This is a genomic window from Polaromonas sp. Polasp52 (assembly GCF_059491565.1).
Genome location: NZ_CP168513.1, coordinates 4,232,791 through 4,288,865 on the forward strand (window position 1 = coordinate 4,232,791; position 56,075 = coordinate 4,288,865).

Annotated in this window: 46 protein-coding genes and 4 tRNA genes (2 of these 50 only partly in view); 34 read left to right on the forward strand and 16 right to left on the reverse strand. The window is 65.2% G+C overall.

Annotated features, from left to right (window positions below):
• The 3 genes from ACEN9P_RS19890 to ACEN9P_RS19900 all read left to right on the forward strand — a co-directional run.
• On the forward strand, nucleotides 1-88 hold the final stretch of the coding sequence (locus ACEN9P_RS19890; RefSeq protein ID WP_495620259.1) for a tripartite tricarboxylate transporter permease. The gene continues 1,415 nt to the left of window position 1, outside the view; only the last 88 of its 1,503 coding nucleotides appear in the window; its start codon lies beyond the left edge, outside the window; its stop codon occupies nucleotides 86-88.
• 24 nt (nucleotides 89-112) lie between these two features.
• Nucleotides 113-1,138, forward strand: a complete 1,026-nt coding sequence (locus tag ACEN9P_RS19895; RefSeq protein ID WP_495620260.1) for a tripartite tricarboxylate transporter substrate binding protein — start codon at nucleotides 113-115, stop codon at nucleotides 1,136-1,138.
• 151 nt (nucleotides 1,139-1,289) lie between these two features.
• On the forward strand, nucleotides 1,290-2,267 hold the full coding sequence (locus ACEN9P_RS19900) for a Bug family tripartite tricarboxylate transporter substrate binding protein (RefSeq protein ID WP_495620261.1): 978 nt from the start codon (nucleotides 1,290-1,292) through the stop codon (nucleotides 2,265-2,267).
• Between the two features lie 21 nt (nucleotides 2,268-2,288).
• Here the strand turns inward: ACEN9P_RS19900 and hemH are convergent, their stop codons facing one another.
• Nucleotides 2,289-3,419 (reverse strand): ferrochelatase, encoded by a 1,131-nt coding sequence (gene hemH, locus ACEN9P_RS19905; protein WP_495620262.1) that lies wholly within the window; start codon nucleotides 3,417-3,419, stop codon nucleotides 2,289-2,291.
• Nucleotides 3,420-3,452: 33 nt separating this feature from the next.
• Here hemH and ACEN9P_RS19910 point away from each other — a divergent pair, with 33 nt between their 5' ends.
• Together ACEN9P_RS19910 and ACEN9P_RS19915 are read left to right on the forward strand one after the other, a co-directional pair.
• On the forward strand, nucleotides 3,453-4,148 hold the full coding sequence (locus ACEN9P_RS19910; protein WP_477664648.1) for an HAD family hydrolase: 696 nt from the start codon (nucleotides 3,453-3,455) through the stop codon (nucleotides 4,146-4,148).
• A 36-nt stretch (nucleotides 4,149-4,184) separates the two neighbouring features.
• Nucleotides 4,185-4,817, forward strand: coding sequence for a glutathione S-transferase family protein (locus tag ACEN9P_RS19915; protein ID WP_477664649.1), 633 nt, complete (start codon nucleotides 4,185-4,187; stop codon nucleotides 4,815-4,817).
• A gap of 10 nt (nucleotides 4,818-4,827) precedes the next feature.
• Here the strand turns inward: ACEN9P_RS19915 and hpnE are convergent, their stop codons facing one another.
• The 3 genes from hpnE to hpnC are packed head-to-tail and all read right to left on the reverse strand — an operon-like array spanning nucleotide 4,828 to nucleotide 7,859.
• Nucleotides 4,828-6,108, reverse strand: a complete 1,281-nt coding sequence (gene hpnE / locus ACEN9P_RS19920; protein WP_495620263.1) for a hydroxysqualene dehydroxylase HpnE — start codon at nucleotides 6,106-6,108, stop codon at nucleotides 4,828-4,830.
• Nucleotides 6,109-6,110: 2 nt separating this feature from the next.
• Nucleotides 6,111-6,953: a presqualene diphosphate synthase HpnD gene (gene hpnD / locus ACEN9P_RS19925; RefSeq protein WP_477715921.1), complete on the reverse strand. Its 843-nt coding sequence runs from the start codon at nucleotides 6,951-6,953 to the stop codon at nucleotides 6,111-6,113.
• 42 nt (nucleotides 6,954-6,995) lie between these two features.
• Nucleotides 6,996-7,859 carry a squalene synthase HpnC gene (gene hpnC, locus ACEN9P_RS19930; RefSeq protein WP_495620264.1) on the reverse strand — a complete coding sequence of 288 codons (864 nt, stop codon included), beginning with the start codon at nucleotides 7,857-7,859 and terminating at the stop codon, nucleotides 6,996-6,998.
• A gap of 122 nt (nucleotides 7,860-7,981) precedes the next feature.
• On the opposite strand from hpnC, the gene ACEN9P_RS19935 reads away from it, so the two are divergent.
• The 11 genes from ACEN9P_RS19935 to ACEN9P_RS19985 all read left to right on the forward strand — a co-directional run bounded on the left by ACEN9P_RS19935 (nucleotide 7,982) and on the right by ACEN9P_RS19985 (nucleotide 20,013).
• Nucleotides 7,982-9,142, forward strand: coding sequence for an efflux RND transporter periplasmic adaptor subunit (locus tag ACEN9P_RS19935; RefSeq protein WP_495620265.1), 1,161 nt, complete (start codon nucleotides 7,982-7,984; stop codon nucleotides 9,140-9,142).
• Between the two features lie 7 nt (nucleotides 9,143-9,149).
• On the forward strand, nucleotides 9,150-12,395 hold the full coding sequence (locus tag ACEN9P_RS19940) for an efflux RND transporter permease subunit (protein ID WP_495620266.1): 3,246 nt from the start codon (nucleotides 9,150-9,152) through the stop codon (nucleotides 12,393-12,395).
• 117 nt (nucleotides 12,396-12,512) lie between these two features.
• A tRNA-Leu gene (locus ACEN9P_RS19945) sits at nucleotides 12,513-12,599 on the forward strand.
• A gap of 115 nt (nucleotides 12,600-12,714) precedes the next feature.
• A complete protein-coding gene (tig, locus tag ACEN9P_RS19950) occupies nucleotides 12,715-14,025 on the forward strand; it encodes a trigger factor (RefSeq protein ID WP_413328385.1) in 1,311 nt (436 codons plus the stop codon).
• Nucleotides 14,026-14,183: 158 nt separating this feature from the next.
• Nucleotides 14,184-14,840, forward strand: a complete 657-nt coding sequence (gene clpP, locus ACEN9P_RS19955) for an ATP-dependent Clp endopeptidase proteolytic subunit ClpP (RefSeq protein ID WP_305790502.1) — start codon at nucleotides 14,184-14,186, stop codon at nucleotides 14,838-14,840.
• A 150-nt stretch (nucleotides 14,841-14,990) separates the two neighbouring features.
• Nucleotides 14,991-16,256, forward strand: coding sequence for an ATP-dependent Clp protease ATP-binding subunit ClpX (clpX, locus tag ACEN9P_RS19960; RefSeq protein ID WP_074575347.1), 1,266 nt, complete (start codon nucleotides 14,991-14,993; stop codon nucleotides 16,254-16,256).
• A gap of 116 nt (nucleotides 16,257-16,372) precedes the next feature.
• Nucleotides 16,373-18,802 (forward strand): endopeptidase La, encoded by a 2,430-nt coding sequence (lon, locus tag ACEN9P_RS19965; protein WP_477664561.1) that lies wholly within the window; start codon nucleotides 16,373-16,375, stop codon nucleotides 18,800-18,802.
• Between the two features lie 70 nt (nucleotides 18,803-18,872).
• Nucleotides 18,873-18,948 (forward strand) — tRNA-Gly (locus ACEN9P_RS19970).
• Between the two features lie 98 nt (nucleotides 18,949-19,046).
• A tRNA-Cys gene (locus ACEN9P_RS19975) sits at nucleotides 19,047-19,120 on the forward strand.
• A 104-nt stretch (nucleotides 19,121-19,224) separates the two neighbouring features.
• Nucleotides 19,225-19,317 (forward strand) — tRNA-Leu (locus tag ACEN9P_RS19980).
• A gap of 63 nt (nucleotides 19,318-19,380) precedes the next feature.
• Nucleotides 19,381-20,013, forward strand: coding sequence for a DUF6806 family protein (locus ACEN9P_RS19985; RefSeq protein ID WP_007870593.1), 633 nt, complete (start codon nucleotides 19,381-19,383; stop codon nucleotides 20,011-20,013).
• Here ACEN9P_RS19985 and ACEN9P_RS19990 read toward each other — a convergent pair.
• Complete coding sequence (locus ACEN9P_RS19990) at nucleotides 20,010-20,687, reverse strand: TetR family transcriptional regulator (RefSeq protein WP_477700993.1); 678 nt, start codon at nucleotides 20,685-20,687, stop codon at nucleotides 20,010-20,012. The genes ACEN9P_RS19985 and ACEN9P_RS19990 overlap by 4 nt on opposite strands.
• A 171-nt stretch (nucleotides 20,688-20,858) precedes the next feature.
• Here ACEN9P_RS19990 and ACEN9P_RS19995 point away from each other — a divergent pair, with 171 nt between their 5' ends.
• The 8 genes from ACEN9P_RS19995 to oppF all read left to right on the forward strand — a co-directional run bounded on the left by ACEN9P_RS19995 (nucleotide 20,859) and on the right by oppF (nucleotide 32,794).
• Nucleotides 20,859-22,130, forward strand: coding sequence for an efflux RND transporter periplasmic adaptor subunit (locus ACEN9P_RS19995; protein WP_477700994.1), 1,272 nt, complete (start codon nucleotides 20,859-20,861; stop codon nucleotides 22,128-22,130).
• 12 nt (nucleotides 22,131-22,142) lie between these two features.
• On the forward strand, nucleotides 22,143-25,322 hold the full coding sequence (locus ACEN9P_RS20000) for an efflux RND transporter permease subunit (RefSeq protein WP_477664558.1): 3,180 nt from the start codon (nucleotides 22,143-22,145) through the stop codon (nucleotides 25,320-25,322).
• Nucleotides 25,315-26,817, forward strand: coding sequence for an efflux transporter outer membrane subunit (locus tag ACEN9P_RS20005; protein WP_477715928.1), 1,503 nt, complete (start codon nucleotides 25,315-25,317; stop codon nucleotides 26,815-26,817). The genes ACEN9P_RS20000 and ACEN9P_RS20005 overlap by 8 nt, the downstream gene beginning before the upstream one ends.
• Nucleotides 26,818-27,158: 341 nt before the next feature.
• On the forward strand, nucleotides 27,159-28,772 hold the full coding sequence (locus tag ACEN9P_RS20010; RefSeq protein ID WP_495620267.1) for a peptide ABC transporter substrate-binding protein: 1,614 nt from the start codon (nucleotides 27,159-27,161) through the stop codon (nucleotides 28,770-28,772).
• Between the two features lie 165 nt (nucleotides 28,773-28,937).
• On the forward strand, nucleotides 28,938-29,858 hold the full coding sequence (gene oppB, locus ACEN9P_RS20015) for an oligopeptide ABC transporter permease OppB (protein WP_477664555.1): 921 nt from the start codon (nucleotides 28,938-28,940) through the stop codon (nucleotides 29,856-29,858).
• Nucleotides 29,859-29,869: 11 nt separating this feature from the next.
• The gene (locus ACEN9P_RS20020; RefSeq protein ID WP_477700996.1) at nucleotides 29,870-30,799 is read left to right on the forward strand and encodes an ABC transporter permease subunit; all 930 of its coding nucleotides are present in this window, start codon (nucleotides 29,870-29,872) and stop codon (nucleotides 30,797-30,799) included.
• 8 nt (nucleotides 30,800-30,807) lie between these two features.
• Nucleotides 30,808-31,812 carry an oligopeptide/dipeptide ABC transporter ATP-binding protein gene (locus tag ACEN9P_RS20025; protein ID WP_495620268.1) on the forward strand — a complete coding sequence of 335 codons (1,005 nt, stop codon included), beginning with the start codon at nucleotides 30,808-30,810 and terminating at the stop codon, nucleotides 31,810-31,812.
• The gene (oppF, locus tag ACEN9P_RS20030; protein WP_495620269.1) at nucleotides 31,805-32,794 is read left to right on the forward strand and encodes a murein tripeptide/oligopeptide ABC transporter ATP binding protein OppF; all 990 of its coding nucleotides are present in this window, start codon (nucleotides 31,805-31,807) and stop codon (nucleotides 32,792-32,794) included. Before ACEN9P_RS20025 ends, oppF begins: the two co-directional genes overlap by 8 nt.
• Nucleotides 32,795-32,801: 7 nt before the next feature.
• On the opposite strand, the gene ACEN9P_RS20035 is transcribed toward oppF, so the two are convergent.
• From ACEN9P_RS20035 to ACEN9P_RS20055, 5 genes are all read right to left on the reverse strand, one after another.
• Nucleotides 32,802-33,812 carry a YeiH family protein gene (locus ACEN9P_RS20035; protein ID WP_495620270.1) on the reverse strand — a complete coding sequence of 337 codons (1,011 nt, stop codon included), beginning with the start codon at nucleotides 33,810-33,812 and terminating at the stop codon, nucleotides 32,802-32,804.
• An 89-nt stretch (nucleotides 33,813-33,901) separates the two neighbouring features.
• Nucleotides 33,902-35,107 carry a cystathionine beta-lyase gene (gene metC, locus ACEN9P_RS20040; protein WP_495620271.1) on the reverse strand — a complete coding sequence of 402 codons (1,206 nt, stop codon included), beginning with the start codon at nucleotides 35,105-35,107 and terminating at the stop codon, nucleotides 33,902-33,904.
• A gap of 27 nt (nucleotides 35,108-35,134) precedes the next feature.
• Nucleotides 35,135-36,130, reverse strand: coding sequence for a Bug family tripartite tricarboxylate transporter substrate binding protein (locus tag ACEN9P_RS20045; RefSeq protein WP_477663772.1), 996 nt, complete (start codon nucleotides 36,128-36,130; stop codon nucleotides 35,135-35,137).
• Between the two features lie 65 nt (nucleotides 36,131-36,195).
• Nucleotides 36,196-37,782, reverse strand: coding sequence for a rhodanese-like domain-containing protein (locus ACEN9P_RS20050; protein WP_495620272.1), 1,587 nt, complete (start codon nucleotides 37,780-37,782; stop codon nucleotides 36,196-36,198).
• 54 nt (nucleotides 37,783-37,836) lie between these two features.
• A complete protein-coding gene (locus tag ACEN9P_RS20055; RefSeq protein WP_477663770.1) occupies nucleotides 37,837-38,427 on the reverse strand; it encodes a cysteine dioxygenase family protein in 591 nt (196 codons plus the stop codon).
• Nucleotides 38,428-38,557: 130 nt separating this feature from the next.
• Here ACEN9P_RS20055 and ACEN9P_RS20060 point away from each other — a divergent pair, with 130 nt between their 5' ends.
• Together ACEN9P_RS20060 and ACEN9P_RS20065 are read left to right on the forward strand one after the other, a co-directional pair.
• A complete protein-coding gene (locus ACEN9P_RS20060; protein ID WP_477663769.1) occupies nucleotides 38,558-39,469 on the forward strand; it encodes a LysR substrate-binding domain-containing protein in 912 nt (303 codons plus the stop codon).
• A 258-nt stretch (nucleotides 39,470-39,727) separates the two neighbouring features.
• On the forward strand, nucleotides 39,728-40,717 hold the full coding sequence (locus ACEN9P_RS20065) for a Bug family tripartite tricarboxylate transporter substrate binding protein (RefSeq protein ID WP_477663768.1): 990 nt from the start codon (nucleotides 39,728-39,730) through the stop codon (nucleotides 40,715-40,717).
• A 21-nt stretch (nucleotides 40,718-40,738) separates the two neighbouring features.
• Here ACEN9P_RS20065 and murI read toward each other — a convergent pair whose 3' ends face one another.
• Entirely contained in the window at nucleotides 40,739-41,536 is a 798-nt protein-coding gene (gene murI / locus ACEN9P_RS20070; RefSeq protein ID WP_495620273.1) for a glutamate racemase, read from the reverse strand.
• Nucleotides 41,533-43,083: a fumarate hydratase gene (locus ACEN9P_RS20075; protein ID WP_495620274.1), complete on the reverse strand. Its 1,551-nt coding sequence runs from the start codon at nucleotides 43,081-43,083 to the stop codon at nucleotides 41,533-41,535. The genes murI and ACEN9P_RS20075 overlap by 4 nt, the downstream gene beginning before the upstream one ends.
• Nucleotides 43,084-43,222: 139 nt before the next feature.
• Between ACEN9P_RS20075 and fumC the strand changes: the two genes are divergently transcribed.
• Together fumC and nhaA are read left to right on the forward strand one after the other, a co-directional pair.
• Complete coding sequence (fumC, locus tag ACEN9P_RS20080) at nucleotides 43,223-44,614, forward strand: class II fumarate hydratase (protein ID WP_495620275.1); 1,392 nt, start codon at nucleotides 43,223-43,225, stop codon at nucleotides 44,612-44,614.
• 164 nt (nucleotides 44,615-44,778) lie between these two features.
• On the forward strand, nucleotides 44,779-45,981 hold the full coding sequence (gene nhaA / locus ACEN9P_RS20085) for a Na+/H+ antiporter NhaA (RefSeq protein ID WP_495620276.1): 1,203 nt from the start codon (nucleotides 44,779-44,781) through the stop codon (nucleotides 45,979-45,981).
• Nucleotides 45,982-45,984: 3 nt separating this feature from the next.
• Here the strand turns inward: nhaA and ACEN9P_RS20090 are convergent, their stop codons facing one another.
• Nucleotides 45,985-46,599 (reverse strand): YqhA family protein, encoded by a 615-nt coding sequence (locus ACEN9P_RS20090; RefSeq protein WP_495620277.1) that lies wholly within the window; start codon nucleotides 46,597-46,599, stop codon nucleotides 45,985-45,987.
• Nucleotides 46,600-46,751: 152 nt separating this feature from the next.
• On the opposite strand from ACEN9P_RS20090, the gene acs reads away from it, so the two are divergent.
• A complete protein-coding gene (gene acs, locus ACEN9P_RS20095; RefSeq protein ID WP_495620278.1) occupies nucleotides 46,752-48,749 on the forward strand; it encodes an acetate--CoA ligase in 1,998 nt (665 codons plus the stop codon).
• Between the two features lie 268 nt (nucleotides 48,750-49,017).
• Here acs and ACEN9P_RS20100 read toward each other — a convergent pair whose 3' ends face one another.
• Nucleotides 49,018-49,332 (reverse strand): c-type cytochrome, encoded by a 315-nt coding sequence (locus ACEN9P_RS20100; protein WP_477663761.1) that lies wholly within the window; start codon nucleotides 49,330-49,332, stop codon nucleotides 49,018-49,020.
• A gap of 128 nt (nucleotides 49,333-49,460) precedes the next feature.
• On the opposite strand from ACEN9P_RS20100, the gene ACEN9P_RS20105 reads away from it, so the two are divergent.
• Nucleotides 49,461-49,709: a TIGR04438 family Trp-rich protein gene (locus tag ACEN9P_RS20105; protein WP_413328417.1), complete on the forward strand. Its 249-nt coding sequence runs from the start codon at nucleotides 49,461-49,463 to the stop codon at nucleotides 49,707-49,709.
• Nucleotides 49,710-49,850: 141 nt separating this feature from the next.
• On the opposite strand, the gene ilvD is transcribed toward ACEN9P_RS20105, so the two are convergent.
• Nucleotides 49,851-51,551: a dihydroxy-acid dehydratase gene (gene ilvD / locus ACEN9P_RS20110; RefSeq protein ID WP_074575323.1), complete on the reverse strand. Its 1,701-nt coding sequence runs from the start codon at nucleotides 51,549-51,551 to the stop codon at nucleotides 49,851-49,853.
• Nucleotides 51,552-51,681: 130 nt separating this feature from the next.
• Between ilvD and ACEN9P_RS20115 the strand changes: the two genes are divergently transcribed.
• Nucleotides 51,682-52,653 (forward strand): LysR family transcriptional regulator, encoded by a 972-nt coding sequence (locus tag ACEN9P_RS20115; protein WP_495620279.1) that lies wholly within the window; start codon nucleotides 51,682-51,684, stop codon nucleotides 52,651-52,653.
• On the opposite strand, the gene ACEN9P_RS20120 is transcribed toward ACEN9P_RS20115, so the two are convergent.
• Entirely contained in the window at nucleotides 52,640-53,209 is a 570-nt protein-coding gene (locus ACEN9P_RS20120) for a DUF4124 domain-containing protein (protein ID WP_495620280.1), read from the reverse strand. The genes ACEN9P_RS20115 and ACEN9P_RS20120 overlap by 14 nt on opposite strands.
• A 93-nt stretch (nucleotides 53,210-53,302) precedes the next feature.
• On the opposite strand from ACEN9P_RS20120, the gene lgt reads away from it, so the two are divergent.
• From lgt to ACEN9P_RS20135, 3 genes are all read left to right on the forward strand, one after another.
• Nucleotides 53,303-54,118, forward strand: a complete 816-nt coding sequence (lgt, locus tag ACEN9P_RS20125) for a prolipoprotein diacylglyceryl transferase (RefSeq protein ID WP_495620281.1) — start codon at nucleotides 53,303-53,305, stop codon at nucleotides 54,116-54,118.
• A gap of 255 nt (nucleotides 54,119-54,373) precedes the next feature.
• Nucleotides 54,374-55,042, forward strand: coding sequence for a GntR family transcriptional regulator (locus ACEN9P_RS20130; protein ID WP_477663756.1), 669 nt, complete (start codon nucleotides 54,374-54,376; stop codon nucleotides 55,040-55,042).
• Nucleotides 55,039-56,075 carry the 5' portion of a malonyl-CoA decarboxylase domain-containing protein gene (locus ACEN9P_RS20135; RefSeq protein WP_495620282.1) on the forward strand. The gene runs 433 nt beyond the window's last position, so only the first 1,037 of its 1,470 coding nucleotides appear in the window; it begins with the start codon at nucleotides 55,039-55,041; its stop codon lies off the right edge, out of view. Before ACEN9P_RS20130 ends, ACEN9P_RS20135 begins: the two co-directional genes overlap by 4 nt.

Here is a 56,075-nt window from a genome sequence, read left to right on the forward strand (position 1 = left end):
GTCGATCACGCTGGTCGTGATCGTGGTGGCGGTGCTGGTGCTGCCGCGCCTTGCCAAATACTGGACGAGGAGCAAATCTGTAAGCTGAGGTTCCAACGACGAAGGAGACGACATGCTGACCATCAAACGACGCGCTGCCCTGGGAGGACTCGCCGGGCTGGGATTGGCGACATGGGGCGGGGCCATCCCCGCGTGGGCACAGACGGCGGCCAGGCCGCCGGCAGCCGCACAGCCCAAAGCCAGGGTGGTCAAGCTGGCGCCCAAGCTGCGCATCGTGATCCCGGCCAACGCCGGCGGCGGCTGGGACCAGACCGGCCGCGCCCTGGGCACGGCGCTGGTGGGCGCGGGCGCGACGGATGAGATCGAGTATGAAAACAAGGGCGGCAAGGGCGGCACCATAGGCCTTGCCTACTACGCCGAAAAATACAGCGGCGACGCCAACACCCTGCTGATGGGCGGCATGGTGATGGTGGGCGCGGTCGCCTTGCAAAAGCCCGCCGTCGACATGAGCCGCATTCGCCCGATCGCGCGGCTGACCAGCGACTACCTCGTGGTGGTGGTCGCCGCCAATTCGCCGGTGCGCACCATTGCGGACCTCGCCGGCCGTATGCGCGCCAATCCCAAGGACGTTCCCATCGCGGGCGGCTCCGCCGGCGGCGTGGACCATGTGTTCGCCGGTGTGTTCACCCGCGCGGCCGGCAGCAAGCCGGAGGAGCTGGTGTACCTGCCCTTTGCCGGCGGCGCCGAGGTGGTGCAGGCCGTGCTGGGCGGCAAGGCGGCGGCCGGCATCTCGGGCTACAGCGAATTTGCCGACGAGCTGGCCAGCGGCAAGCTGCGCGCCATCGGTGTGTCGTCCAAGCGCACGGTGTTCGGCATTCCCTCCATCCGCGAGCAGGGAGTGGATGTGGACATGGCCAACTGGCGCGGCGTGTTCACCGGCCAGAACGTGGCCGAGGCGCGCCAGGCGGAAATGCTGGAAGCCGTGAAGGCGGCCACCGGCCATGAGTCCTGGCAGAAAACGCTCAAGCAGAACCACTGGGAGTCTTCGCTGCTCTCGGGCCCCAGCCTCATGAGCTTCATCGATTTTGACTTGACCACTTCGCGGGTCATGGTGCATTTGCTCAAGCTCAAGGCCTGAGCCTCGCACGCGCCCCGGGTGCGGTGCCCGGGGACCCGTGCCCCTGCGTGTGGCATGAAAAGTGCTCAGGTGCAAGGGTCCGGGCACTGGATCAAACACCTAGCCATTGCCCTGGGAACTCCATCTACCATGGGCTTGGGAGGAAAAAGACATGCTGACCATCCAACGACGCACGGTTCTGGGTGCCCTCGCCGGCCTCGGAACGGCCGCACCGCTTTGGGCCCAGTCCGCGCCCAAGGGCAAGCTGGCGCCCAAGCTGCGCATCGTCATTCCCGCCATGTCCCGCACCGCGCTCGATGAAGCCGGCCGGGCCCTCGGCGATGCCCTGGTGGGCCAGGGCCTGAGCGACGAGATCGAGTACGAGAACAAGGAAGGTGGCAGCGGCACCGCGGGCCTGGCCTGGTATGTGCAGAAGTACAGCGCCGACCCCAACGCCTTGTTCATGGGCGACAGCAACCTCGTAGGCGCACTGGCATTGCAAAAACCGGCCGTGGACCTCGGCAAGGTCAAGCCGATTGCGCGCCTGACCAGCGACTACCCGGTGGTCGTGGTGGCGGCCGCATCGCCGCTCAAGACCATCAACGAACTGGTGGAGCGCCTGCGCGGCAACGCCAAACAGACCTCCATGGCCATAGGCGCGGTCGGCGGCGCCGACCATGTATTCGCGGGCCTCTTGGCCAAGGCCGCCGGCGCCAGGCCGGAAGACGCGGTCTACCTGCCGTTCGCGCGCAACTTCGAGCTGGTCGATGCGGTGATGGGCGGCAAGGCGGCGGCCGGCGTTTCGAGCTACGGCACCTTCAGGGCGGAGCTGGCCGGCGGCAAGCTGCGCGCCCTCGGTGTCTCCTCCAAAAAAGCCGCTTACGGCGTCAAGTCGGTGCGCGAGCAGGGGCTGGACGTGGACCTTACCAACTGGCGCGCCGTGTTCACCGGCGCTGCCGTGCCGGCCGCGCGCCAGGCCGAGATGGTGGAGGGCGTGAAGGCTTCACTGGCCTATGAGCTCTGGAAGAAGACGCTCAAGGAAAGCTATTGGGAGCAGTCCTGGATGTCGGGGCCGGACCTCGGCAGCTTTATCGACTTCGATGTGAAGACCACGCAGCTGATGGTGCAACTGCTCAAGCTCAAGGCCTGATTCAAGCTTGGGCCGGCCCGGCTATTTCTTCGCGCCCAGGGCCAAAGCCCGTTCGCGCGAAGCCGCCAGCGCCTTGGCCGCTTCGGCGGCATCGGCCTGCACCGGCCAGCCCGCCAGGTGTTGCTGCGCGATCTCGGCCAGCCCCGCGATCCACTCATGGCTGTCATTGAGGCAGGGGATGTAGCAGAACTCCTTGCCGCCCGCCTGCAGAAAGGCCTCGCGCGCCTCCATGTTGATCTCTTCCAGTGTCTCCAGGCAGTCGCCGGTAAAACCCGGGCAGATCAAATCGACCCGCTTGACGCCGGCCCGGGCCATGGCCACCAGGGTGGGCTCGGTATAGGGCTCAAGCCACTTGGCCTTGCCGAAGCGCGACTGGAAGGTGACTTTGTACTGCGCGGGCTCCAGGCCCAGCTGCGCGGCCAGCAGGCGCGCGGTCTTGTGGCATTCGCAGTGGTAAGGGTCGCCCAGCGCGAGCGTGCGTTCGGGCACGCCGTGAAAGCTCATGACCAGCTGTTCGGCGCGGCCCTGGGTGCGCCAGTGCTCGCGCACGCGGGCCGCCAGGGCCTTGATGTAGCCCTCGTGGTCGTGGTAATGGTTGACGAAGCGCAGCTCGGGAATGCGGCGTATGCGCGCCGCCCACCGGTAGACCGCGTCAAACACGCTGGCGGTGGTGGTGCCGCTGTACTGCGGGTAGGCCGGCAGGATGAGCACGCGTTCCACGCCGTCCGCCTTGAGCCGGCTCAGCTGCGAGGCGATGGACGGGCTGCCGTAGCGCATGGCGTAGCGCACCTCAACAGGGTGGCCGCGCACCGCCAGGTAGCCGCGCAGCATGGTGGCCTGCTTCTGCGTCCAGACCCGCAGCGGCGAGCCCTCCTTCATCCAGATGCTGGCGTATTTGGCGGCCGATTTTTTGGGCCGCACGCGCAGGATGATGCCGTGCAGGATCAGCCACCACAGCGGTTTGGGGATCTCGACCACGCGCGGGTCGCCCAAAAACTCGGCCAGGTAGCGGCGAAGCGCCGGCGCCGTGGCTTCGTCAGGGGTTCCCAGGTTGCACAGCAGCACGGCGGTGGTGGAGGTGGCCGACGGGCCGACGGGCGGCGCGCCGTGGGAGAAGGGCGGTTCGGGAGCGAAGCGGGGGCGAAAAAACATGGGTTATTCTCGCCTATCCATTTCCTGCTTACCATGCTCGACCTGACCACCATCAAAGCCATCACGCTAGACCTCGATGACACGCTGTGGCCCATCTGGCCGGCCATCGAAAGAGCCGAGAAAGCCCTGGACGACTGGCTCAGCCGGCATGCCCCCATGACCGCGGCGCTGTTTTCCAACCCCGCCGCGCGGCACGAAATCCGCGAGCATGTCACGCGCTCGCGCCCCGAACTCAAGTACAACCTCAGCGCCATACGCCGCGAGGCGATACGGCTGGCGCTGTACCGCTCGCGCGAGGACCCGCTGCTGGCCGAGCCCGCCTTCGATGTTTTTTTTGACGAGCGCAACAAGGTCACGCTGTTTGAGGACGCGGTGCTGGCACTCGAGTTCCTGTCCGACCGCTACCCGCTGGTGGCGGTGTCCAACGGCAATGCCGACATCAGGCGCATAGGCATAGACGGCTATTTCAAGGCCAGCATCAGCGCCCAGCAGTTCGGCGTGGGCAAGCCCGACCCCCGCATCTTCCATGCCGCGGCCGGCGCGGTGGAGGTGCAGCCCGGGGAGGTGCTGCATGTGGGCGACGATGCCACGCTGGACGTGCTGGGCGCGCTCAATTGCGGCATGCAGACGGTGTGGGTCAACCGCTCCGACCAGTTGTGGGCGCACCCGGCCGTGCCGCACGAGACGGTGGCCACGCTGACCGAGCTCTGTGATTTGTTCCCGCGCTGACACTGCAGAGACAAGGTCTTTCATAAGGGGCTTCTCATGACGCTCAAGATTTACGGAACGGCGGCCTCGCGCGCGGCGCGCCCGCTGTGGCTGGTCCATGAGATGGGCCTGGCCCATGAACACATCCCGCTGCCCTTCACGGGCGGCGCCACACGCACCCCGGAGTTCCTGGCCATCAACCCGAACGGCCGGATTCCCGTGGTGGACGACGAAGGCGTGCTGGTCTGGGAGTCCATGGCCTGTGTGCTCTACCTGGCCGAGCGTTTCAAGGCGCCCGGCGTGCCGCTGCTGGCCGCGCAGGACCATGCCGAGCAGGCGGAGATTTTGCGCTGGAGCTTCTGGGTGGTCACCGAGTGCGAAAAAGACGCGCTGGCGTTTTTGATGCACCGCATCCTGATGCCGGCCGACCGCCGCAAGCCCCAGCTGGCCGACGACGCCGAGCGCCACCTGCTGACGCCGCTGCGCGTGCTCGACCAGCACCTGCAGGCCCGCCCCTACCTGGCCGGCGAGCGCTTCACCGCGGCCGACATCTGCGTGGCCTCGGTGCTGGCCTGGGTGCAGGGCGCGGCCGGGCTGATGGAGAAATGCCCGAAGGTGGATGAATGGCTGCAGCGCTGCCTGTCGCGGCCGGCTTACCGCACGGTGCGTGTGCTGGCCAAAAGCGCCTGAATCCGCCCGCTCAATGAAGATGCCGGGCCGCCTCCAGCCCGGAGCGCACCGCGCCTTCCAGCGTGGCGGGGTAGGGCCCGGCGATGTAGTCGCCGCAGGCATACAGGCCGGGCGCGACCTCGGCGCCGGGCCGCAACAGGCCGGGCGTGCAGGCAAAAGTGGCGCGTTTTTCCACGATGGTCTGCACCGCCTGCATGCCGCCCAGCCCCAGGTGCCAGAGTTGCGATTTCGCCTGCGCCAGCACCTGCGCGGTCAGCGTGGCGCTGTCGCCGCTGCTGGCGCTGATCACAAAGGCCAGCAGGCCGGCCGGGCCGCCCAGCTGCCCGCGGTCAAACACGAACTGGGCCGGCTCCGCGGCATTGGACGGCAAGGCCATCATGGGCAGCGGCAGGCACGCGCCTGAAGCCCAGGCATAGACGGTCGTCAGGGCCTCGTGCTGCAGGCCCTGCGTGCGCGCCAGCCAGTCCACCGCGGCCACGCCGCTGCCTTCAACCAGGCGCGCGGCCTCTTGCGGCGGACAGGCCAGCACCACGCAGTCGAAGGCCGCGCTGGCATCGGCGCTCACGACCCAGCCCGAGCCTAGAGGCGCGATGGCCTGCACGCGCGCGCCCAGCTGCGGCGCATTGCCCTGCGCGGCCAGCCAGGACAGCGCCGCATCGGGCAGCAGGGTGCTGAGGTCGGTGCGCGGCAGCAGCAGGTTGGAGCCGCCGCTCTCCGAAAAAAGCGCGTCATGCATCACGCGCAGGAACACCTGGCCGCTGGCGCGTTCGGCGGGCGTGTTGAGCGCCGAGACGCACAGCGGTTCGATCAGCGCGGCCATGGCGCCGGGCGCCAGGCCGCGGCACAGGTCGGCCACCGACTCGCCGGGCTTGCACTGGAATTTCTTGAGCTGCCAACCCACCGCGAGCTTGAGCATGGAAAATTTGTCGCCCAGTGGCCAGTCGCGCGCCAGCAGGATGCCGGCCAGCGCATCGACCGGGGCTGGCAGCTGCGGCAGCTTCAGGCCGCCGCCATCGGGAAACTGCAATGTCAGCGGCATCCTCAGCAGCGTGGCCTCGGTGTCCACGCCCAGGTCTTTCATCAGGCGCAGGGTTTCGGCATAAGCGCCTATCAGGATGTGCTGGCCGTTGTCCAGCACCACCGGTTCGCCCTGCAGGGTGGCGCCCACCCGGCGCGCGCGGCCGCCCGCTGTGCGGGTGGTTTCAAACAAGGTGGCCTGGTAGCCCAGGCGGGTGGCTTCGACGGCAGCGGCGCAGCCGGCCCAGCCCGCGCCAATCACTGCAACCCTCATGGTCAGACAACTCGTCCGAAAGCCTGCGTTTTCCAGGCCAGCCAGAATTTGCGCAGCGGCGTGAGGCTCACGCGCTGGTGCAGCACCTGGTAGCCGTCGGCGGCGATTTCGCGCAACAGGGTGCGGTAGATGCTGGCCATCATCAGGCCGGGCTTTTGCGCGCGGCGGTCGGTTTCGGGCAGCATGGCCAGCGCTTCGTCGTAAAGCGCCAGGGCGCGCTCGGTCTGGAATTTCATGAGCGCGGTAAAGCGGTCGGAGTACTGGCGCTTCAAGATCTCGTGCGCTTTCACGTCGAACTGCTGCAGCTCGTTGACGGGCAGGTAGATGCGCCCGCGCATCGCGTCTTCACCCACGTCGCGGATGATGTTGGTGAGCTGGAAGGCCAGGCCCAGCTTGTGGGCGTAGGCGGTGGTGGCCTCGTCGGCCTGGCCGAAAATCCGCGCGGCCACCTCGCCCACGATGCCGGCCACCAGGTGGCAATACTGCTTGAGCCCGGGGAAGTCGAGGTAGCGGTTTTGCTCCAGGTCCATCTGGCAGCCGTCGATCACGGCCTGCAGGTGGCGCGCCTCGATGCGGTAGGTGGCGGCCAGCGGCATCAGCGCTTTCATGACCGGGTGTGTCGGCTCGCCGGCATAGGATTTCAGGACCTCGTTTTGCCACCAGGCCAGCTTGGTGCGGGCCACGCCGGGGTCGGTGACCTCGTCGACCACGTCGTCGATCTCGCGGCAAAAGGCATAAAAAGCCGTGATGGCGGCGCGCCGCTCTTTGGGTAAAAACAGGAAGGCGTAATAAAAACTGCTGCCGGATGCGGCGGCTTTTTGCTGGACATACTGCTCAGGCGTCATGCGGCGATTGTCACATGGGATGCCGCGTCTTCATGGGCCGGATCAGCGCATCCACAAGGCGCGCCAGCCCATCAGCAGCAAGTCCCAGGGCTTGAGCTTGGGGCGCCGCTGCAAGGTGTTAAAGCCCTGCGCTTCTATCTTGTCCAGGATGCGCAGGCCGCCTTGCACCACCAGGCGCAGCTCCCAGCCGCCGCGCCCGGGAATCTTCTTGCACAGGGGCGCACCTCTGAGCATCATGGCCCGCGCGGCATGCACATGGGCCGCGATCAGCGCGAGGGTGGCCGGGTTGGCTTGCAGCGCCAGCAACTGCGCTTCATCGACGCCGTGGCGGGCCCAGGCGTCGGCCGGCAGGTAGATGCGGCCGCGCGGAATGTCCACGCCCAGGTCTTGCCAGAAATTGATCAGCTGCAGGGCGGTGCAGATGTCGTCGCTCATCCGCAGCGAAGCGGCGTCCTGGATGCCGTAGAGGTGCAGCAGCAGCCGGCCCACGGGGTTGGCCGAACGCTTGCAGTAGTCCAGCAGTTCAGCTTCGTCGGCATAACGCTGCTTGACCGCATCCTGCTCAAAAGCGCTGAGCAAATCGGCCAGCAGGCTGACGGGCAGTTCGAACCGGGCCAGCTGGGGGCGTAGCTGCTCAAAGACCGGCGCCCAGCGCGGGGAGGGCGGCAGGCCCGCTGCGGTCGCCATCAGGTCGGCGCGATAGGCGGCCAGCTCGTCCAGCCGGGCCTGCGGCGTGGCTTCGCCCTCATCGGCGATGTCGTCGGCCGTGCGGGCAAACCAGTAAATAGCCGCGATGGGCGGGCGTAGCTGCGGCGGGCATAGCAGCGAGGCCACGGGGAAGTTTTCATAGTGCGACACCCCCTGAAGGGGAACCGGGGCGCTGGGCTGTTGGAGGCCTGGGGTCATGCGGGCGATTGTCGCTTGACAAGCCTCAGCATTTACCCTAGATTACTAACCGGTCAGTCAGTAGTGAGTTTTCCAAGCTTCTCCTGGCTGCATGCCGTCCGAGTTTTCACACCAATCCGACCATGAATAAAACCGTTTTCTCCGTGGTGGGCGCTGCTCTATTGCTGGCCGCCTGTTCCAAGCCCGCCCCACCCGAAGAGCCGGTTCGCGCCGTGAAGGTGCTCACCGTGGGGACCGACGCGTTTTCGTCCAGCCATGAGTATGCGGGCGAAGTCAAAGCCCAGGTCGAGTCCAGGCTGGGCTTTCGGGTCGGCGGCAAGATCATCAAGCGCCAGGCCGAGCTCGGCCAGCGCGTCAAGGCCGGGCAGGTGCTGGCCCAGCTGGACCCGCAAGACTTCAGGCTGGCCGCCGATGCGGCCCGTGCCCAGGTGGCTGCGGCCAGCACCAACCGCGACCTGGCCGCTGCCGACTTCAAGCGCTACAAGGAGCTCAAGGAGCAGAACTTCATCAGTGGCGCCGAGCTGGAGCGCCGCGAAACCACCCTCAAGGCGGCGCAGGCGCAGCTCGAGCAGGCGCAATCGCAGTTCGCCGTGCAGGGCAACCAGGCCAATTACGCGGCCTTGGTCGCCGATGTGTCGGGTGTGGTGACCGCCATCGAGGCCGAGCCTGGCCAGGTTGTGGCGGCAGGCGCGCCGGTGGTGCGCATCGCGGCCGACGGTGTGCGCGACGTGGTGTTCTCGGTGCCCGAAGACAAGGTGGCCGGCATCAAGGCCGGATCGGCGGTCAAGATACGCGTCTGGTCGCAAAATGCCGATCTGGCCGGCAAGGTCCGTGAAGTCGCTGCCAGCAGCGACCCGGTCACGCGCACCTATACCGTCAAGGTTTCTATCGATGCCAAGGAGCCGCCGCCGCTGGGCGCCACGGTGTATGTGGTGCCGGAATCGGGCAGCGCCGTCGGCCTGCCAGTGATCAAGCTGCCGACCACGGCGCTGCGCCAGGAAGGCAAGGCCACGGCCGTGTGGGTGGTCGACAAGGCCAGCATGACGGTCAAGCCGCAAATCATCCAGGTCGCCACAGCCGACGGCAACGACGTGGTCGTGGCCTCGGGACTGCAAGCCGGCATGCTGGTGGTGAGCGCCGGCGTGCATGTGCTGTCGCCGGGCCAGAAAGTCACTTTCTACCAGCCCAGTGTGGCCCTGGCCGGCGCCACGCCGGCGCAGACCAGCCCGAATGCCATGGCTGCCGCCGCGGCGCCCGCATCCGCTGCCTCCGGCGCGAAGTGAGGCGGCCATGACGCAAGCCCACCACGACGGCAACAGCCCTGCCGGCGAACTCGCTCCGCCCTCGACCCGCTTCAACCTTTCCAAATGGGCGCTGGACCATCCGGCGCTCACGCGCTACCTGCTGCTGGTGCTGATGATCCTGGGCTTCGCGTCCTATTTCCAGCTCGGGCAGGACGAGGACCCGCCTTTCACCTTCCGCGCCATGGTGGTGCGTACCTACTGGCCGGGCGCCACGGCGCAGCAGGTGGCCGAGCAGGTCACCGACAAGCTGGAACGCACGCTGCAGGAAGCGCCGTATGCCGACCGCATCCGCAGCTATTCCAAGCCCGGCGAGTCGCAGATCATTTTCCAGATCAAGGACTCCTCCAAACCCAGCGAGGTCGCCAACGTCTGGTATTCGGTGCGCAAAAAAATCGGCGACATGCGCGGCACCTTGCCGGGCGGCATACAGGGGCCTTTCTTCAACGACGAATTCGGCGATGTCTACGGCGTGATCTACGCGCTGGAATCCGACGGCTTCAACTATGCCGAGCTCAAGACCTTTGCCGACGACGTGCGCCAGCAGCTGCTGCGCGTGCCGGACGTGAGCAAGGTCGAGCTCTTCGGCGTGCAGGACGAAAAAGTCTTTATCGAGATCTCGCAAAAGCGCCTGGCGCAGCTGGGGCTGGACCTGAACCAGGTACTGGCCCAGCTCGGCCAGCAAAACGCCGTTGAGGCGGCCGGGGCGGTGCAGACGCCGCTGGACGTGGTGCAGGTGCGGGTGGCGGGCCAGTTCGAAGTGATAGAGCAGTTGCGCGCCATGCCGATACGCGGCAGCTCGGGCGGCCAGCTGCGGCTGGGCGACATCGCCGAGATCAAGCGCGGCTATGTGGACCCGCCTTCCGTGAAGGTGCACCACCAGGGCAAGGAAGTGATCGCGCTGGGCGTGTCCATGGCCAAGGGCGGCGACATCATCGCGCTGGGCAAGTCGCTCACGGCGCTGTCGGCCCGTATCGACAAAACCCTGCCGGCCGGCATCAAGCTGGTGAACGTGCAGAACCAACCCAAGGCGGTGGCCACCTCGGTGAACGAGTTTGTGCGCGTGCTGATCGAGGCCGTGGTGATCGTGCTGGCGGTGAGCTTCATCAGCCTGGGCTTTCACAAACGCCCGGACAACGGGGCTGGCCCCTTGCCGATCTGGAAGCGCTATTACATCGACATGCGGCCCGGCCTGGTGGTGGGCATCACCATCCCGCTGGTGTTGAGCCTGACTTTCCTGGCCATGTGGTACTACGGCATAGGCCTGCACAAGATTTCGCTGGGCTCGCTGATCATCGCGCTGGGCCTGCTGGTGGACGACGCCATCATTGCCGTCGAGATGATGGTGCGCAAGATGGAGGAGGGCTACGACAAGGTGCGCGCCGCCACCTTTGCCTATGAGATCACCGCCATGCCCATGCTGACAGGCACGCTGATCACCGCCACCGGCTTTTTGCCCATCGGCCTGGCCAAATCCACCACCGGTGAATACACCTTCGCGATTTTCGCGGTGACGGTGATCGCGCTGGTGCTGAGCTGGATCGTCTCGGTGTACTTTGTGCCCTACCTGGGAACGCTGCTGCTCAAGGTGCCGCCGCACGTGCAGGAAGTGGCTGCCGGCAAGGACAGCCCGCACGAGATGTTCGACAGCCCGTTTTACAGCAACTTCCGTAAAACGGTGGACTGGTGCGTGGAGCACCGCTGGCTCACCATAGGCGCCACCGTGCTGATCTTCGTGCTGGGCATCGTGGGCATGGGCAAGGTGCAGCAGCAGTTCTTCCCCGATTCCAGCCGGCCCGAGATCATGGTCGACATCTGGTTCCCCGAAGGCACCTCCTTTGCCGCCAACGAGGCCACCGCCAAACGCGTGGAGCAGCGCCTGATGCGGGAGGAGGGCGTGAGTTCGGTCAGCACCTGGCTGGGCTCGGGCGTGCCGCGCTTTTACCTGCCGCTGGACCAGGTCTTTCCGCAGACCAACGTCTCGCAGATGATTGTGCTGCCCAAGGACCTGAAGGTGCGCGAGTCGCTGCGCATCAAGCTGCCGGCCCTGCTGGCCACCGAATTCCCCGAGGTGCGCGGCCGCGTCAAGCTGCTGCCCAACGGCCCGCCCGTGCCCTATCCGGTGCAGTTCCGCGTGGTGGGCATAGACCCGCTGGTGCTGCGCGAGCGCGCCGACGAGGTCAAGGCCGTGATGCGCGAAAGCGGCAATACGCGCGGCGTGAACGACAACTGGAACGAGTCGGTGAAGGTGCTGCGCCTGGAGGTGGACCAGGCCAAGGCGCGTGCGCTGGGCGTGACCAGCCAGTCGATCGCTCAGGCCTCGCGCACCATCCTGGCCGGCACGCCCGTGGGCCAGTTCCGCGAAGGCGACAAGCTGATCGACATCGTGCTGCGCCAGCCGCTGGACGAGCGCAATGCGATCACCGACATCGGCAATGCCTACCTGCCCACGGCGTCGGGTAAATCGATTCCGCTCACGCAGATCGCCAAGCCGGTGTTCACCTGGGAGCCGGGCGTGATGTGGCGCGAGAACCGCGACTACGCCATCACGGTGCAAAGCGACATCGTCGAAGGCCTGCAGGGCGCCACCGTCACGCAGGAACTGATGCCCAAGCTCAAGGCACTGGAAGCGAAATGGCTGGAAAAAGGCCTGCAGGGCTACCGTATCCAGGTGGCCGGCGCGGTGGAGGAAAGCAGCAAGGGCTCGTCCTCGATTGTTGCCGGCCTGCCGGTCGCGCTGTTTATCGTGCTGACCCTGCTGATGCTGCAACTGCACAGCTTCAGCCGTTCCATCCTGGCCTTTGTGACGGGCTTCATGGGCATCGCGGGGGTGGCCGGGGCGCTGCTGGCGCTGAACCGGCCCTTCGGTTTCGTGGCGCTGCTGGGCGTGATTGCGCTGTTCGGCATGATCATCCGCAACTCGGTGATCCTGATCGACCAGATCGAGCAGGACCGTGCCCGCGGCGTGCCGACCTGGAACGCGATCGTCGAGGCGGCCGTGCGCCGGCTGCGGCCCATCGTGCTGACGGCCGCCGCCGCCGTGCTGGCCATGATCCCGCTGTCGCGCAGTGTGTTCTGGGGGCCGATGGCGGTCGCCATCATGGGCGGGCTGATTGTGGCGACGGTGCTGACTTTGCTGGCCTTGCCTGCAATGTATGCGGCGTGGTTCCGGGTCAAACGCGAAGACAGGCTGCAGGCCGGGCCGCCCACGGCCGAGAAGCCATTGCCGGCCTGATTCTCTGCGGCCGGCCACCCGGACGCAAAAACCGGGCGCGATACGGCTAAAATAGAGAGTTGACCGATTTCAAGCGGGGATTCGGAGGTTTTTCGGATTCCCGTTTTTATTTCCGGCGCGCGGGTGGCGAAATTGGTAGACGCACCAGGTTTAGGTCCTGACGCCAGCAATGGTGTGGGGGTTCGAGTCCCCCCCCGCGCACCACCCTGAGGCTTGCGGGCGGCAGTTCTTGCGTCCATGCGCTCAGTCGTTGCGGAAAACCCGCGACATGCCAGGTGAAAACCTGTTTTGACTACTTTTTGATCTTAGGAAGACCATCATGGCCGTGACTGTTGAAACCCTTGAAAAGCTCGAGCGCAAGATGACGCTCACGCTGCCCGTCAACACCATCCAGTCGGAAGTTGACACCCGCCTCAAGCGCCTGGCCCGCACGGTCAAGATGGACGGCTTCCGTCCCGGCAAGGTTCCCATGAATGTCGTGGCCCAGCGCTACGGCTACTCGGTGCACTACGAGGTCATGAACGACAAGGTCGGTGAAGCCTTTGCCGTGGCCGCCAACGAAGCCAAGCTGCGCGTTGCCGGCCAGCCCCGCATCAGCGAAAAAGAGGGCGCCCCCGAAGGCGAACTCGCGTTCGACGCGGTCTTCGAGGTCTATCCCGAAGTCAAGATCGCCGACCTGTCGAACGCCCAGGTCGAAAAAGTCAGCGCCGAAGTCAGCGACGCGGCCATCGACAAGACCCTGGACATCCTGCGCAAGCAGCGCCGCACCTTCGCCCAGCGCGCCGCCGATGCGCCCGCGCAGGACGGCGACCGTGCCACCATCGACTTTGAAGGCAAGATCGACGGCGAACCCTTTGCCGGCGGCAAGGCCGAGGACTACCAGTTCCTGATCGGCGACGGCCAGATGCTCAAGGAATTCGAAGACGCCGTGCGCGGCATGAAGACCGGCGAAAGCAAGACTTTCCCGCTGAACTTCCCGGCCGATTACCACGGCAAGGACGTGGCCGGCAAACAGGCCGACTTCCTCGTGACCGTCAAGAAGATCGAAGCCGCCCACCTGCCCGAAGTCAATGAAGCCCTGGCCAAGTCCCTGGGCATCGCCGATGCGACGGTTGAAGGCCTGCGCGCCGACATCAAGAAAAACCTCGAGCGCGAAGTCAAGTTCCGCCTGCTGGCCCGCAACAAGAACGCCGTGATGGACGCGCTGGTCGCCAACGCCGAACTCGACCTGCCCAAGTCCAGCGTGCAGGCTGAACTGGACCGCATGGTCGAAGGCGCGCGCGCCGACCTGAAGCAGCGCGGCATCAAAGACGCCGACAAGGCGCCGATTCCCGAAGAAATCTTCCGCCCGCAAGCCGAAAAGCGCGTGCGCCTGGGTCTGGTGGTGGCCGAACTGGTGCGTACCAACGAACTGCAGGCCAAGCCCGAGCAGCTCAAGGCCCACATTGAAGAGCTGGCCGCCAGCTACGAAAAACCGCAGGACGTGGTGCGCTGGTACCTGAGCGACAACCGCCGCATGGCCGAAGTCGAGGCGGTTGTGATCGAAAACAACGTCACCGACTTCGTGCTGGGCAAGGCCAAGGTCACCGAAAAAGCCATTTCCTTCGACGACCTGATGGGCCAGAACTGATTCTTCAGCGTCTTTGCTGACATTGGGGCTTGTGCTTTGCGGCGCAGGCCCCAATTTCTTTGGGCTACGGCATCGGCAGCCCGCGAGTGCGCCGCCAGCCTTCGCCGGAATTCCCGGGTGGAATTTTTGGGTACAGTACAAACATCTCTGGAGAACACATGATGGTCCGAAACAGTATTTACGGCGGCGCCCATACCGGCCCGCAAGCCGGCGCCCTGGATGCGCAAGGCCTGGGCATGGTGCCCATGGTCATCGAGCAGTCCGGTCGCGGCGAGCGCTCCTACGACATTTACTCGCGCCTGCTCAAGGAACGCGTGATCTTCCTGGTGGGCCCGGTCAACGACCAGACGGCCAACCTGGTGGTGGCCCAGCTCCTGTTCCTGGAAAGCGAAAACCCGGACAAGGACATTTCCTTCTACATCAACTCGCCGGGCGGCTCCGTCACCGCCGGCATGGCGATTTACGACACCATGCAGTTCATCAAGCCCGACGTCTCCACGCTCTGCGTGGGCATGGCGGCCAGCATGGGCGCTTTCCTGCTGTCGGCCGGCGCCAAGGGCAAGCGCTTTTCGCTGCCGAATTCGCGCGTAATGATCCACCAGCCCTCGGGCGGTGCCCAGGGCCAGGCGACGGACATCGAAATCCACGCCCGTGACATCCTCAAGACGCGCGACCAGCTCAACCGCATCCTGGCGGCCAATACCGGCCAGCCGATCGAGAAGATCGAGCGCGACACCGAGCGTGACTACTTCATGTTCGCGGACGACGCCAAGGAATACGGCCTGGTCGACCAGGTGATCGCCAAGCGGCCTTAAGCGTCCCCGGGGCGGTCAAGCCGGCTTGGCCGGCCCGACCCCCTCAAGTTGCTCTGCAACAACGGCGTTTTCTGTAACAGAAACGCCGTTTTTTTATTGGTTATCATTAGGTAACAGTTCCCTTCAGGCTCCTTAAAGGCATCCCCACCAATGGCCGAGAAAAAAGGCTCCTCCAGCGAAAAGACTTTGCACTGCTCTTTTTGCGGTAAAAGTCAGCACGAAGTCAAAAAACTGATCGCTGGCCCCTCGGTATTCATTTGCGACGAATGCATCGATCTCTGCAACGAGATCATTCGCGACGAACTCCCCGCCGGCGAAGATGTCCGCGAAACCCGCACCGATTTGCCCACTCCCCTGGAAATCAAGGGAACCCTCGACGGCTATGTGATCGGACAGGAACCGGCCAAGCGCACGCTGGCCGTGGCCGTCTACAACCACTACAAACGTCTGCGCCACAAGGAAAAAGCCAAAAAAGACGACGTTGAGCTGACCAAGAGCAATATCCTGCTGATCGGCCCCACCGGCTCGGGCAAGACCCTGCTGGCCCAGACGCTGGCGCGCACCCTCAATGTGCCCTTCGTGATGGCCGACGCCACCACGCTGACCGAGGCCGGTTACGTGGGTGAGGACGTCGAAAACATCATCCAGAAGCTGCTGCAGAGCTGCAACTATGAAGTCGAGCGCGCCCAGCAGGGCATCGTCTACATCGACGAAATCGACAAAATCTCGCGCAAGTCCGACAACCCGTCCATCACGCGCGACGTGTCGGGCGAGGGCGTTCAACAGGCGCTGCTCAAGTTGATCGAAGGCACCATGGCCTCGGTGCCGCCGCAGGGCGGCCGCAAGCACCCGAACCAGGATTTCCTGCAGGTGGACACCACCAACATCCTGTTCATCTGCGGCGGCGCCTTCGCCGGCCTGGAAAAAGTCATCGAAAACCGCACGGAAGCCTCGGGCATGGGTTTTGGCGCGACCGTCAAGAGCAAAAAATCCCGCACCCTGACCGAAGCCTTCAAGGAGGTCGAGCCGGAAGATCTGATCAAGTTCGGACTGATCCCCGAACTGGTCGGCCGCATGCCCGTGGTCGCCACGCTGGCCGAGCTCAGCGAAGACGCCCTGGTGCAGATCCTGACCGAGCCGAAAAACGCCGTCGTCAAGCAGTTCAGCAAGCTGCTGGCCATGGAAGGCGTGGACCTCGAGATTCGCCCCTCTGCGCTCAAGGCCATCGCCCGCAAGGCCCTGGCCCGCAAAACGGGTGCGCGCGGCCTGCGCTCCATCCTGGAGCAGTCGCTGATCGACACCATGTTTGACCTGCCCAATGCCAGCAATGTGGACAAGGTTGTTGTGGACGAGTCCACAATCGAAGAAAACAAGGCCCCCCTGCTCGTGTACCGTGAAGCGGCCAAGAAAGCCTGAATCCCCCAAAGGCTGGCCGGAATGCTTGAAAAGCGCTCCCCTGCGCCCCATGTCTGGGTTGATTGTGTTTCGCCGGGCCATGCAACTGGCCGTCACGGCTAACGTTTAAGGTTTATATGTCCGGACAAACTTCATTGCCTTCCACCCCCATTGACCTCCCCCTCCTGCCTTTGCGGGACGTGGTGGTCTTTCCGCACATGGTGATCCCGCTGTTCGTGGGCCGCCCCAAGAGCATCAAGGCGCTGGAGTCGGCCATGGAAGCCGAGCGCCGCATCATGCTGGTGGCGCAAAAAGCCGCCGCCAAGGACGAGCCCTCGGTCGAGGACATGTTTGAGGTCGGTTGCGTGGCCACCATCCTGCAACTGCTCAAGCTGCCCGACGGCACCGTGAAGGTGCTGGTTGAAGGCCAGCAGCGCGCCAGCGTCAACAAGATTGAAGAAGGCGAGCAACATTTCTCGGCCAACGTCACGCCCGTCGAAACCGTGGCCGTGGTTGCCGGCGACAAGACCAGCGAAATCGAGGCCTTGCGCCGGGCCGTGATGCAGCAGTTCGACCACTACGTCAAACTGAACAAAAAGATTCCGCCCGAAATTCTCACTTCGATCTCCAGCATCGACGATGCCGGCCGCCTGGCCGACACGATTGCCGCGCACCTGCCGCTCAAGCTCGACGCGAAGCAGGTCATCCTGGACCTGGCCAACGTCAAGGCGCGGCTCGAAAACCTTTATGAGCAGCTCGAGCGCGAAGTCGACATCCTCAATGTCGACAAGAAGATCCGCGGCCGCGTGAAGCGCCAGATGGAAAAGAACCAGCGCGACTTCTACCTCAACGAGCAGGTCAAAGCCATCCAGAAGGAACTGGGCGAAGGCGAAGAGGGCGCCGACATCGAGGAGATCGAGAAGAAGATCAAGACGGCCAAGATGCCGCAGGAAGCCCGTAAAAAAGCCGAGAGCGAGCTCAAGAAGCTCAAGCTCATGTCGCCCATGTCCGCCGAGGCGACCGTGGTGCGCACCTACATCGACGTGCTGACCGGCCTGCCCTGGAGCAAGAAGACCAAGATCAAGCACGACCTGGGCAATGCCGAGAACGTGCTCAACGAAGACCACTACGGGCTCGAGAAGGTCAAGGACCGCATCGTCGAGTACCTCGCGGTGCAGCAGCGCGTCGACAAGCTCAAGGCGCCCATCCTGTGCCTGGTCGGGCCTCCCGGCGTGGGCAAGACCTCGCTGGGCCAGTCCATCGCCAAGGCGACCGGCCGCAAGTATGTGCGCATGGCCCTGGGCGGCATGCGCGACGAGGCGGAAATCCGCGGCCACCGCCGCACTTATATCGGTGCCTTGCCGGGCAAGGTCCTGCAAAGCCTGACCAAAGCCGGCACGCGCAACCCGCTGTTCCTGCTCGACGAGATCGACAAGCTGGGCACCGACTTCCGGGGCGACCCTTCCAGCGCCTTGCTGGAAGTGCTGGACCCGGAACAGAACCATACCTTCGGCGACCACTACGTCGAGGTTGACTTCGACCTCAGCGACGTGATGTTCGTGGCCACCTCGAACTCGATGAACATTCCGCCGGCCCTGTTGGACCGCATGGAAGTCATCCGCCTGTCCGGCTACACCGAGGACGAAAAAACCAGCATCGCCATGCGCTACCTGCTGCCCAAGCAGGTCAAGAACAACGGCGTGAAGGAAGGCGAGCTCGAGGTGCAGGAGCAGGCCGTGCGCGACATCGTGCGCTACTACACACGCGAAGCCGGCGTGCGTTCGCTGGAGCGCGAACTCTCCAAGATCTGCCGCAAGGTCATCAAGGGCATACAGCTCAAGAAGATGGAACCCAAGGTCGTGGTCACGCCGGACAATCTCAATGAGTTCCTGGGCGTGCGCAAATACAACTACGGCCGCGCCGAGCAGCAGAACCAAGTCGGCCAGGTCGTGGGCCTGGCATGGACCGAAGTCGGCGGCGACCTGCTGACCATTGAGGCGGCCATCATGCCCGGCAAGGGCGTGATCACGCGCACCGGTTCGCTCGGCGACGTCATGAAAGAGTCCGTGGAAGCCGCGCGCACGGTGGTGCGCAGCCGCGCCAAGGTGCTGGGCATCAAGGACGAGATGTTCGAAAAGCGTGACATCCACATCCACGTGCCCGACGGCGCGACGCCCAAGGACGGCCCGAGCGCCGGCGCCGCGATGACGACGGCCTTTGTGTCCGCATTGACCGGCATCCCGGTGCGCGGCGACGTGGCCATGACGGGCGAGATCACGCTGCGTGGTGAAGTCACGGCGATCGGCGGCCTGAAGGAAAAACTGCTGGCAGCCTTGCGCGGCGGCATCAAGACGGTGTTGATCCCCGAAGAAAACGCCAAGGACCTGCAGGAGATTCCCGACAACGTCAAAAGCGGCCTGGAGATCGTGCCGGTGAAATGGATAGACCAGGTGCTGCAGGTTGCGCTGGAGCGCCAGCCTGTTCCCTTGACGGATGAAGAAGCCGCCGTTGCCGCGCAGGCCGCCGCGGCTGCGCCGGCGGAAGCCGCGGGCACGGTCAAACATTGAATCTTTCGCAAAGTTTTTTTGGACAGTTTGGAAAAGCCGAAAAACTACGCTATAATTTGAGGCTGTTATCGCGGGAGTAGCTCAGTTGGTAGAGCGCAACCTTGCCAAGGTTGAGGTCGAGAGTTCGAGACTCTTCTCCCGCTCCAATTCAAAGGGCAGCACTTCAAAATGCTGTCCTTTTTCATTGGGGTTTCACGGATAGTCGGCAAGGCCATGGTGCCGAAGCCGGTGGCAGACAGAATACGGCGCGGTAACAAAGCGGTTATGTACCGGATTGCAAATCCGGCTAGCCCGGTTCGACTCCGGGCCGCGCCTCCATCAAACCCTGCAATCAGCCCCAGCCATGGGGCTTTTTTGTTTGACAATAGGCCACAGACGCCGGGCCGGATGTTTGCACGGGGCCTTTGAAATAAAGCGTTTGAGCCTGAGTGGTGAAATAGGTAGACACAGCGGACTTAAAATCCGCCGCTTCGTGAATAGCGGGCGTACCGGTTCGATTCCGGTCTCAGGCACCACAGCACAGCGGCTCACCCATGCGCCGGGCACGCCTTCGAAAACTGGGTAAGATAAATTCCATCATGTCCCGCTACAACACACCTTTTGAGATCCACGTGCACGGTGAAGTGCCTTTGCGTGTGGAAGTTACCTTTGAGCAGCTGCAGGAGGCCCTGAAGCCGCTGTGGAAGTACACGGGCTCCAAATCCCTGGCGGCGGCCGCCGCGAGCGCCTATGAGGAAGAACCGGGCATTCGCTTCGACGTTCATAAACACCTGCTGCAGATGTGCTGGACCGTGCCGGGTGACGAGGATTTCCGCCAGGCCCTCGACGAAATGTGCATGGGCCTGAACGACCTCGCCGAGGCGGGCGCGCCCATCGAGGTGACCTTCTACGACTCCGACTTCGATGAGGAGGAGGGCGACGAGGATGAAGAAGCGCGCGACGACTTCGCGATGTACTTCGTCGGCCCGACGCCGGCCGCCATCATGCAGGTGCAGCGCGACTTGCTGGTGCAGGACATGATAGGCCTGATGGAGCGCCACTTCGACGGCTCCGAGCTCGGTGAAGTCGTCGCGGCCGTCGACAGGTTGTTCGAGCAGCGTTTTGACGCCCTGGTCAACTCCATGCAGCTCGGCAAGCCGCCACGGGGGCTGGGCGGGCCGCAGGGCGGCTCAGGCCACGGCGGCGGGCGCAAGCCCCGGCATCTGCACTAAGCGCGTTTGGACGTGCCGCCCTGCGTTTCCCCGGGAAATCCCAGGCCGCGCAGATAAACGTCGATCGCGCACTGGCCGACCTCCAGCAGGTCAAAAGCCTGCGGGTCCAGCAGCCAGTTCTGGATCAGCCCGTCGATCAGCGCATGCAGGCCCTGCGCCCCCACCGATGCCGGCACCGGCAAGGCAAGGTTCATCTGCTCCGCGGCGGTTCCCAGGCTTTGCGCTATGCGTTCCACGAAACCGTTGCGCACCCTGAGGTGGCGAAGCCGCACGGCCTGCAGTTCCTCCACATATTCGACTTTCTGGGTCGCGACCTCGAACACCCGGCGGGTCTGCATATCGGTCACGATTTGCCGTAAAGCATTGACGGTGGACAGCCGTATCCGGTCTATGGCGTTGGGGCCGGCCCCGCCATCCAGGCCCGGGGCTTCCTGTTGTTCGTTCTCATGGTGAAAGGACTCTTCCATGGGCAGCGTGACCCGATCAATCATCGCGTTGAACAGGTCCGCCTTGTCCTTGAAATGCCAGTAGACCGCGCCGCGGGTGGCGCCGGCGCGCCTGGCGATGTCCTGCAGGCTGGTGCGCGACACCCCTTGCGCCTGGAACAGGTGCTCAGCGGCGTCCAGCAGCTTGTGGCGCGTGGCCAGAGCCTCTTCTTTTGTTCGACGGGCCATTGACTGCCTCCAAGGTGAATTTCTGGATTTTTGTTATACATTCACAAATGTATGTAAACTATAACACTCGCAAAAACCCTTATTCTTTTTGTTTTCGGCAAATGGGCTGTGCCCCAATTGCCGGCTACGTCTTTTGCTTTGCGCTTTTTTCCCAAAAATTCGAGGAATAGCATGCCCAAGTCTCGCGTTGCCCATTCGTTTGTACTCCCCCCATTCCTGAAATACCAGCCCCTTGCCGCCGCGGCCGCATTGGCGCTGCTTCTGGCCGGATGCGGCAAAGGCGCAGGCGCTCCCGGCGGGGCACCGCCGCCTGCGGAAGTCGGCGTTGTCACCGTGACCCAGGGCGATGTCGGCCTGATCACCGAGCTGCCCGGCCGCCTGGAAGCCTCACGCGTGGCCGAAGTCCGGGCGCGCGCCGCCGGCATCCTGCAAAAGCGGCTGTTCCGCGAAGGCAGCGACGTCAAGGCAGGCCAGCAGCTGTTCAGCATTGACCCCGCGCCTTATGCGGCCGCGGCCGCCAGCGCCAAGGCCAGCCAGGCCCGCGCCGAAGCCAACCTGGCGCAGGCGACCGCGCTGGCTGAACGCTACAAGCCGCTGGTGGAAGCCAATGCCGTCAGCAAGCAGGAATACGCCAACGCCGTGGCCGCGCAGAAGCAGGCCGAAGCCGACGTGGCTGTGGGCAAGGCCAGCGTGCAGACCGCGAACATCAACCTGGGCTATGCCTCGGTGACGGCGCCTATCTCGGGCCGCATAGGGCGCGCGCTGGTGACCGAAGGCGCGCTGGTCGGTCAGGGCGAGGCCACGCAGCTCGCGGTGGTCCAGCAGATCAATCCGATGTACGTCAACTTCACGCAGTCGGCGCCCGAGATCATGAAGCTGCGCGCCGCGATGGACAGCGGCCAGTTCAAGCGCGCCAGCGGCGCCGAAGCCGCCAGCGTGCGCATCGTGCTTGAAGACGGCAGCGAATACGCGCGCCCCGGCCGCCTGCTGTTTTCCGACCTGACGGTGGACGCCACGACCGGGCAGGTGACCTTGCGTGCCGAAGTCCCCAACCCCGGCGGCCAGCTGCTGCCGGGCCTCTACGTGCGCGTGCGCCTGGAGCAGGCGCAGGTCAGCAATGCCATCACCTTGCCGCAACAGGCCGTCACGCGCACGGCGCAGGGCGATACGGTCATGGTGGTGGGGGCCGACGGCAAGGTCAGCCCGCGCCCCATCAAGATAGGTTCGGCCCAAGGCAACCAGTGGGTGGTGCTGGACGGCCTGAAGACCGGCGAGCAGGTCATGGTTGACGGCTTCCAGAAACTGCAGCCCGGCGCCACGGTCAAGCCCGTGCCGTGGCAGGCGCCCGGCGCCAAGCCCGCCGCCGGCGCGGCTTCCGCCCCGGCATCGGCCGCATCCGCCGCGAAACCCGCCGCTTCCGCCGCATCCGCGGCAGCGAAGTAAGGAGCCCCGCACATGGCCAAGTTTTTCATTGACCGGCCGATCTTTGCCTGGGTGATCGCACTGTTCATCCTGGTGGTGGGCGGCGTGGCGATCACGCAGCTGCCGATCGCCCAGTACCCGCCCGTGGCGCCGCCCGCCATCGTCGTCAGCACCGCCTACCCGGGCGCTTCGGCCCAGACGCTGGAGGACAGCGTGCTGTCGGTGATAGAGCGCGAAATGAACGGTTCGCCCGGCCTCATTTACATGGAATCGGTCGCGCAGGCCGACGGCACCGGCAGCATCACGCTGAGCTTTGAGCCCGGCACCAACGCCGACCTGGCGCAGGTGGATGTGCAGAACCGGCTCTCGCGCGCGTCGCCGCGCCTGCCCGCCGCGGTGACGCAGCAAGGCGTGCGTGTCGACAAGTCGCGCTCCAACTTCCTGCTGTTCACCATGCTCTCGTCCGACAACCCGGCGCATGACCCCATTGCGCTGGGCGACTATGCCTCGCGCAACATCGTGCCCGAGCTGCAGCGCGTCAAGGGCATAGGCCAGGCCCAGCTGTTCGGTAGCGAGCGCGCCATGCGCATCTGGCTGGACCCGGCCAAGCTGCAGGGCGTCAGCCTTTCGGCCAACGACGTCAACACCGCGATCCGCGCGCAGAACGCCCAGGTGTCCGCCGGCAGCATAGGCGACCGGCCCAACGTGGCGGGGCAGGGCATCGCGGCCACCGTGGTGGTCAACGGCCAGCTCGCCAATGTCGAGCAGTTCGGCAACATCGTGCTGCGCGCCAACACCGACGGCTCGTCGGTGCGCCTGAAGGACGTCGCGCGCATCGAGCTGGGCGGCCAGTCCTATGCGACCTCGGCCCGCCTGAACGGCAAGCAGGCCATCGGTATCGGTGTGCAGCTCGCGCCCAGCGGCAATGCACTGGCGTCGGCCCAGGCCGTGCGCGCCAAGATGACCGAGCTGGAGCGCTATTTCCCGCAGGGCATGAAGTGGAGCATCCCCTACGACAGCTCGCGTTTCGTCAAGATCTCGATCTCGCAAGTGGCCGAGACCCTGTTCGAGGCCGTGGCGCTGGTGTTCCTGGTGATGTTCCTGTTCCTGCAGAACTGGCGCTACACCATCATCCCGACCATCGTGGTGCCCATCGCGCTGCTGGGTACCTTTGCCACCTTGCTGGCGCTGGGTTTTTCGATCAACGTGCTGACCATGTTCGGCATGGTGCTGGTCATCGGCATCGTGGTGGACGATGCCATCGTGGTGGTCGAGAACGTCGAGCGCATCATGACCGAAGAAGGCCTGCCGCCGCTGGAGGCCACGCGCAAGGCCATGCAGCAGATTTCGGGCGCCATCATCGGCGTGACCGTGGTGCTGATCTCGGTGTTCGTGCCGCTGGCCTTCTTCGCGGGCTCGACCGGCAACATCTACCGCCAGTTCTCGGCGGTGATGGTGTCGTCCATCGCCTTCTCGGCCTTCATGGCCCTGTCGCTCACGCCGGCGCTGTGCGCCACGCTGCTCAAGCCCGTCGAGGCCGGGCACCACCATGCCAAGACCGGCTTCTTCGGCTGGTTCAACCGCGGCTTCTCGCGCACCGCCAAGAGCTACGAAGGCGTTGTCGCGCGCATCCTCAAGCGCGCGGCGCGCTACCTCATCATCTACGTGGCCATCATAGGCGCGGTCGCGGTGGTCTACCTGCGCCTGCCGACCTCCTTCCTGCCCAATGAAGACCAGGGCAACCTGCTGGTCAACGTGCAACTGCCGCCGGGCGCCACCTACGAGCGCACGCTGTCGGTGATGCAGACCGTCGAAGGCTTCATGCTCAAGCAGCCCGAGGTCGAAAGCATGGTCGGCGTGCTGGGCTTCAGCTTCTCCGGCCAGGGCCAGAATGCGGCACTTGCCTTCGTGACGCTCAAGGACTGGAAGGAGCGCGACGGCGACGCGCACTCGGCCAGCGCCGTGGCGGGCCGCGCCTTTGGCGCGCTCATGGGCGTGCGCGACGCCTTCATCTACCCGCTGAGCCCGCCGCCGATTCCGGAGCTGGGCACGGCTTCGGGTTTCAGCTTCCGCCTGCAGGACCGCGGCGGCGCGGGCCACCAGGCGCTGGTCAATGCGCGCAACCAGTTGCTGGGCATGGCTTCCAAGAGCCCGGTCCTCGCGCAGGTGCGCCCCGACGGCCTGGAAGACGCGCCGCAGCTGCAGATCGACATAGACCGCGACAAGGCCAACGCGCTGGGCGTCACCTTCGACTCGATCAACTCGGTGCTGTCGACTTCGCTGGGCTCGAGCTATGTGAACGACTTCCCGAACCAGGGCCGCCTGCAGCGCGTGGTGGTGCAGGCCGATGCGCCGGCGCGCATGCAGCCCGACCACCTGCTCAGGCTCAACGCCAGCAACAGCAAGGGGCAGCCCGTGCCGCTGTCGGCGTTTGCCACCACGCGCTGGATCACCGGCGCGATGCAGACGGTGCGTTACAACGGCTATCCCGCGATGCGCATAGGCGGCAGCGCCGCGCCGGGCTACAGCACCGGCGCCGCCATGGCCGAGATGGAAAAACTCGCAGCCCAGCTGCCGCAGGGCTTCGGCTTTGAATGGACCGGCCAGTCGCGCGAGGAAAAGCTCGCCGGCTCGCAGGCCACGCTGCTCTACGGTTTCGCCATCCTGGCGGTGTTCCTTTGCCTGGCCGCGTTGTACGAGAGCTGGAGCATCCCGCTGGCGGTGATCCTGGTCGTGCCGCTAGGCGTGATCGGCGTGCTTCTGGCCACCTTGTTCCGCGGCTATGCGAACGACGTGTACTTCCAGGTCGGCCTGATCACCATCATCGGCTTGTCGGCGAAGAACGCGATTCTGATCATCGAGTTCGCCAAGGACCTGCAGGCCCAGGGCCGCAGCGTGATCGAGTCCGCCCTGGCGGCGGCCCACCTGCGTTTCCGTCCCATCATCATGACCTCGCTGGCCTTCGGGCTGGGCGTGGTGCCGCTGGTGATCGCCTCGGGCGCGGGCTCGGCGAGCCAGCGCGCCATCGGCACCGGCGTGATAGGCGGCATGGTCACCGGCACGGCCCTGGCGGTGATTTTTGTTCCCGTGTTCTTCGTGGTGGTGCGCGGCCTCTTCAAAGGCAGTGAACGGCAAAACAGGATGTATTCCGAGCATGCCAAGGCGGCGGGCATCACCGGAGAGGAAGGAAATGAAGGTAAGGCCCATGAGTAAATCCCCATCCAGGTTCCCGCAGCTTCTGGCGCTGGGCGCGGCGGCGCTGCTCGCCGGCTGCTCCATGATCCCGAAGTACGAGCGGCCGGCCGCCCCGGTGGCCGACCAATACCCCACCGCCTCGGGCTGGATCGCCGGGTCGGCGCAGACCACCACGGGTAGTTCCGCCACCGCCAACACGCCGGCCGCGGCCGACATCGAGTGGCAGACCTTCTTCAGCGATCCACAGCTGCGCAAGCTGATCGATGCGGCGCTGCGCAACAACCGCGACCTGCGCATCGCCGTGCTCAACATCGAGCAGGCGCGCGCGCAGTACCGGATACGGCGCGCCGACCAGTTCCCGACCATCAACGCCGGCATCACCGGTTCGCGCCAGCCCAATGCCAACGGCAACGGCAGCATCACCAGCGCTTACACCGGCGGGTTGATCATGACCTCCTACGAGCTGGACTTCTTCGGCCGCGTCGCCGCCCTCAAGGAGTCGGCGCTGGCGCAGTACCTGGCGACGGAAGAAGGGCGCAAGACCACCCAGATCAGCCTGATCGCCGCGGTGGCCAACACCTATCTGAGCCTGCTGGCCGACGAGGAACTGCTGGCGATCACGCAGCAGACGCTGGTCACGCGCGAGGAGTCCTTCAAGCTCAGCAAGCTGCGTTTTGACAACGGCGTGAGCTCCGAACTGGACTTCCGCCAGGCCGAGTCGCTGACCGAGGCCGCACGCGTCTCGCTGGCCCAGCAGGTGCGCCAGCGCGCGCTGGACCAGAACGCCCTGACCTTGCTGATAGGCCAGCCGCTCACCGGCGAGCTGGCCGTGGCCCTGCCGGCCGGCAAAGGACTGGCCGACGCGCCCATGATGGTTGACGTGCCCGCCGGCCTGCCTTCCGACCTGCTGACCCGGCGCCCCGACGTGCGCCAGGCCGAGCAGCAGCTGCTGTCCGCCAACGCCGACATAGGCGCGGCGCGCGCGGCATTTTTCCCGCGCATTTCGCTCACGGCCAGCGCCGGCAGCGCCAGCTCGCACTTGAACGGCCTCTTCAAGAGCGGCTCCTACGGCTGGACCATGGCGCCGCAGCTGATCCTGCCGCTGTTTGACGCGGGCCGCAACCGCGCCGGCCTGGATTCGGCCAACGCCGGGCGCGACATCGCCATCGCCCAGTACGAAAAATCCATCCAGACGGCCTTCCGTGAAGTAGCCGATGCCCTGGCCGGCCGAGCCACCCTGGGCGAGCAGTTGCGCGCCCAGCAGGCCCAGGCCAACGCCGAAGCCACGCGCTTCAAGCTGGCCGACCTGCGCTACCAGAACGGCGTGGCCAGCTACCTGGACCAGCTCGACGCCCAGCGCGCGCTGTTCACCGCGCGCCAGGCCGTGGTGCAGACCCGCCTGGCTCAGCTGCAAAGCCAGGTCACGCTGTACAAGACGCTGGGTGGCGGCTGGAAGGAGCCGCCCCCTGAAGAAGCCCTGAGCCTGAAGGCCGATACCCAGCTCAGCCGCTAAACCCGTCCGCCGTTAAATCCCGGCCGCCCGCTCCCCGTTCTGGGGGCGGGCTTTTTTTTGCCGGTTTTCCCGGCCGCGGTGCGACGCCGCCATGCACCCCATCTTTATTTGTGAGCAAGTGTGCCGAATGTATCCACGCAAGCCTTGCCCTGCGAGGTCTCTTAAGCGACACGGCATGCTAATTGCTGAAGGGTTACTCCCTACGAAGCGGCCTCGGGGGCGGCGGTATATTCGCGCCGACCGACAGGCCAAACGTCTAGCCTCCGATGGGAGGCGAGATGCTCCATCCACCACGGCGGGCCATAAGCCCGCCGGTTTTTTATTCGGGAGTGCAAACAAGCATGAACTCAAACTGGACGATGAAAACCCTGGCCGGCGCCGTGCTGCTGGCCTGTGCCGGCCTGGCCGCCGCTGCCAACGTGCCCGCCGGCGTGAAACTGCATGAGACCCAGGAACTGGTCCGCAACAACGGCTCCGAGCCCGAAACCCTGGACGCCGCGCTGGCGACGGGCGTGCCGGCCAACAACGTGATCCGCGACATGTTCGAAGGCCTGTGCGCCGCGGACAACAACGGCAAGATCGTGCCCGGCGTGGCGGAAAGCTGGAAGCAGGTCGACCCGCAAACCTGGGTCTTCAAGCTGCGCAAGAACGCCAAGTGGTCCAACGGCGACGCTGTGACCGCCGACGACTTCATCTACAGCATGCGCCGCTTCGTCGACCCGGCGACCGCTTCCAAATACGCCTCCACCTACGGCGTCTTCCTGCTCAATGCCAAAGAGATCATCGAAGGCAAGAAGCCCGTCACCGAGCTAGGTGTCAAGGCCATCGACCCCTACACCCTGGAAATCAAGACGCCTTTCCCGGTCAACTTCCTGCCCGAGGTCGTGTCCAACCCCCAGCTCGCGCCCCTGCACAAGGCCACCATCGAAAAATTCGGCAAGGACTGGACCCGGCCCGCCAACATGGTGAACAACGGCGCCTTCTCGCTCAAGGACTGGCAGGTCAACAGCAAGATCATCCTGGCCAAGAACCCCGCTTACTGGGATGCGAAGAACGTCCAGCTGACCAAGGTCACCTACCTCTCGGTCGAGGACGGCAATGCCGACGTCAAGCTCTATGAGTCGGGCGAAAACGACTGGGTCTACCAGCTCCCCCCCGGCACCTACGACAAGTACAAGGCGCAGTACCCCAAGGAGATCCGCAACACCGACATGCTGGGCCTGCGCTACTACTCGCTCAACAACGCCGACCCGGCCCTCAAGGACATCCGCGTGCGCAAGGCGCTGTCCATGGCGCTGGACCGCGACATCCTGGCGCAGCGCGTCACCGCCGACGGGCAGACACCGGCTTACGGCGTGATCGTCAAGGGCACTTCCGGCGCCGACGTGACCGCCTACGACTGGGCCAAATGGCCCGCCGACAAGCGCATTGCCGAAGCCAAGAAGCTGCTCAATGAAGCCGCGCTGCCGCCCGGCACCAAACTCAAGTTCTCCTACAACACCAGCGATTACCACAAGAAGATGGCCATCTTCGCGGCCTCCGAGTGGAAGACCAAGCTGGGCCTGGACGTTGAACTGGAAGCCATGGAATTCAAGGTGCTGATCAAGAAGCGCACCGACAAGGACTACCAGATCGCCCGCAACGGCTGGATCGCCGACTACAACGACGCCACCACCTGGCTGACCCTGGTGCAGTGCGACTCCGACCAGAACTACCACAACAGCTGCAACCGCAAGGCCTCCGCGCTGATCGATGAAGGCAACCTGCAATTGGACCCGGCCAAGCGCAAGGTCCTGCTGACCCAGGCGGCGAAGATGATCATGGAAGACTACCCCATCATCCCGCTGCTGCAGTACACCGTGCCGCGACTGGTCAAGCCCTATGTGGGCGGTTACTCGACCACCAACGCGCTGGACCGCTACCGCGGCAAGGACCTGTACATCATCAAGCATTGAGGGCGGGCCGGGCGGGCGCCGCCGCGCGCCTGCCTGTCCCTGGCCTGCTATTCACCGCTTTCCAAGATCTTTCTGACGCCATGCCGGCCGTTCAGGGCCAAGCTGTACCCGGCCCAGGCCTTCATGCGCTCATGCGTTCACACTGACTAGCCCGGAGATATCCTCATGTGGTCATACGCCTTCAGGCGCGTCCTGGCGACCCTTCCGACCTTGCTGGCCGTGGTCACCGTCTGCTACCTGCTGCTGCACGGCACGCCCGGCGGCCCCTTCGATGAGGAGCGCAAGGTGTCCGCCGCGGTGCTGGCCAACCTGCAGGCCAAGTACCACCTCGACCTTCCGTTGTGGCAGCAGTACCTGTATTACCTCAACAGCCTGCTGCACGGCGACCTGGGCGCCTCCTTCCGTTATGCCGACTGGTCGGTCAACGAGCTGGTGGCCAAGGCGCTGCCGGTTTCCGCGGCGATAGGCGGGGGCGCCATCGTCATCTCGCTCTTCGTCGGCGTCTTCCTCGGTACCATGGCCGCCTTGCGGCAGAACAGCGCCATCGACTACGGGGTCATGCTGCTGGGCAACGCGGGCCATGTATTCCCGTCTTTTGTGATCGGCCCGGTGCTGATCCTGGTGTTCGCGGTCTGGCTCAAGGTCGCGCCGGCCGGCGGCTGGGACGACTTTTCACCGCGCTTCATGGTGCTGCCCATGCTGCTGCTGATCTTCATCAACGTGGCCACCATAGGCCGCGTCATGCGCGGCAGCCTGATCGAGGTGCTGCACAGCAACTTCATACGCACCGCGCGCGCCAAGGGCTTGCCCACGCACACCATCATCCTGCGCCACGCCCTCAAGCCCGCGCTGCTGCCGGTGGTGTCCGTCATGGGCCCGCTGGCGATTTCCTCGATCACCTCGGCCATCGTGACCGAATCGGTGTTCTCGCTGCCGGGCATAGGCAAGCTCATCGTCAACGGCGCCGCCAACCGTGACTACACCCTGGTGCTGGGCCTGGTGGTGCTGGTGACCGTGATCGCCGTGACGCTCAACCTGCTGGTCGACCTGGCTTATGCCTTGCTTGATCCCAAGATCCGTTACTGAGGCGGGACGCCATGCTGTTCAGAAACAAAAACAAACAGGACCGGCTGGCCGCGGCGCTGGGTAATGCGCTGCAAGCAGCGCCGGCCGACATCGCGGGGCGCAGCCCCTGGGCCGACGCGCGCGTGCGTTTTCTGCGCAACAAGGCGGCGGTGTTCAGCCTGGGCCTGCTGGCCTTGATCACGCTGTGCTGTATCGCCGGCCCCTGGTTGCTGCCGCATGCCTTCGATGCCGCCGACTGGGACGCCATGAGCTTGCCGCCCACGCTCAAGAACGCGCATTTTTTCGGCACCGACGAGTCGGGTCGCGACCTGCTGGTGCGCAGCCTGGTCGGCGGCCGCGTGTCGCTGCTGGTGGGTTTTCTGGCCACCCTGTCGGCCGTCACGCTGGGCATTGTCTGGGGCGCGACGGCGGGCTTTATTGGCGGCAAGGTGGATGCCTTCATGATGCGCGTCGTCGACATGATGTACGCCGTGCCCTATCTGCTGATCGCCATCCTGATGGTGACCATTCTGGGGCGCGCCTTTTACCTGGTGGTGATCACCATCACGGTGTTCTCCTGGATGGACATGGCGCGTGTGGTGCGCGGCCAGACCCTGTCGCTGCGCTCGCGCGAGTTCATCGAGGCGGCGAGGGCGCTGGGCGTGCCGACGCGGCGCATCATCTTCCAGCACATCGTTCCCAACCTGCTGGGCATCGTGGTGATCTACACCACGGTCACCGTGCCGGCCGTGATCCTGGTCGAGTCGGTGCTGTCTTTCCTGGGGCTGGGCATCCAGGAGCCTATGACAAGCTGGGGCGTGCTGATCCACGATGGTGCATCCGTCATGGAGGTGTCGTCCTGGATGCTGCTGTTCCCGGCCGGCCTGCTGTCGCTGACCCTGTACTGCTTCAACTACATCGGGGACGGCCTGCGCGATGCGCTGGACCCCAAGGAACGCTGAGCCGCACCATGAGCCTGATCGAAGTCAAGAATCTCGGCGTCCAGTTCCAGACCCAGGACGGGCTGGTCTACGCCGTCAACGGCATCAACTTTTCGCTGGACCGGGGTCAGACCCTGGGCATCGTCGGCGAAAGCGGTTCCGGCAAAAGCCAGAGCGTGCTCGCCATGATGGGCCTGCTGGCCAGCAACGGAAAAGCCACCGGCCAGGCCCTGTACCAGGGCCGCGACCTGCTGGCCATGAAACCGGCCGATCTCAACAAGATACGCGGCAACCGTGTGGCCATGATCTTCCAGGACCCGATGACCTCGCTCAACCCTTACCTCACGGTGGAGCGGCAGATGACCGAGGTGCTGCAGTTCCACAAGGGCCTGGACCGCAAGGCGGCGCGCGCCCGTTCGGTGCAGCTGCTTGATGCTGTCAAGATTCCCGATGCGGCGGGCCGCATCACCCTGTACCCGCATGAGTTTTCGGGCGGCATGCGCCAGCGCGTGATGATCGCGATGGCCTTGCTGTGCGAGCCCGAGGTGCTGATCGCCGACGAACCCACGACCGCGCTGGACGTCACGGTGCAGGCGCAGATCATCGCCTTGCTGCGCGAGCTGCAGCGCGATTTCGGCACCGCCATCATCATGATCACCCACGACCTGGGCGTGGTGGCGGGCCTTTGCGACGAGGTGATGGTGCTCTACGGCGGGCGCGTGATGGAGCAGGGCAGCGCCGACAGTGTTTTTTACCGCGCCTCGCATCCCTATACCGTGGGCCTGCTGGGCGCCATACCGCGCCTGGACGCGGAGGGCGAAACGCTGGTTGCCATCCCCGGCGCGCCGCCGAATATGGCGAAGCTGCCCAGGGGCTGCCCGTTCAGCGAGCGCTGTACCCTGGCCAGCGCGCAATGCGTGGAACTGTTGCCCGCGCTGCTGCCGGCCGAACACGATGCGGCCGTGCTCAGGGCCTGCCATCGCTCTGTCCAGGCGGTGTCGGAACTCGCGGCGAAGGAGGCCAGCCATGCGTGAGGCCACCCAACCCATTCTGTCGGTGCGCGACCTCCAGGTGCACTTCAGGATCAAGGCAGGCGGTGCCTGGCCCTGGTCGCCGGCCCGCATCCTCAAGGCCGTGGACGGTATTTCCTTTGACATCCATGCCGGTGAGACGCTGGGCGTGGTGGGCGAGTCCGGTTGCGGCAAGTCGACGCTGGCGCGCGCGGTGCTGAACCTGATCCCGGCCACCGCCGGCAGCATTGCCTGGATGGGCCGGGAGATGACAACGGCCTCCAGCGATGCTTGGCAGGCGGCCAGGGCGGACATCCAGATGATCTTCCAGGACCCGCTGGCCTCGCTGGACCCGCGCATGACCATCGCGCAAATCATTGCCGAGCCGCTGCGCACGCACCGCCCGGCCATGCCCGAAGTAGAGGTGATGCAGCGCGTCAAGGCCATGATGGGCCGCGTCGGCCTGATGCCGCAACAGATCAACCGCTACCCGCACGAGTTCTCCGGCGGCCAGTGCCAGCGCATAGGCATTGCGCGGGCCCTGATCCTGGAGCCCAAGCTCATCATCTGCGACGAGCCGGTGTCGGCGCTGGACGTCTCCATCCAGGCGCAGATCATCAACCTGCTCAAGGAGCTGCAAAAGTCCATGGGCCTGGCGCTGATCTTCATCGCGCATGACCTGGCCGTCGTCAAACACATCAGCGACCGCATCCTGGTGATGTACCTCGGGCATGAAATGGAAGTGGCGCACAAGAAGGCGCTGTATGCGTCGCCGCGCCATCCCTACACCCAGGCCTTGCTGTCGGCCATCCCGATTCCCGACCCGGCGCTGGAGCGCAAAAAGGTGATCCAGCTGCTGCAGGGCGACCTGCCTTCGCCCATGTCGCCGCCTTCGGGCTGCGTGTTTCGCACGCGCTGCCCGCTGGCGATTGCGCGCTGCGCCGAGGAGGTGCCGGCCTTGCGCCGTCTGAGCGATGAGACGGAGGCTGCCTGCCTGTTGGCCTAGGGGCTCTTTACCGGAAGACGCACAGGTAGGCCGCGAAGATGGCGACCAGCCACAGCGTCTCGACCAGCATCAGCGCCATGGGCCGCCAGCCCAGCTTGACCAGCTCCTCGAAGGAGGTCTTGATGCCCAGCGCCGCGATGGCAACCACCAGGCAGACGCGAGAGACCTGGCCCAGCACCTCGTTGAGCCGCGGCGTGACCACGCCCAGGCTGTTGGCCAGCACCAGCGCCATGAAGCCGACCAGGAAGAAGGGCAGCAGCGGCGTGCGCGGGCCGGCATCGCCGGTGCTGCTGCGCCTGCGCCAGTACCAGGCCAGCACGGCGACCACGGGCACCAGCAGCGTGACGCGAAACAGCTTGACGATCACCGCGACGTCGCCGGTCTCGTGCGACATCATCAGGCCCGCGCCCACGACTTGCGCCACGTCATGGATGGTGCCGCCCAGGAAGATGCCGGCGCCGCTGTCGTCCAGCCGCAAAATCCTGGCCAGCAGCGGGTAGACCACCATGGCCAGCGTCGACAGGCCGGTGACGCCGACCACGGTCAGCAGCGTGTGGCGCTCATTGTCTGGCGTTTTGGGCATGACCGCGGCCACGGCCAGGGCCGCCGATGCGCCGCAGATGGACACCGCCGCGCCGCACAGCAGGCCGAAGTCGGTGCCCAGGCCCAGGCGCCGCGCCAGCCAGGCACCCAGCGCGATGGCGCTGGCAACGGCGATCACCGCGGTGGCCAGCGGCCCCATGCCCAGTTGCCCGATCTGCGCCAGCGTGATGCGCGCGCCCAGCAGGGCCACGCCTATGCGCAGCAGCGTCCTGGCGCAAAACTCGATGCCGGGCCGGCAGCGCGTGTCCTGGTAGAGGAAGTGAAAAGCCAGGCCGAACAGCAGGGCGTACAGCAGCTGCGGGCCGCCGTAGTGCTCGGAAAGAAAGGTCGCGCCCAGCATGATGAGCAGCGGCAGGGCCAGGCCTGGCCACAGGCTGCGGGTGTGAAGAAGCCAGGGACGCGCAGCGCTGGGCATGGTCGTGCAAACCTCGTGGAAAGGAAACGAAGGGAAGAGGCGCCTCAAAGGCGCGCAAGGCATGGAACAGGGGGCTCAAGGCCCCGGAGTCAGGCTTGCAGCGCGGCAAAGCCCTGCTGCAAATCGGCCAGCAGGTCGGCCGGGTCTTCGAGCCCGATGTGCAAGCGCACGATCTGGCCGCGGCCCGACCAGTCGGTCACGCTGCGGGCATTGCGCAAGTTGGCCAGCGTGACCAGGCTTTCATAGCCGCCCCAGGACGCGCCCAGGCCGAACAGCCGCAGGCTGTCGATCAGGCGTTCGGCGGCGGCCTGGTCGAAGCCCTGCTGCAGCTCGAAAGACAGCAGGCCGTTGGTGCCCTTGCAGTCGCGTTGCCAGATGGCATGGCCCGGGTGGCCTGGCAGGGCCGGGCAGAACACGGTCGCCACTTCGCTGCGCGCCTGCAGCCAGGCCGCCACCTTCAGGGCGCCGCTTTCATGCACGGCCAGGCGCGCGGCCATGCTGCGCGTGCCGCGCAGCACCAGCCATGCGTCGTCGGGGCTCACCGTCATGCCGAAGGCGTCGCTGCGCTCGTTCAGCGCCTGCCAGGCGGCTTGCGTGGTGGCGACGGTGCCCATCATCACGTCGGAATGGCCCGACAGGTATTTGGTCGCGGCCATGACCGACACGTCGGCGCCCAGCGCCAGCGGCCGGTACTGGTAGCCGGATCCCCAGGTGTTGTCGGCCACCAGCAGCGCGCCCCGCGCATGGGCGATGGCGGCCAGGCGCGGCAGGTCGCACATCTCGTAGACCAGCGAGCCCGGGCATTCGGTGTACACCATGCGCGTGCCCGGCTCGATTTTTTCTTCCACGACGCTGCCGTCGGCCGCAAAAAAAGTGCAGCGGATGTTGTAGGGCGTGAGGAAGGACTCGACCAGCTTGCGCGCCGGCTCATAGACGCTGTCCGACATCAGCACATGGTCGCCGGGCTTGAGGTAGGCCAGCAGCGTCATCGCGATGGCCGCCAGGCCCGTGGGGAAAAGCCGCGTGCGGTAGGCGCCCTCAAGCTCGCTGACCATGTCTTCCAGCGCGTAATTCGTCGGGTTGCCGCGGGCCCCGTAGGTGAACACGCGCTCCTCGCCGCGCCGCTGGCGCATCTCGCGCTGGTGCGCCGTGCTGTCGAACAGCACGGTGCTGGCGCGCACCACCGGCGGGTTGACCGGCCGTCCGCCCTCATAGGCCGGCTGCTTGCCGGCATGGACCAGGCGGGTCAGGGCGGACGGGCTTGGCAAGTCGGCCGGCGGCGATTTTTGATTCATGTCGGGAAAGCCTTGGTGAATGAACGATCAGTCTAGCTTGGCGCCCGAGAGTTTGACGACGCGCGACCAGCGGGCGATGTCCGCCTTGAGCTGCGCGGCGAAGGCCGCCGAGGTGTTGCCGACCACTTCGCTGCCGCCCTCGGTGATCAGCTTGCTGACTTCCGGCGTCTTCAGGGCGCGCACGATGCTGTCGTGCAGGTAGGCCACGCGCTCAGGGGGCGTGCCCGCGGGCGCGAAGAAACCGTACCAGTCTTCAAAGGTGGTGTTTTTGTAGCCCAGCTCTTCCAAGGTGGGCACCTTGGTGAACACGCCGATGCGGCGCGGGCTGGTGACGGCCAGGGCGCGCATCTTGCCGTTCTGGATGAAGCTGGATACCGAGGCGGTGGAGGTGATGAGCACGTCCACCTGGCCTCCCAGCAGGTCGGTGATGGCAGGCGCCGCGCCCTTGTAGGGCACGTGGGTCATGCCGATGCCGCTGTCCTTTTCCAGCACCACGCCGACCAGGTGCGAGAGCGTGCCGTTGCCCGGCGTGGCGTAGGTGACGCGCCCGCCGGGGGCCTTGGTTTGCGCGGCCAGGTCGGCAAAGCTTTTCAGGGGTGAGTTGCTGGGCACCACCAGCACCAGCGGCGCGGCGTTGATCTGGGTGATAGGCAGGAAGTTCTTCAGCGGATCGAACCCCGGCGAGGCGTAGAGCGTGGGGTTGACGGCCATCAGCGAAACCTGGCCCGTGAGCACGGTGTAGCCGTCGGGCTTGGCGTCGGCCACGGCCTTGGCGCCTATGTTGCCGCCGGCGCCGCCGCGGTTGTCGACGATGGCGCTCTGGCCGGTGATGTCGGACAGGCGGGTGGTCACAAAACGCGTGGTGGCGTCATTGCCGCCGCCGGCCGGGAAGGGCGAGACGAATTTGATGGCCTGGTTGGGGAAGCCGCCGACCTGGGGCATGGGCTGCGCGGAGGCGGCGCCGTGCACGGCGAGCAGGGCGCAGCAAAGTGAGGCGGCGGTGAATTTCAGCTGGGCAAGCATGGGGGCTCCTGAATGGATGGAAGCAAAAATGAAAAAAGAAGAGCGAGGGCGCCGGGCCGGCGGGATCAGGCGTGGGCGACGGCTTCGGGCAGATGAAAGGCCTTGAGTTCCTGCGCGTCGAGCTGCCCGATCAAGTTGACTTCCCAGGCCAGGTACTGGCGGGCCGCTTCCTTGTTGCCGTCGTGCCGGTCGTGCACGAAGAACAGGTAGTCGATGCAGTCGCTGTCGGCCGGAATGTTTTCAGAGGCCTGCAGCGGCAGGCCGGCGGCGCGCCAGCCGTCCAGGCCGCCTTCGAGCAGGCTGGGTTTCAGGCCCAGTGCCTGCAGGTCCACGGCCGCGCACGCCGCCACGGCGGGCTCGTCGGCAATCAGCACCACCGGGCGGTGCTCACCGGCCAGGGCCTGCGCCAGGCGCGGTCGTATCGACCAGCGCGTGCCTGCGATGTGTTTCTGGCGGAACTGCATGCTGGGGCGCAGATCGATGGCGCAGACGCTGCCGTCGGCCAGGCCGTCTTTCAGCGTCTGCGCGCTGGTGGCGGGCAGCGCGGGCAGGCCCACGGGTGCCGCGGCGGGCAGGGCCAGTCCGCTGGCCAGGCCCTGGCCCAGCACGCTGGCATCGTGGCCCAGCTGGCGCAGCCAGCTTGCCACCGTGAGTGCGCGCATGCCGTCGGTGTCGAACAGCACCAGGCGCGCCTTGCGCACGCCCACATACTGGTCGGTGGCCTGGATCAGCTGGCCGCCCGGTGTGTGCTGCGCGCCGGGCAGGCTGCCCTGCGCGAATTCTTCGGGGCTGCGGACGTCGCACAAAAACAGCGTGCGCTGCGTGTCGCCGGCCCAGCCGCGAACCGTCTGCGCGTCGACGACAGGTACGTTGAAGCGCTTTGCCAGCGCCTGGGCTGCCTCGCGCATGCCGGCGGTCCCCTGGAGTTGCACCGATTCGGGGTAGCGGCGCGTGCCGCCGTGCTCGAGCTTGAGGTCGGCCAGGTACCAGCCCTGCGTGCCGTTTTCGAGTGCGGACACGGGGTTGCGCACACCCAGGTTGATCAGCGTCTGCGCACCTATGATGCTGCGCGTGCGGCCCGCGCAGTTGATCACGATGTGGGTGCTCTCGCTGGGTACCAGGTCGCGTATGCGCAGGGCCAGCTCGCCGTTGGGGCAGCTGATCGCCGTCGGGATGTTCATCTTGCGGAACTCCGAGAACGGCCGCCCGTCCAGCACCACGACGTCGTCCTTGCGCTCTATCATGGCCGCCAGTTCGGTCGCACTGACCCGGGGCGTGTGGTAGACCTGCTCGGCCAGTTCGCCGAAAGTCTTGGACGGCACGTTGACGCCCGCGAACAGCGCAAAGCCGGCCGCTTGCCAGCCGGCGGTGCCGCCTTGCAGCACCTGCACATCGCTGTAGCCGATCGCGGCCAGGCGGCGCGCGGCCAGGGGCGCGGCGCCCTTGCCGTCGTCGTCATAGACCACCAGCCGCACGCCTTTGCGCGGCGCCAGGCGCGGCGCATCCAGCTCGAGACGGCTGTAGGGCAGGGTGATGCCGTAAAACAAATGCGACTGGCCGTACTGGCCGTGCTCGCGCACATCGAACAAGGCGATTTCTTCGCCGTCGTGCAGCCAGGCTTTGAGCGTGGCCGCGTCTACAAAACGTGTCATGGAGTAAATGCGTGTGGGTTCGGGAGATTCGAGGGGATCAGACGTACTGGGCGTTCAGCGGCGGGTCTGCACGCCTATGCCCATGGTTTCGTAGGTGCCTTTTTCCAGGTCGTAGCTGGTGCGCGAGGTCAGGGTCTCGAGCGCGCGGCCGTACATGTGCAGGTGGCGTATTACCTGGCCCGCGGGAATTTCCACCGAGTGGATGTCTTCCGGCAGCAGTGCGATGCCCGTGCCGGGCTCGACCACGACGGAGCTGACTTCCTTGAGCTGGGCTTTGCCCGGCACCGAGCCGTCGTCCTGGCGTTCGTACACGCGGTTGAGTTCCGTGCCTTCCACGGCGCTGATGCAGGCCCAGGTGGTGTGGTTGTGCGGCACGATGCGCTTGCCGGGGCGCATCACGTTGAGGTAGAGCGCAAAGCTCTGGTCGGCGTCTTCGGCAATCAGGTAGCGCGCCTGCAGTTCGGGGCTGACGGGAGCGTTGAACTCGGCCTCGCTCCACAGGTCCTTGCGGTCGGCCAGCTGGTTCAGCACCGCCAGCACCTTGGCCAGGGACTGGCGGGTGGCTTCGCCGCTTCCAACAATAAGTTTAATGTTTTCAATGGCGGCGCCAACGGCCTGGCTGCGCTCTGCTTTTGCGGTGTTCATAGGCGTTTCCTGGGTGAAATTCCGGTTTGAAGGGCTTAATATAGTCAAGTCATATTTTTCAAACAACTCAGAAATAGAGATAAACGCATTAGCATTCGTAATATGAAGACAGCCCCGAGGAGGTCCTCGCATGAAAACCCTTGACCTGGAATTGCTGAGGTCGCTGGTCGCCATCGACGAGCAGGACAGCTTTGCCGGCGCCGCAGTCCAGCTGGGCAAGACGCAGTCGGCGGTAACGCAGCAGATGCAGCGCCTGGAAGACCAGATCGGCCACCCGCTGTTTGAAAAACAGGGGCGCAGCAAGCGGCTGACGCCGCACGGGCACAAGCTGCTCGAGTACGCGCGCCACCTGCTGGCCATCAACGACGATGCGCTGCGCAGCCTGCAGCAGGGCAGCCTGGAGGGCGTGCTGCGCATAGGCGCGCCGCACGATGTGGCCGACAACTTGCTGCCGACGCTGTTGGCGCAGGTGGCGCGCGTATCGCCGCTGCTGCAACTGGACATCCATGTGGGGCGCAGCCCCTTCCTGATGGAGTCGCTCAAGCGCGGCGAGATCGACATGAGTATTTCCAACCGCAACGATCCGGGGCTGGACGGCGTGGTGTTGCGCACCTCGCCCACGGTGTGGCTGTGTTCGGCCAACTATGTGCACGACCGCTCCAAGCCGGTGCCCTTGATCCTCGTGGAAGGGCCCAGCGTGTATCACCGGCTGGCGCGCGAGGCGCTGGATGCGGCCGGCATCGCATGGTCGCCCAACTACACGGCTTCCAGCCTGATCGGCATCAAGGCCGCGTTGCGCGCCGGCCTGGGTGTGACCGCGCGCGGCATCGAAACGGCGGGCCCCGAGCTGCGCGTGCTCGGTGAAAACGACGGCCTGCCGCGGCTGCCCGACCTCGACTATTACCTGTTCATCCGCAGGAATGTCATCAACCCGGTCACGCGCAAAGTCTTCGACATGCTCAAGGCCAACCTCGGTTTGATCCGCAGCGCGGCGGACCCGGCCTCGCCTGCGGGCAGGGCAGGGTCGATGCCGGGCGACTAGCGCATCGCCGGCGAATTGCCGGTGTTCTACTTTCTACTTACTTGCTCAAGAGCACTTGCGCCAATCAATAGCGGTCGTGGTTCTCGTAACCATGAGGCCGTAACAAATTGTTGGACGCAAGCCACATGAAGAGGCCAATCGCGCGAACAGATGCGGGACTTGCACCGCCACGGTGTACGCTTGCCGGACGCTGGTGATGCCCGGCATGGGCCGAGGTCATTGGACGTGTATGAGAACACATGCAAGGAGTGAGAGTTAATGTCTGTTTCAAAATTCCCCATCAAGCGGCGCACGCTGCTTGCTGGTTCCGCGGCCACCCTGGCGCTTGGCGCCGCACCCGCATGGGCCGCCTATCCCGACAAACCCATCAAGATCATCGTTCCCTGGGCGGCCGGCGGCAGCACTGACGCCATCACCCGTGTGCTTGCGCAGCGCCTGAGCGACGGCTTGAAGCAGCCCGTGATCGTCGACAACAAGCCGGGCGGCGCGGGCCACGTCGGCATTGACCAGGCCGCCAAGTCGGCACCCGACGGCTACACGCTGGCGATCGTCGAGCTGTCCCATGTGTACGCACCCGCGGTGGTCGCCAACCTGCCTTACGACATGCTGCGCGACTTCACGCCGATCACGCTGGTGGGCACCTCGCCCATGGTGTTGTTCACCGGCCCTGAAGTCACCGACTTCAAGACCTTCCTGAAAACCTCCGCGAACACCAAGGGCGGACCGCCCGCCATGGCGAACAGCGGCACGGGATCGATCAGCCACCTGGTCGGCGAGCTGTTCTCCCAGGAAACCAAAATCAAGTTCAACATGGTGCCTTACCGCGGTGGCGCGCCGGCCATGGTGGACCTGGCTGCCGGCCAGGTGGGTTCCTATTTCGCCACGCTGGCAACCGGCTCCAGCCTGATGGCTTCGGGCAAGGTCAAGGCGCTGGCCGTCACGGGCCGCAAACGCTCCGACGTTCCCATCCTGCGCTCGCTGCCGACGATGACCGAACTCGGCCTGAAAAACATGGACGTCGCCCAGTGGTGGGCATTGGTTGCTCCGGCAACCACGCCGCTGGAAGTCACCGAGCGCCTTCGCCTGGAACTGCTGTCCGCGATGTCGGATTTGAAGGTGGTGGAGCGCATGTCGGCCCTGGGCGTGGAAATGAAGGGCACCTCGCGCGACCAGTTGCGCGGCTTCCTGCGCTCGGAGTCCGAGCGCTGGCGCACCCTGGCCCGCAACGTGGGCCTCAAGCCGCAATAAGCGGCACCCGGCGCGATAGCACTACAGGCCCAGCCAGCGTTGCGCGGCCGCCTGCAGCGCCTCTTGCGCGCCTGTGGTCAGCAAGGTGGTGTGGCCGGGCAAATCGCCCGGCTGCAACTGCCCGGCGGCCTGCAGCAGACGGCGGGCCTGCCGCGCGACAGGTTCGCCGGTTTCCACCAGCCGGACATCGGCGCCCACCAGCGCCTGCAGCGTGTCCCACGCGAAAGCGTAATGCGTGCAGCCCAGCACCAGGGTATCCATCTGGCCGGCCTGGCTGCCGAAGGGCCCCATCGCCCGCGTGTATTGCTCGCACAGCGCGCGGACCCGCGCAAGGTCATGGTTCTGTATCGCATCGGCCAGCCCGTCGCAGGGCTGCAGGATGAACTCGGCCTGGCCTTTCAATGAGTCGTGCAGGGTGCGCAGCTTGGTGCTGGCCACCGTGCCGTGTGTCGCCATCACGCCTATGCGGCCTGTCCTGCTCAAGGCGGCGGCCGGCTTGAGTGCCGGCTCCACGCCGACCAGCGGCAGGTCCGGGTGCTCGGCGCGCACAAGATGGGCGGCGGCCGCCGTTGCGGTGTTGCAGGCGATCACCAGCGCCTTGATTGCATGCTCGTCGCGCAATTGGTGCACGACGGCGCGCGTGCGCTCTATGACAAAAGCGTCGCCGCGTTCGCCATAGGGCGCAAAGCCCGCATCGGCCAGGTAGACGAAAGACTCGGCGGGCAGTTGCGCCCGCAGCGCCTTGAGGATGCTCAGGCCGCCCACGCCGCTGTCAAAAACACCGACGGGCCGATCGGCGCCGGCCTGTCCTTCGCTCACGCCGCCGCGACGGGAATGTTTTTGAATTCGCCGCTGGCGATTTTTTTCTGCCATTCGGCCGGGCCGGTGATGTGGGCGCTGGTGCCGCCCGAGTCCACCGCCACGGTCACGGGCATGTCGACCACGTCGAATTCGTAAATCGCTTCCATGCCCAGGTCGGCGAAACCGATCACCTTGGCGGTCTTGATGGCCTTGCTGACGAGGTAGGCGGCGCCGCCCACGGCCATCAGGTAGGCGCTCTTGTGTTTCTTGATGGCCTCGATGGCGACCGGGCCGCGCTCGGACTTGCCGATCATGGAGATCAGGCCGGTTTCAGCCAGCATCATTTCCGTGAAGCCGTCCATGCGCGTGGCGGTGGTCGGGCCGGCCGGGCCCACGGCTTCGTCGCGCACCGGGTCGACCGGGCCGACGTAGTAGATGACACGGTTGGTGAAATCGACCGGCAGCTTTTCGCCCTTGGCCAGCATGCCCTGAATGCGCTTGTGCGCGGCGTCGCGGCCGGTCAGCATCTTGCCGTTGAGCAGCAGGGTCTGGCCGGGTTTCCAGCTGGCGACTTCTTCCCTGGTGAGCGTGTTGAGGTTGACCTTTTTGCTCTTGTTGTAGTCGGGTGCCCAGTTCACGTTGGGCCACAGGTCCAGCGAAGGCGGGTCCAGGTAGACCGGGCCGCTGCCGTCCATCACGAAGTGGGCGTGGCGCGTGGCGGCGCAGTTGGGGATCATGGCCACCGGCTTGCTGGCCGCATGTGTGGGGTACATCTTGATCTTGATGTCGAGCACGGTGGTGAGGCCCCCTAGGCCTTGCGCGCCTATGCCCAGCGCGTTGACTTTCTCGAACAGCTCCAGGCGCAGCTCTTCGGTCTTGCTCAGTGGGGCGCCCGAGGACGACTTGGCCTGCAGTTCGTACATGTCCAGGTCGTCCATCAGGCTTTCCTTGGCCATCAGCACGGCTTTTTCGGCGGTGCCGCCTATGCCTATGCCCAGCATGCCGGGCGGGCACCAGCCGGCGCCCATGGTGGGCACGGTCTTGAGCACCCAGTCGACCACCGAGTCGCCGGGGTTGAGCATCACGAGCTTGCTTTTGTTTTCGCTGCCGCCGCCCTTGGCGGCCACGGTGACGTCGACCTTGTCGCCGGGCACCAGCTCGGTGAAGATCACGGCCGGTGTGTTGTCCTTGGTGTTCTTGCGCTCGAACTGCGGGTCGGCGACGACCGAGGCGCGGAGGGTGTTGTCGGGGTGGTTGTAGCCGCGGCGCACGCCTTCGTTGACGGCGTCGTCAATGCTGCCGGTAAAGCCTTCCCAGCGCACGTCCATGCCGATCTTGAGGAACACGTTGACGATGCCGGTGTCCTGGCAGATGGGGCGCTGGCCGGTGGCGCTCATCTTGCTGTTGGTCAGGATCTGCGCGATCGCGTCCTTGGCCGCCGGGCTTTGCTCGCGCTCGTAAGCGCGCGCCAGGTGGGCGATGTAGTCCGTGGGGTGGTAGTAGCTGATGTACTGCAGCGCGGCGGCTACGGATTCTATGAGGTCGGCTTGCTTGATCGTGGTCATGATGGGGTGGGGGTCGTCGTTTTGGGGAATTCGGGCAAACCTTGCAATTATCCGTCTTCGCAAAACCCCTCAGATGAGAATTCTTCTCGTCTGCGGTCATACTTCAGTTTTCCCCTTTTTTGACAGCGCAGGACATTCCATGACGACAAGCAGCAGCACGCGCACCGAGCGCGACACCTTCGGCCCTATCGCGGTGCCGTCCGACAAACTCTGGGGCGCGCAGACACAGCGTTCCCTGCAGAACTTCGACATCTCGGGCGAGCAGCAGCCGCGCGAGATCATCAAGGCGCTGGCCCAGGTCAAGCGCTCGTCGGCCAGGGTCAACCACGCGCTGGGCCTGCAGGACGAGAAAAAAACCCAGGCCATCGTGGCCGCGGCCGACGAGGTGATCGCGGGCCAGCATGCGGACGAGTTCCCGCTGGTGGTCTGGCAGACCGGTTCAGGCACGCAGACCAATATGAACGTCAACGAGGTGCTGGCCAACCGCGCGAGCGAAATCCTGGGCGGCGAGCGCGGCGAAGGCCGGCTGGTGCACCCCAACGACGATGTCAACCGCAGCCAGTCCTCCAATGACGTCTTCCCGACCGCCATGCATGTCGCCGCGGTGGAGGCGCTGACCCACAAGCTGCTGCCGGCCATTGCGAAGCTGCGCGCCACGCTGGCGAAAAAAGCCCAGGACTTCGACGGCATCGTCAAGATTGGCCGCACCCATTTGCAGGACGCCACGCCGCTCACGCTGGGCCAGGAGTTTTCGGGCTATGTGGCGCAACTGGACCACGGCGAAAAACATGTGCGCGCCGCCTTGCCGCACCTGTGCGAACTGGCGCTGGGCGGCACTGCCGTCGGCACTGGCCTGAACGCGCCCAAGGGCTATGCTGTGCAGGTGGCGGCCGAGCTGGCCGCGCTCACGGGCCTGCCTTTCGTCACGGCGCCCAACAAGTTCGAGGCGCTGGCGTCGGTCGACGGCCTGGTGCATGCGCACGGCGCGCTCAAGACCCTGGCGGCCAGCATGATGAAAATCGCCAACGACGTGCGCTGGCTGGCCAGCGGCCCGCGCAGCGGCATCGGCGAGCTCAGCATTCCCGAAAACGAACCCGGCTCGTCCATCATGCCGGGCAAGGTCAACCCGACGCAGAGCGAAGCCGTCACCATGCTGGCGGCCCAGGTGTTCGGCAACGACGTGGCCATCAACTTCGGCGGCGCTTCGGGCAACTTCGAGCTCAATGTGTTCAGGCCCATGGTGGCGCACAACTTTTTGCAGAGCGTGCGCCTGCTGGCCGACGGCATGGTGAGCTTCAACGACCACTGCGCCGTGGGCATCGAGCCGAACCGCGAACGCATCACCGAACTGGTGGATCGCTCGCTGATGCTGGTGACGGCGCTGAACACCCATATCGGCTATGACAAGGCCGCCTTCATCGCCAAAAAAGCGCACAAGGAAGGCAGCAGCCTGCGCGATGCGGCGCTGGCCTCGGGTTTTGTCACGGGTGAGCAGTTTGACCAGTGGGTTGTCCCCGGGAATATGGTCTGACCCCCGTCCAGGGGAGGTAGGCCCCCCCCCGTCGGACGCTCACTTCGTGTAGCGCCTTCCCCCCTTGCAGGGGGCGGCGCCTGCGGCCTGGCAAAGCCAGTTCCGCGGCCCCTGCTGGTGGGGGAGTACACGGTCGTGAGTCTGTGTGTCTGGGACAATAGGCGATGCTCAAATTTGTCCACCGCACGCTGAACCAGTTCATCAACTCGCAGTCGCTGTCGGGCGTGGTGCTGGCGCTGGCGGCCGTGCTGGCGCTGGTCGCCAGCAACTCGCCGTGGAGCGAGGCCTATATGCGCTTTGTGGAGCTGCCCGGCGAGCTGCGCCTGGGCTCCGACGCGCTGCTGCTGTCCAAGTCGCTGCTGCATTGGGTTAACGACCTGTGGATGGCGGTGTTCTTTTTCCTGGTGGGGCTGGAGATCAAGCGCGAGCTGCTGGACGGCGAATTGGCTTCGCGCAGCCAGGCCCTGCTGCCGGTGGGCGCGGCGCTGGGCGGCATGGTGGCGCCGGCGCTCATCTATGTGGCGATCAATGCCGGCAATCCCGTCGCGCTGCGCGGCTGGGCCATTCCGGCGGCCACCGACATCGCGTTCGCGCTGGGCATCCTGGTGCTGCTGGGTAGCCGGGTGCCGGCTTCGCTCAAGGTGTTTTTGACGGCCGTCGCCATCATTGACGACCTGGGGGCCATCCTCATCATTGCCTTCTTCTATACCGACAAGCTTTCCTTGTCGGCCCTGGCCGCCGCGGGCGCGGGCGTGCTGGTGCTGCTGGCCCTGAACCGCGCGAAGGTCATGGCGATAAGCCCTTATGTCGCGGTGGGGCTGGTGATCTGGCTCTTTGTCTACAAATCGGGCATACACGCCACCTTGGCCGGGGTGGTCACCGCGCTGGCGATTCCGCTGTCCGACGGCAAGGGCGGCTCGCCGCTCAAGGCGGCCGAGCACGCGCTGCATCCCTGGGTGGCGTTTGCGGTGCTGCCCATGTTCGCCTTTGTCAACGCCGGGGTGTCGCTGCAGGGCGTGACGCCGGCGACCTTGCTGCAAAGCGTGCCCATGGGCATCACGCTGGGCCTGCTGGTGGGCAAGGCGATAGGTGTGTTCGGCGCGTCCTGGCTGCTGATCCGCTTTGCCGGCGCGCGCCTGCCGGCAGGCGCCGGCTGGCGGCAGTTTTTCGGTGTCTGCCTGCTCTGCGGCGTGGGTTTCACCATGAGCCTCTTCATAGGCGCGCTGGCCTTTGCCGGCCAGGATGCCGCCTATGAAACGCAGCTCAAGCTGGGGGTGCTCTGCGGCTCGCTGCTGTCCGGCGCGCTGGGCGCGCTGATGCTGTTGCGCAGCAGCAGCGCCGTGGAGGCGGTGAAAACGCCCGCCTGAGGCTCAGTGCTTTTGCGCGGCGATGCCCGACATGATCTTGTCGGTGTAGGCGATCGCAATGGCCGACAGCAGGAAGGTGATGTGGATCACGGTCTGCGCGATCAGGACCTTGTCGGTGTAGTTGTCGGCGTTGATGAAGGTCTTGAGCAGGTGGATGGAACTGATGCCGATGATGGCTGTGGCCAGCTTGACCTTGAGCACCGAGGCGTTCACATGGCTCAGCCATTCCGGCTGGTCGCGGTGGCCTTCAAGGTTCATGCGGCTCACAAAGGTTTCGTAGCCGCCGACGATGACCATGATCAGCAGGTTGGAGATCATGACCACGTCGATCAGGGCCAGCACCACCAGCATGATGACCGTCTCGTTGAGCGACACGACGGGTATGGCGGTCTTGTAGCCTATGCTGGTGATCAGCGATTGCAGGGCGGCCTGGCTGCCGAAGGCGGCTTCTATCAGGTGCCACAATTCGACCAGGAAGTGCATCACGTACACCGCCTGCGCGGCGATCAGGCCCAGGTAGAGCGGCAACTGCAGCCAGCGGCTGGCGAAAATCAGGTTGGGCAGCGGGCGCAGCGGGGAGATTTCTCCGGAGGGTTGGGCTTGGGTAGGTTCAGTCATGATGGCGTAAGCTGGGAGGGTTGCGGCATTGTAAGAGGGCGGCCTGCCATCCCCGGATTTGATGTATTTGTAAGGTTCAAGCCAGTCAGTGGCTTGTAAGTGCGGCAGAAGACAGTACCACGCATTCAGTGACAAACAGGAGACAAAGCCAAATGAGCGCCCCTAATTCCGCGATTGAATCAACCCTGGTGGAGAACCGCATTTTTCCGCCCGCCGCCGCCACCGTGAAGGCCGCGCGCATTTCGGGCATGCCGGCCTACCAGGCTTTGTGCGCCGAGGCTGAAAAGGATTTTGAGGGTTTCTGGGCGCGCCTGGCGCGTGACAACCTCAGCTGGAAAAAGCCCTTCACGAAGACGTTGGACGAATCCGCGGCGCCCTTCTACAAATGGTTTGCCGACGGTGAGCTCAACGCCTCCTACAACTGCCTGGACCGCCACCTGGGCACGCCGACCGAGAACAAAAAGGCCATCATTTTCGAAAGCGACGACGGCAAGGTCACAAACGTCACTTACAAGGAACTGCACGCCAAGGTCAGCCAGTTCGCCAGCGCGCTGAAAGGCGCGGGCATCAAGAAGGGCGACCGGGTCATCATCTACATGCCGATGACGGTCGAAGGCGTGGTGGCCATGCAGGCCTGCGCGCGCATAGGCGCCACGCATTCCGTCGTATTCGGCGGCTTCTCGGCCAAGAGTTTGCAGGAGCGCATCCAGGACGCCGGCGCCGTGGCCGTCATCACCGCCAACTACCAGCTGCGCGGCGGCAAGGAGTTGCCGCTCAAGGCCATCGTCGACGAAGGCATCGCCATGGGCGGCTGCGAGTCGATCAAAAACGTGATCGTCTACCAGCGCACCGCCACGGCCTGCAATATGGTGGCCGGGCGCGACAGCCTGATGCACGAAATCACTGCCAAGGCGGCGACGGTGTGCGAACCCGAATTCGTCGGTGCCGAGCACCCGCTGTTCATTCTTTACACCTCGGGCTCGACCGGCAAACCCAAGGGCGTGCAGCACAGCACCGGTGGTTACCTGCTCTGGGCCAAGCTCACGATGGACTGGACCTTCGACATCCAGCCCGCCGACGTGTTCTGGTGCACGGCCGACATCGGCTGGATCACCGGCCACACCTATGTGGCTTACGGCCCGCTGGCCGCTGGCGCGACGCAGATCATCTTTGAAGGCATCCCGACCTTCCCGAACGCCGGGCGCTTCTGGCAGATGATCGAAAAGCACAAGGTCACGATTTTCTACACCGCGCCCACGGCGATTCGTTCGCTGATCAAGGCCGCCGAGGCCGACGAGAAAGTGCACCCGGCGCGCTCCGACCTCAGCAGCCTGCGCATCCTGGGCTCGGTGGGCGAGCCCATCAATCCCGAAGCCTGGATGTGGTACTACAAAAACGTGGGCGGCGAGCGCTGCCCCATCGTGGACACCTTCTGGCAAACCGAAACCGGCGGCCACATGATCACGCCGCTGCCCGGCGCCACACCGCTGGTGCCCGGCAGTTGCACCCTGCCGCTGCCCGGCATCATGACCGCCATCGTCGATGAAACCGGCAAGGACCTGCCCAACGGCTCGGGCGGCATGCTGGTCGTCAAACGCCCCTGGCCGTCCATGATCCGCACCATCTGGAACGATCCGGAGCGTTTCAAGAAGAGCTATTTCCCCGAAGAAATGGGCGGCACGATTTACCTGGCCGGCGACGGCGCGGTGCGCAACGCCGACAACGGCTACTTCCGCATCACCGGCCGCATTGACGACGTGCTCAACGTCTCGGGCCACCGCATGGGCACCATGGAAATCGAATCGGCACTGGTGGCGCATTCCGCGCTGGTGGCCGAAGCCGCCGTCGTGGGCCGGCCCGACGACCTGACCGGCGAAGCCATCGTGGCCTTCGTGGTGCTCAAGCGCGCGCGCCCCACGGGCGAGGAGGCCAAGGCCATCGCCAAGGAACTTCGCGATTGGGTCGGCAAGGAAATCGGACCCATCGCCAAGCCCAAGGACATCCGCTTCGGCGACAACCTGCCCAAGACACGCAGCGGCAAGATCATGCGCCGCCTGCTGCGCGGCATCGCCAAGGGCGAGGCCATCACGCAGGACACGTCGACTTTAGAAAACCCCGCCATCCTCGATCAGCTGTCGGAAAGACAGTGATCGAGGGCGGCGAAGCCGCGCCAGCGAAGCTGTGGCGGGGGAAGGGGACACTCATATCGCAAAGCGATGTGATGTGGCCACAAAACCCCGCCATCCTCGATCAGCTGTCGGAAAGACAGTGATCGAGGGCGGCGAAGCCGCGCCAGCGGAGCTGTGATGTGGCCACAGAATCCGGCGATTCTGGAGCAATTGGCTGAAAAGCAGTAGCTGGAGGCGCCAATGAAAAAAGCCCGTCATCGACGGGCTTTTTTGCGGGCTTGCGAGCCGCTTATTTGGTTGCCAGGACCCAGGCGGCCAGTTTCTTGGCTTCTTCAGGGTTGACCTGCGCATTCGCGGGCATGGGGACCGGGCCCCAGACGCCGGAACCGCCCTTGATGATTTTGGCGGCCAGCTTGTCGGCGGCGTCTTTCTGGCCGGCGTACTTGGCGGCGACATCCTTGTAGGAGGGGCCGACCAGCTTCTTGTCGATGGCGTGGCAGGCCATGCAGTTCTTGGCGGTAGCCAATTGCAGGTCGGCCAGGGCTGGCGTCGACACGGCAAAACCCGCGGTCACAAAAGCGATTACCGAAAGAATGCGTTTCATGGATTGTCCTCGTGGGGGGAAGTTGTGGATTCGGTTACAGTCAATCAACGTGATTGTAGTGGTGCCGGTTGACCCTTGTTTCAAGGGGATACCCCTTGGCGCAGGTGGACATATTCAGGAGAAATTTCATGTTTTTTTTATTGCTGGGCATTGCCGCGTTGTTGCTTAAATACCTGGAGATTGGGCCGGTAGCCACTTTGAACTGGTTCATCGTGCTGTCTCCCTTTGCAATGGCCGTCGCCTGGTGGGCCTGGGCCGATGCATCGGGTTATACCAAGCGCAGGGAAATCGACAAGATGGCCAAGCGCAAGGACGACCGGATTGAAAAACAGCGTGAAGCCATGGGTATGCTCTCGGCCAAAAAGAGGAAGAAGTAGGTCCGAGCGGCTGCAGATCCTTCCTTCAAGGTACCACACCAATTTATCCGCTGTTCGCAAACGGCGAGGCGGTTCAAAGCAAAGAGCCCGTGAAGTCTGTAACTTCACGGGCTCTTGTCGTTTCTGTGGACCGGGGTCAGTTCAATAGTCGTCCAGCACCGCGCCCTTGCTGGCACTGGAGGCATTGAAGGCAAACTTGGCCTGTACGCCGCGGGTGTAACGCGGCGCCGGAGCCTTCCAGCCGACCTTGCGTTTGGCCAGTTCGGCATCGCTGATGTTCAGCTGCAGCAAGAGCTGCTTGGAATCGATGGTGATGGAGTCGCCTTCGTTGATGAAGGCGATGTTGCCGCCGGCCGCGGCTTCTGGCGCGACGTGGCCGACCACCATGCCCCAGGTGCCGCCGGAGAAGCGGCCGTCGGTGATCAGGCCCACGCTTTCACCGAGGCCGGCGCCTATCAGCGCGCCGGTGGGGGCCAGCATTTCAGGCATGCCGGGCCCGCCCTTGGGGCCGAGGTAGCGCAGCACCATCACGTCGCCGGCCTTGATCTTGCCGGCCAGAATCGCGGCCAGGGCCGACTGCTCGTCGTCAAACACGCGCGCCGGGCCGGTCATGACCGGGTTTTTCAGGCCGGTGATCTTGGCGACGCAGCCCTCGGGCGAGAGGTTGCCCTTGAGGATGGCCAGGTGGCCCTGGGCGTACATGGGCTTGTCGATGGGGCGGATCACGTCCTGGTCGGCGCGAGGCACGTCGGGCACGTCCTTGAGCGTCTCGGCAATGGTCTGGCCGGAAATCGTCAGGCAGTCGCCATGCAGCAGGCCGGCGGCCAGCAGTGTTTTCATGACCTGGGGAATGCCGCCGGCGCGGTGCAGATCCACAGCGAGGTATTTGCCCGAGGGCTTGAGGTCGCACAGCACCGGCGTGCGCTGGCGCACGCGCTCGAAGTCGTCGATCGTCCATTCCACGCCGGCCGCGTGGGCGATGGCCAGGAAGTGGAGCACGGCGTTGGTGGAGCCGCCGGTGGCCATGATCACGGCGACTGCGTTTTCAATCGCCTTCTTGGTGACGATGTCGCGCGGTTTGATGTCTTTTTTGATGGCCTCGACCAGAACCTTGGCCGACTCCTTGGCCGAGTTCATTTTCTCGTCGTGCGGATTGGCCATGGTGCTGGAGTAGGGCAGCGAAATACCCAGGGCCTCGAAGGCGCTGGACATGGTATTGGCCGTGTACATGCCGCCGCAACTGCCGGTGCCGGGGATGGCGCGGCGCTCGATCTCCAGCAGGTCTTCGTCGCTCATGCGGCCGGCGGCGTTTTCACCCACGGCTTCGAACACGCTGACGATGTTGAGGTCCTTGCCCTTGTAGCTGCCCGGCAGGATGGTGCCGCCGTAAACGTAGATTGCAGGCACGTTAGCGCGCAGCATGCCCATCAGGCCGCCCGGCATGTTCTTGTCGCAGCCGCCGACCACCAGCACGCCGTCCATCCACTGGCCCTGCACACAGGTTTCGATGCAGTCCGAGATCACCTCGCGGCTCACCAGCGAATATTTCATGCCTTCGGTGCCCATGGCCATGCCGTCGGAGATGGTGGGCGTGCCGAAGACCTGGGCGTTGCCGCCGGCCTCCTCGATGCCGGCAATCGCCGCATCCGCCAGTTTTTGCAGGCCGCTGTTGCAGGGCGTGATGGTGCTGTGGCCGTTGGCCACGCCGACCATGGGCTTTTTGAAATCGTCGGCCTCGTAACCCATGGCGTAGTACATGGAGCGGTTGGGCGCGCGCGATTTGCCCTCGGTGATGTTTTTGCTGCGCGGGTTGGCAACGATGTTGACGGTTTTGGTGTTCATGGTGCGTCTCGTGGTGGATGTCTGTTTGGGTGTGGCCGGGCTGCGCCGTGGCACTCAGGAATGCAGAGTATGCGTGCTTTGATTGATTCTTTCCAATCCATTATTTATGATCTATTAATATGTAATGCATATGAATGATGCCCTCAATGCCGTGCACACGGCGTCCCGCAAACCACCCCTGATCGAGCTTCGCCTATGGCGCCAGTTCCTGGCCGTGGCCGAGGAATTGCACTTCGGCCGCGCGGCGCTGCGCCTGAGCATGACCCAGCCGCCGCTCACCCAAGCCATTGCCCAGCTGGAGGCCTTGCTGGGCCTGAAGTTGTTCGACCGCACCAAGCGCAGCGTGCAGCTCACGGCGGCGGGTGCCGCCCTGGTGCCCGAGGCGCGCGACCTGCTGGCGCGCGCCCAGGCCTTGCCGGCGTATGCGCGCGCCAGCGCCGACGGCGAGGCGGGGCGCTTGCGGCTGGCTTTTGTCTCCACGGTGGGTTTCGAGTTGCTGCCGCGCTGGGTGCGCGCTTTTCGCGAGCACTACCCGAAAGTGCAGCTGGAACTGCTGGAGGCGACCGGCGACGTGCAATTGCAGGCCTTTGAGCGCGGCGAGATCGACGCGGGCTTCATGCTGCATTCCCCTGGTTTTGCGCCGCCCGGCTTGGCCTGCCGGCGCATCAGCCAGGACCCGCTGGTGGTGGCGCTGCCCGAGCAGCACCCGCTGGCAAACAAGGCTGCACTCACCCTTGCGGACCTGTTGGACCAGGCGCTGGTGATTTTTCCGCGGCGCATCGTTCCTTCGCTCTACGACGCGATTTTTGCGATGTATCACGCGGCCGGGCAATTGCCGCAGGTCGCGCAGGAAGCCATCCAGATGCAGACCATCGTGAACCTGGTATCTGCCGGGCTGGGCGTGGCCTGGGTGCCCGAGAGCGTGCGGCAATTCCAGCGGCCCGGCGTGGTGTACCGCAGCCTGCCGGCCGGCAGGCCTTCCGCGCGCGGTGGGGCTCGGGGGGGGGCAGTCGCGGTACCCGGCTGCGAGACCAGCTTGGTCTGGCCGGTCGCCAGCGCCAACCCGGCGCTCGCGCGCTTCGCGGCTTTTATCGGCGAGTAGACCGGTAAAAGGCTTCGTCCTGTTCGCGTTGCCGGCGCGCCGCCACCGCGCTTTGCTGCTGCTGTCTTTCCGACGCGGTGAGTTCGCGCTGCTCCATCCTGCGCTGGGCTATTTCGCCGGGGCTGCTGCAGCGCGCGCCATGGTTGGCCTCGCAGTTGGCAATGATTTGTTTGTCGGTGAGCGGGGCCTGGGCAGCGCCTTTGCGCAAGCCGCCCGGTGCCGGGGACGAGCCCTGGCGCGATGTGTTGGCGGAGGCGTCCGCGGCCGCCCGCGCGTCGGCGGCTGCGTTTTCCGCCGCCCAGTCTTTTGGCGCGGCAGCGGCAGCAGCAGCGCCATTGCCATAGGGCCCGCCCTCGGCCGGCATCGGGGGCGCGGCGGACCTTGTGGGCGCCTGCATGATGAGCTTTTCGCTGCCGCCTTGGGCCGCGCAAGGTATTTGCGAAAAGATTTTTTTGCCGTTCGCGTCCAGGCATTGGTAGACCTGCGCGGTGGCAGGCTGCATGAAGAACAGGCCCAGCAGGCCGAAAGCAAGGGCAGGGTGAAGGGCGTTGCGCATGGGCGGTATCCGTGACGGTGTTGCCGGCAGTCTAATCCAATGCCGTCTTCGCGTAAGCCCTTTCCTACGAGGCATGCGTGCAAAATACCGCCCATGCTTATCCACCCGCAAATCAATCCTGTCGCGCTCCAACTCGGCCCGTTGGGCATCCACTGGTACGGCCTGACCTACCTGGCGGCCTTCGGCTTGTTTTTCTTCCTGGCCACGCGGCGGCTGCGGCACCAGCCTTTTGCCTCCATCACCGGGCCGGGGGCCTGGTCGCGCAGGCATATTGAGGACATGCTGTTTCTGGGGGTGATGGGAGTGGTGATAGGCGGGCGGCTCGGTTATTGCCTTTTCTACAAGCCCGGCTACTACCTGTCGCATCCGCTGGAGATCTTTTTTGTGTGGCAAGGCGGCATGAGCTTTCACGGCGGCATGCTGGGGGTGCTGGCTTCGCAGTGGTGGTTTGCGCGCTCGCGCCAGCGGCCCTGGCTGCAGGTGATGGATTTTGTGGCGCCTTGCGTGCCCACGGGGCTGGCGGCGGGGCGTGTCGGCAACTTCATCAACGGTGAGCTGTGGGGGCGTTTCAGCGACCCGGCCCTGCCCTGGGGCATGGTGTTCCCGGGCAGCGGTTCCCCGCTGCCGCGCCATCCTTCGCAGGTCTACCAATTCCTGCTCGAGGGCCTGCTGCTGTTCGTGCTGCTGTGGCTGTACGCGCGCAAGCCGCGCAAGACGGGCCAGGTCTCCGGCGCCTTCCTGCTGGGCTACGGCGTGTTCCGCTTTATTGCCGAGTTTTTCCGCGAGCCGGACGAGTTCCTCGGCATCCTGGCCCTGGGCATGAGCATGGGCCAATGGCTTTGCGTTCCCATGATCATTGGCGGCGCCTGGCTCTGGGTGTGGGCGACAAAACGCGCTGAGCCGGCCTGAGGCCCGGCAAAACCGTCACAAGGGGCGCTACCGGGGCGGCGCATGCTGTTCGCGTCCGCAATCCGCAAGCCTCCACTAGGGTTTCCCCCTGTCGTTTTCAAGCACAAGCTCTTGATGGTGTTTGGATTATTTCTCATAATTACACGTAATTACTTGAAATTACCGCGGAATTAGGCGTCAAAGTACCCGCGGTAAAGCAGGTTTTCAGCAGGGGTTCGCCATGCCGGCGGGCCGGGTCAGTCAAAGGGTCATGCCATGCGTCTTGTCCAGAATTCACTGCACCAGGAGGTCGCCGATACCCTGCGCGAGCAAATTTTCGCGGGCCAGCTGGCGCCCGGGAGCTTTCTGGATGAGGTCGCGCTGTGCGAGCGGCTGGAAATCTCGCGCACGCCGCTGCGCGAGGCGCTCAAGGTGCTGACTTCGGAGGGGCTGCTGCGCCATGAGCCCCGGCGCGGCTGCTTCGTCAACGAAGTGACCGAAAAAGACCTCGACGACATCTTCCCGGTGATCGCGCTGCTGGAAGGGCGCTGCGCCTACGAGGCGGCGCGCAACGCGACTGACGCCGACCTCGCGGCGCTGACCACCCTGCACGAGCGCCTCAACAGCCATGCGGCGGCCGGCCGCATCAACGACTACTACGCCACCAACTTCGCGATCCACGAGGCCATCATCCTGCTGGCCGACAACCGCTGGCTCGCGCAGGCCATTGCCGACCTGCGCAAAATCCTCAAGCTCGCGCGGCTGCAGCAGCTTCACGCGCCGGGCCGGCTGGCGCAAAGTCTGTCGGAGCACATGACGGTGTTCGCCGCCCTCAAGAGCCGCGATAGTGAAGGCGCGGAAGCCGCCATGCGCACGCACCTGACACGCCAGCGCGAAGCGCTGCGCGAACTGGCCCGCAACCAGCGCTCAAGGGTGGCATCATGAGCGCCGCCGAGTGGCTCAGCCGCAACGTCTCGCGCTTTACCAGCGACAAGGGCGCCGCGGGGAATGCGGCGGCGCAAGCCGCCCCGGCGGCAGCCAAAAAATCGGCGCCCGGCGCAAGCCTGCCCGCGCGCAGCACGCATGAGCGGCTGCAGGCGACGCTGAGCCAGAAAGACGAGGCGCTGTCGCCGCGCGTGCTGCGCCGCACCTTGCAGGAACTGCAGGCCATCATCGACCCGCGCGTGAGCGAGGTCGAGGGCGGGCGCCGCGCCATGGCCATCGCGGCCTGGTACGAGGGCGCCACGGCGGCGCGCCGGCGCGACCTGTGGATGCTCATGAGCGAGCAATTCGTCGCCAACCCGCAAAAGGTCAAGGCCGCGCAGGCGCAGTTCGCGGCGGCGGTGGGCACGCCCGAGGAGGCGGTGGCCGAGGTGCGTTACCGGCGCGCCACGGTGTCGCCGCGCCGGCGCCTGCTGCAGCGCTTCAGCGTCTACCCGGGCGGTATCCAGTTTCTGGTCGACATGCGGGCCGAGATGCAGCCCAGCCTCAAGTCCGACAAGCGCCTGCTGGCGCTGGACGTGGAAATGGAATACATGTTTTCCACCTGGTTCGACGTGGGATTTCTGGACCTGCGTCGCATCACCTGGGATTCGCCGGCCTCGCTGATCGAAAAGCTCATCAAGTACGAAGCGGTGCATGACATCAAGGGCTGGGCCGACGTGAAGAACCGGCTCGACAGCGACAGGCGCTGCTACGGCTTTTTCCACCCGCGCCTGCCCGAGGTGCCGCTGATCTTCGTGGAGGTTGCCATGGTCGAGCAGATCGCGGGTGACATCATGCCGCTGCTCGACGAACTGGCCGCGCCTTCGGACCTGAGCCGCGCCACCACGGCCATCTTTTATTCGATCAGCAACACCCAGGCCGGGCTGCGCGGCGTGAGTTTCGGCGACTCCCTGATCAAGCGCGTGGTCGAGACGCTGAAGGAAGAATTTCCCAAGCTCAAGACTTTTGCCACGCTTTCGCCGATTCCGGGTTT

Excerpts from the sequence above, each read along its gene's own strand:
- ACEN9P_RS20130 (WP_477663756.1), top strand. The coding sequence starts at position 54,374 with ATGCGTCTTGTCCAGAATTCACTGCACCAGGAGGTCGCCGATACCCTG.
- ACEN9P_RS19900 (WP_495620261.1), top strand. The coding sequence starts at position 1,290 with ATGCTGACCATCCAACGACGCACGGTTCTGGGTGCCCTCGCCGGCCTC.
- ACEN9P_RS19910 (WP_477664648.1), top strand. The coding sequence starts at position 3,453 with ATGCTCGACCTGACCACCATCAAAGCCATCACGCTAGACCTCGATGAC.
- ACEN9P_RS19940 (WP_495620266.1), top strand. The coding sequence starts at position 9,150 with ATGACGCAAGCCCACCACGACGGCAACAGCCCTGCCGGCGAACTCGCT.
- ACEN9P_RS20010 (WP_495620267.1), top strand. The coding sequence starts at position 27,159 with ATGAACTCAAACTGGACGATGAAAACCCTGGCCGGCGCCGTGCTGCTG.
- ACEN9P_RS19990 (WP_477700993.1), bottom strand. The coding sequence starts at position 20,687 with ATGGCCCGTCGAACAAAAGAAGAGGCTCTGGCCACGCGCCACAAGCTG.
- clpP (WP_305790502.1), top strand. The coding sequence starts at position 14,184 with ATGATGGTCCGAAACAGTATTTACGGCGGCGCCCATACCGGCCCGCAA.
- ACEN9P_RS19895 (WP_495620260.1), top strand. The coding sequence starts at position 113 with ATGCTGACCATCAAACGACGCGCTGCCCTGGGAGGACTCGCCGGGCTG.
- fumC (WP_495620275.1), top strand. The coding sequence starts at position 43,223 with ATGACGACAAGCAGCAGCACGCGCACCGAGCGCGACACCTTCGGCCCT.
- ACEN9P_RS20115 (WP_495620279.1), top strand. The coding sequence starts at position 51,682 with ATGAATGATGCCCTCAATGCCGTGCACACGGCGTCCCGCAAACCACCC.
- ACEN9P_RS19985 (WP_007870593.1), top strand. The coding sequence starts at position 19,381 with ATGTCCCGCTACAACACACCTTTTGAGATCCACGTGCACGGTGAAGTG.
- nhaA (WP_495620276.1), top strand. The coding sequence starts at position 44,779 with ATGCTCAAATTTGTCCACCGCACGCTGAACCAGTTCATCAACTCGCAG.
- ACEN9P_RS19915 (WP_477664649.1), top strand. The coding sequence starts at position 4,185 with ATGACGCTCAAGATTTACGGAACGGCGGCCTCGCGCGCGGCGCGCCCG.
- ACEN9P_RS20035 (WP_495620270.1), bottom strand. The coding sequence starts at position 33,812 with ATGCCCAGCGCTGCGCGTCCCTGGCTTCTTCACACCCGCAGCCTGTGG.
- ACEN9P_RS20000 (WP_477664558.1), top strand. The coding sequence starts at position 22,143 with ATGGCCAAGTTTTTCATTGACCGGCCGATCTTTGCCTGGGTGATCGCA.
- ACEN9P_RS20055 (WP_477663770.1), bottom strand. The coding sequence starts at position 38,427 with ATGAACACCGCAAAAGCAGAGCGCAGCCAGGCCGTTGGCGCCGCCATT.
- metC (WP_495620271.1), bottom strand. The coding sequence starts at position 35,107 with ATGAATCAAAAATCGCCGCCGGCCGACTTGCCAAGCCCGTCCGCCCTG.
- ACEN9P_RS20050 (WP_495620272.1), bottom strand. The coding sequence starts at position 37,782 with ATGACACGTTTTGTAGACGCGGCCACGCTCAAAGCCTGGCTGCACGAC.
- hpnD (WP_477715921.1), bottom strand. The coding sequence starts at position 6,953 with ATGACGCCTGAGCAGTATGTCCAGCAAAAAGCCGCCGCATCCGGCAGC.
- ACEN9P_RS20020 (WP_477700996.1), top strand. The coding sequence starts at position 29,870 with ATGCTGTTCAGAAACAAAAACAAACAGGACCGGCTGGCCGCGGCGCTG.
- hemH (WP_495620262.1), bottom strand. The coding sequence starts at position 3,419 with ATGTTTTTTCGCCCCCGCTTCGCTCCCGAACCGCCCTTCTCCCACGGC.
- oppF (WP_495620269.1), top strand. The coding sequence starts at position 31,805 with ATGCGTGAGGCCACCCAACCCATTCTGTCGGTGCGCGACCTCCAGGTG.
- ACEN9P_RS20060 (WP_477663769.1), top strand. The coding sequence starts at position 38,558 with ATGAAAACCCTTGACCTGGAATTGCTGAGGTCGCTGGTCGCCATCGAC.
- ACEN9P_RS20105 (WP_413328417.1), top strand. The coding sequence starts at position 49,461 with ATGTTTTTTTTATTGCTGGGCATTGCCGCGTTGTTGCTTAAATACCTG.
- hpnC (WP_495620264.1), bottom strand. The coding sequence starts at position 7,859 with ATGACCCCAGGCCTCCAACAGCCCAGCGCCCCGGTTCCCCTTCAGGGG.
- hpnE (WP_495620263.1), bottom strand. The coding sequence starts at position 6,108 with ATGAGGGTTGCAGTGATTGGCGCGGGCTGGGCCGGCTGCGCCGCTGCC.
- oppB (WP_477664555.1), top strand. The coding sequence starts at position 28,938 with ATGTGGTCATACGCCTTCAGGCGCGTCCTGGCGACCCTTCCGACCTTG.
- ACEN9P_RS20065 (WP_477663768.1), top strand. The coding sequence starts at position 39,728 with ATGTCTGTTTCAAAATTCCCCATCAAGCGGCGCACGCTGCTTGCTGGT.
- ilvD (WP_074575323.1), bottom strand. The coding sequence starts at position 51,551 with ATGAACACCAAAACCGTCAACATCGTTGCCAACCCGCGCAGCAAAAAC.
- clpX (WP_074575347.1), top strand. The coding sequence starts at position 14,991 with ATGGCCGAGAAAAAAGGCTCCTCCAGCGAAAAGACTTTGCACTGCTCT.
- ACEN9P_RS20090 (WP_495620277.1), bottom strand. The coding sequence starts at position 46,599 with ATGACTGAACCTACCCAAGCCCAACCCTCCGGAGAAATCTCCCCGCTG.
- ACEN9P_RS19995 (WP_477700994.1), top strand. The coding sequence starts at position 20,859 with ATGCCCAAGTCTCGCGTTGCCCATTCGTTTGTACTCCCCCCATTCCTG.
- ACEN9P_RS20045 (WP_477663772.1), bottom strand. The coding sequence starts at position 36,130 with ATGCTTGCCCAGCTGAAATTCACCGCCGCCTCACTTTGCTGCGCCCTG.
- ACEN9P_RS20120 (WP_495620280.1), bottom strand. The coding sequence starts at position 53,209 with ATGCGCAACGCCCTTCACCCTGCCCTTGCTTTCGGCCTGCTGGGCCTG.
- tig (WP_413328385.1), top strand. The coding sequence starts at position 12,715 with ATGGCCGTGACTGTTGAAACCCTTGAAAAGCTCGAGCGCAAGATGACG.
- acs (WP_495620278.1), top strand. The coding sequence starts at position 46,752 with ATGAGCGCCCCTAATTCCGCGATTGAATCAACCCTGGTGGAGAACCGC.
- ACEN9P_RS20005 (WP_477715928.1), top strand. The coding sequence starts at position 25,315 with ATGAGTAAATCCCCATCCAGGTTCCCGCAGCTTCTGGCGCTGGGCGCG.
- ACEN9P_RS20075 (WP_495620274.1), bottom strand. The coding sequence starts at position 43,083 with ATGACCACGATCAAGCAAGCCGACCTCATAGAATCCGTAGCCGCCGCG.
- lon (WP_477664561.1), top strand. The coding sequence starts at position 16,373 with ATGTCCGGACAAACTTCATTGCCTTCCACCCCCATTGACCTCCCCCTC.
- ACEN9P_RS20100 (WP_477663761.1), bottom strand. The coding sequence starts at position 49,332 with ATGAAACGCATTCTTTCGGTAATCGCTTTTGTGACCGCGGGTTTTGCC.
- ACEN9P_RS19935 (WP_495620265.1), top strand. The coding sequence starts at position 7,982 with ATGAATAAAACCGTTTTCTCCGTGGTGGGCGCTGCTCTATTGCTGGCC.
- lgt (WP_495620281.1), top strand. The coding sequence starts at position 53,303 with ATGCTTATCCACCCGCAAATCAATCCTGTCGCGCTCCAACTCGGCCCG.
- ACEN9P_RS20025 (WP_495620268.1), top strand. The coding sequence starts at position 30,808 with ATGAGCCTGATCGAAGTCAAGAATCTCGGCGTCCAGTTCCAGACCCAG.